At 61.7% G+C, this 57671-nt stretch carries 47 protein-coding genes (1 of these 47 running past the window's edge); 19 read left to right on the forward strand and 28 right to left on the reverse strand.

Going from position 1 to position 57671, the window contains the following annotated elements; genetic code table 11:
* Positions 1-233 precede the first annotated feature (233 nt).
* The 4 genes from ACN4E0_RS11735 (at position 234) to ACN4E0_RS11750 (ending at position 2843) form a co-directional block, all read left to right on the forward strand.
* Positions 234-488: a cold-shock protein gene (locus ACN4E0_RS11735; RefSeq protein WP_419568049.1), complete on the forward strand. Its 255-nt coding sequence runs from the start codon at positions 234-236 to the stop codon at positions 486-488.
* Between the two features lie 70 nt (positions 489-558).
* Positions 559-759, forward strand: coding sequence for a hypothetical protein (locus tag ACN4E0_RS11740; RefSeq protein WP_419568051.1), 201 nt, complete (start codon positions 559-561; stop codon positions 757-759).
* 256 nt (positions 760-1015) lie between these two features.
* Positions 1016-1573, forward strand: coding sequence for a DUF2061 domain-containing protein (locus ACN4E0_RS11745; protein ID WP_419568053.1), 558 nt, complete (start codon positions 1016-1018; stop codon positions 1571-1573).
* Between the two features lie 196 nt (positions 1574-1769).
* Entirely contained in the window at positions 1770-2843 is a 1074-nt protein-coding gene (locus tag ACN4E0_RS11750; RefSeq protein WP_419568055.1) for a sensor histidine kinase, read from the forward strand.
* A 287-nt stretch (positions 2844-3130) separates the two neighbouring features.
* Here the strand turns inward: ACN4E0_RS11750 and ACN4E0_RS11755 are convergent, their stop codons facing one another.
* From ACN4E0_RS11755 to ACN4E0_RS11765, 3 genes are all read right to left on the reverse strand, one after another.
* Complete coding sequence (locus ACN4E0_RS11755) at positions 3131-3763, reverse strand: tyrosine-type recombinase/integrase (protein ID WP_419568056.1); 633 nt, start codon at positions 3761-3763, stop codon at positions 3131-3133.
* A 335-nt stretch (positions 3764-4098) separates the two neighbouring features.
* A complete protein-coding gene (locus ACN4E0_RS11760) occupies positions 4099-4500 on the reverse strand; it encodes an NTP transferase domain-containing protein (protein WP_419568057.1) in 402 nt (133 codons plus the stop codon).
* Positions 4501-4565: 65 nt separating this feature from the next.
* Complete coding sequence (locus ACN4E0_RS11765; RefSeq protein ID WP_419568059.1) at positions 4566-5150, reverse strand: PAS domain-containing protein; 585 nt, start codon at positions 5148-5150, stop codon at positions 4566-4568.
* A 177-nt stretch (positions 5151-5327) separates the two neighbouring features.
* Between ACN4E0_RS11765 and ACN4E0_RS11770 the strand changes: the two genes are divergently transcribed.
* Both ACN4E0_RS11770 and ACN4E0_RS11775 read left to right on the forward strand, forming a co-directional pair.
* A complete protein-coding gene (locus ACN4E0_RS11770; RefSeq protein WP_419568061.1) occupies positions 5328-6011 on the forward strand; it encodes a response regulator transcription factor in 684 nt (227 codons plus the stop codon).
* 140 nt (positions 6012-6151) lie between these two features.
* A complete protein-coding gene (locus ACN4E0_RS11775) occupies positions 6152-10030 on the forward strand; it encodes a PAS domain S-box protein (RefSeq protein WP_419568063.1) in 3879 nt (1292 codons plus the stop codon).
* A 37-nt stretch (positions 10031-10067) separates the two neighbouring features.
* Here ACN4E0_RS11775 and ACN4E0_RS11780 read toward each other — a convergent pair whose 3' ends face one another.
* From ACN4E0_RS11780 to ACN4E0_RS11800, 5 genes are all read right to left on the reverse strand, one after another.
* Positions 10068-11489, reverse strand: a complete 1422-nt coding sequence (locus tag ACN4E0_RS11780; protein WP_419568065.1) for a glycosyltransferase — start codon at positions 11487-11489, stop codon at positions 10068-10070.
* A 1-nt stretch (position 11490) separates the two neighbouring features.
* Positions 11491-12444 (reverse strand): HEAT repeat domain-containing protein, encoded by a 954-nt coding sequence (locus tag ACN4E0_RS11785; RefSeq protein WP_419568067.1) that lies wholly within the window; start codon positions 12442-12444, stop codon positions 11491-11493.
* A gap of 5 nt (positions 12445-12449) precedes the next feature.
* A complete protein-coding gene (locus ACN4E0_RS11790; RefSeq protein ID WP_419568068.1) occupies positions 12450-13490 on the reverse strand; it encodes a YaiO family outer membrane beta-barrel protein in 1041 nt (346 codons plus the stop codon).
* Entirely contained in the window at positions 13471-13851 is a 381-nt protein-coding gene (locus ACN4E0_RS11795; protein WP_419568070.1) for a response regulator transcription factor, read from the reverse strand. Before ACN4E0_RS11795 ends, ACN4E0_RS11790 begins: the two co-directional genes overlap by 20 nt.
* Before the next feature lie 580 nt (positions 13852-14431).
* Positions 14432-16546 (reverse strand): putative bifunctional diguanylate cyclase/phosphodiesterase, encoded by a 2115-nt coding sequence (locus ACN4E0_RS11800; protein ID WP_419568072.1) that lies wholly within the window; start codon positions 16544-16546, stop codon positions 14432-14434.
* A gap of 275 nt (positions 16547-16821) precedes the next feature.
* Here ACN4E0_RS11800 and ACN4E0_RS11805 point away from each other — a divergent pair, with 275 nt between their 5' ends.
* Positions 16822-19077 (forward strand): putative bifunctional diguanylate cyclase/phosphodiesterase, encoded by a 2256-nt coding sequence (locus ACN4E0_RS11805; RefSeq protein ID WP_419568073.1) that lies wholly within the window; start codon positions 16822-16824, stop codon positions 19075-19077.
* A gap of 654 nt (positions 19078-19731) precedes the next feature.
* Here ACN4E0_RS11805 and ACN4E0_RS11810 read toward each other — a convergent pair.
* Positions 19732-22044, reverse strand: a complete 2313-nt coding sequence (locus ACN4E0_RS11810; protein ID WP_419568075.1) for a putative bifunctional diguanylate cyclase/phosphodiesterase — start codon at positions 22042-22044, stop codon at positions 19732-19734.
* The gene (locus ACN4E0_RS11815; protein ID WP_419568077.1) at positions 22041-22661 is read right to left on the reverse strand and encodes a methylamine utilization protein; all 621 of its coding nucleotides are present in this window, start codon (positions 22659-22661) and stop codon (positions 22041-22043) included. Before ACN4E0_RS11815 ends, ACN4E0_RS11810 begins: the two co-directional genes overlap by 4 nt.
* Before the next feature lie 71 nt (positions 22662-22732).
* Between ACN4E0_RS11815 and ACN4E0_RS11820 the strand changes: the two genes are divergently transcribed.
* Positions 22733-23656: a DUF3034 family protein gene (locus ACN4E0_RS11820; RefSeq protein ID WP_419568079.1), complete on the forward strand. Its 924-nt coding sequence runs from the start codon at positions 22733-22735 to the stop codon at positions 23654-23656.
* 44 nt (positions 23657-23700) lie between these two features.
* On the forward strand, positions 23701-24198 hold the full coding sequence (locus ACN4E0_RS11825; RefSeq protein ID WP_419568081.1) for a group I truncated hemoglobin: 498 nt from the start codon (positions 23701-23703) through the stop codon (positions 24196-24198).
* 297 nt (positions 24199-24495) lie between these two features.
* Here the strand turns inward: ACN4E0_RS11825 and ACN4E0_RS11830 are convergent, their stop codons facing one another.
* From ACN4E0_RS11830 to ACN4E0_RS11875, 10 genes are all read right to left on the reverse strand, one after another.
* Entirely contained in the window at positions 24496-25611 is a 1116-nt protein-coding gene (locus tag ACN4E0_RS11830; RefSeq protein WP_419568083.1) for an LptF/LptG family permease, read from the reverse strand.
* An 8-nt stretch (positions 25612-25619) separates the two neighbouring features.
* The gene (locus ACN4E0_RS11835) at positions 25620-26780 is read right to left on the reverse strand and encodes a glycosyltransferase (RefSeq protein ID WP_419568084.1); all 1161 of its coding nucleotides are present in this window, start codon (positions 26778-26780) and stop codon (positions 25620-25622) included.
* Positions 26781-26784: 4 nt separating this feature from the next.
* On the reverse strand, positions 26785-27309 hold the full coding sequence (locus ACN4E0_RS11840; RefSeq protein WP_419568086.1) for a DUF2141 domain-containing protein: 525 nt from the start codon (positions 27307-27309) through the stop codon (positions 26785-26787).
* A complete protein-coding gene (locus ACN4E0_RS11845; RefSeq protein WP_419568087.1) occupies positions 27293-28228 on the reverse strand; it encodes a hypothetical protein in 936 nt (311 codons plus the stop codon). The genes ACN4E0_RS11840 and ACN4E0_RS11845 overlap by 17 nt, the downstream gene beginning before the upstream one ends.
* Positions 28229-28255: 27 nt before the next feature.
* Positions 28256-29428 (reverse strand): glycosyltransferase, encoded by a 1173-nt coding sequence (locus tag ACN4E0_RS11850; protein WP_419568088.1) that lies wholly within the window; start codon positions 29426-29428, stop codon positions 28256-28258.
* Positions 29429-29467: 39 nt separating this feature from the next.
* Complete coding sequence (locus tag ACN4E0_RS11855) at positions 29468-30220, reverse strand: DUF2334 domain-containing protein (RefSeq protein WP_419568090.1); 753 nt, start codon at positions 30218-30220, stop codon at positions 29468-29470.
* On the reverse strand, positions 30207-32561 hold the full coding sequence (locus tag ACN4E0_RS11860; RefSeq protein ID WP_419568092.1) for a TonB-dependent receptor domain-containing protein: 2355 nt from the start codon (positions 32559-32561) through the stop codon (positions 30207-30209). The genes ACN4E0_RS11855 and ACN4E0_RS11860 overlap by 14 nt, the downstream gene beginning before the upstream one ends.
* 2 nt (positions 32562-32563) lie before the next feature.
* Positions 32564-33508 (reverse strand): FecR family protein, encoded by a 945-nt coding sequence (locus ACN4E0_RS11865; RefSeq protein ID WP_419568093.1) that lies wholly within the window; start codon positions 33506-33508, stop codon positions 32564-32566.
* A complete protein-coding gene (locus ACN4E0_RS11870) occupies positions 33501-34067 on the reverse strand; it encodes an RNA polymerase sigma factor (RefSeq protein ID WP_419568095.1) in 567 nt (188 codons plus the stop codon). The genes ACN4E0_RS11865 and ACN4E0_RS11870 overlap by 8 nt, the downstream gene beginning before the upstream one ends.
* Positions 34068-34143: 76 nt before the next feature.
* Positions 34144-34440 carry a hypothetical protein gene (locus ACN4E0_RS11875; protein ID WP_419568097.1) on the reverse strand — a complete coding sequence of 99 codons (297 nt, stop codon included), beginning with the start codon at positions 34438-34440 and terminating at the stop codon, positions 34144-34146.
* A gap of 516 nt (positions 34441-34956) precedes the next feature.
* On the opposite strand from ACN4E0_RS11875, the gene ACN4E0_RS11880 reads away from it, so the two are divergent.
* Both ACN4E0_RS11880 and ACN4E0_RS11885 read left to right on the forward strand, forming a co-directional pair.
* The gene (locus ACN4E0_RS11880) at positions 34957-35973 is read left to right on the forward strand and encodes an endonuclease/exonuclease/phosphatase family protein (protein ID WP_419568099.1); all 1017 of its coding nucleotides are present in this window, start codon (positions 34957-34959) and stop codon (positions 35971-35973) included.
* A gap of 365 nt (positions 35974-36338) precedes the next feature.
* Positions 36339-38360: a glycoside hydrolase family 97 protein gene (locus ACN4E0_RS11885; protein WP_419568100.1), complete on the forward strand. Its 2022-nt coding sequence runs from the start codon at positions 36339-36341 to the stop codon at positions 38358-38360.
* A gap of 74 nt (positions 38361-38434) precedes the next feature.
* On the opposite strand, the gene ACN4E0_RS11890 is transcribed toward ACN4E0_RS11885, so the two are convergent.
* The gene (locus ACN4E0_RS11890) at positions 38435-40015 is read right to left on the reverse strand and encodes an alpha/beta fold hydrolase (RefSeq protein ID WP_419568102.1); all 1581 of its coding nucleotides are present in this window, start codon (positions 40013-40015) and stop codon (positions 38435-38437) included.
* 264 nt (positions 40016-40279) lie between these two features.
* Here ACN4E0_RS11890 and ACN4E0_RS11895 point away from each other — a divergent pair, with 264 nt between their 5' ends.
* Positions 40280-41263: a sulfotransferase domain-containing protein gene (locus ACN4E0_RS11895; RefSeq protein WP_419568104.1), complete on the forward strand. Its 984-nt coding sequence runs from the start codon at positions 40280-40282 to the stop codon at positions 41261-41263.
* Complete coding sequence (locus tag ACN4E0_RS11900; RefSeq protein WP_419568106.1) at positions 41254-41433, forward strand: hypothetical protein; 180 nt, start codon at positions 41254-41256, stop codon at positions 41431-41433. Before ACN4E0_RS11895 ends, ACN4E0_RS11900 begins: the two co-directional genes overlap by 10 nt.
* A 10-nt stretch (positions 41434-41443) precedes the next feature.
* Here ACN4E0_RS11900 and bglX read toward each other — a convergent pair whose 3' ends face one another.
* Positions 41444-43699 carry a beta-glucosidase BglX gene (gene bglX / locus ACN4E0_RS11905; protein WP_419568108.1) on the reverse strand — a complete coding sequence of 752 codons (2256 nt, stop codon included), beginning with the start codon at positions 43697-43699 and terminating at the stop codon, positions 41444-41446.
* A gap of 321 nt (positions 43700-44020) precedes the next feature.
* Between bglX and ACN4E0_RS11910 the strand changes: the two genes are divergently transcribed.
* Together ACN4E0_RS11910 and ACN4E0_RS11915 are read left to right on the forward strand one after the other, a co-directional pair.
* The gene (locus tag ACN4E0_RS11910) at positions 44021-46915 is read left to right on the forward strand and encodes a TonB-dependent receptor (RefSeq protein ID WP_419568110.1); all 2895 of its coding nucleotides are present in this window, start codon (positions 44021-44023) and stop codon (positions 46913-46915) included.
* An 89-nt stretch (positions 46916-47004) separates the two neighbouring features.
* Positions 47005-48498 carry a glucoamylase family protein gene (locus ACN4E0_RS11915; RefSeq protein WP_419568111.1) on the forward strand — a complete coding sequence of 498 codons (1494 nt, stop codon included), beginning with the start codon at positions 47005-47007 and terminating at the stop codon, positions 48496-48498.
* Positions 48499-48579: 81 nt separating this feature from the next.
* Here ACN4E0_RS11915 and ACN4E0_RS11920 read toward each other — a convergent pair whose 3' ends face one another.
* The 6 genes from ACN4E0_RS11920 to ACN4E0_RS11945 all read right to left on the reverse strand — a co-directional run bounded on the left by ACN4E0_RS11920 (position 48580) and on the right by ACN4E0_RS11945 (position 54067).
* Complete coding sequence (locus tag ACN4E0_RS11920; protein ID WP_419568113.1) at positions 48580-49401, reverse strand: endonuclease/exonuclease/phosphatase family protein; 822 nt, start codon at positions 49399-49401, stop codon at positions 48580-48582.
* A gap of 67 nt (positions 49402-49468) precedes the next feature.
* Positions 49469-50212: a hypothetical protein gene (locus tag ACN4E0_RS11925; RefSeq protein WP_419568114.1), complete on the reverse strand. Its 744-nt coding sequence runs from the start codon at positions 50210-50212 to the stop codon at positions 49469-49471.
* Positions 50213-50304: 92 nt separating this feature from the next.
* Positions 50305-51303 carry a LacI family DNA-binding transcriptional regulator gene (locus ACN4E0_RS11930; protein WP_419568115.1) on the reverse strand — a complete coding sequence of 333 codons (999 nt, stop codon included), beginning with the start codon at positions 51301-51303 and terminating at the stop codon, positions 50305-50307.
* Positions 51304-51367: 64 nt separating this feature from the next.
* Complete coding sequence (locus ACN4E0_RS11935; protein WP_419568116.1) at positions 51368-52585, reverse strand: MFS transporter; 1218 nt, start codon at positions 52583-52585, stop codon at positions 51368-51370.
* Positions 52586-52715: 130 nt separating this feature from the next.
* Positions 52716-53417: an aspartyl/asparaginyl beta-hydroxylase domain-containing protein gene (locus tag ACN4E0_RS11940; protein WP_419568118.1), complete on the reverse strand. Its 702-nt coding sequence runs from the start codon at positions 53415-53417 to the stop codon at positions 52716-52718.
* On the reverse strand, positions 53417-54067 hold the full coding sequence (locus ACN4E0_RS11945) for an aspartyl/asparaginyl beta-hydroxylase domain-containing protein (RefSeq protein ID WP_419568120.1): 651 nt from the start codon (positions 54065-54067) through the stop codon (positions 53417-53419). Before ACN4E0_RS11945 ends, ACN4E0_RS11940 begins: the two co-directional genes overlap by 1 nt.
* Positions 54068-54199: 132 nt before the next feature.
* Here ACN4E0_RS11945 and ACN4E0_RS11950 point away from each other — a divergent pair, with 132 nt between their 5' ends.
* The 4 genes in view from ACN4E0_RS11950 to ACN4E0_RS11965 are tightly spaced (each overlapping or abutting the next) and all read left to right on the forward strand, a layout consistent with a single transcriptional unit that may run on beyond the window.
* On the forward strand, positions 54200-55300 hold the full coding sequence (locus ACN4E0_RS11950; RefSeq protein WP_419568122.1) for an acyl-CoA dehydrogenase family protein: 1101 nt from the start codon (positions 54200-54202) through the stop codon (positions 55298-55300).
* Entirely contained in the window at positions 55297-56832 is a 1536-nt protein-coding gene (locus tag ACN4E0_RS11955; protein WP_419568124.1) for an AMP-binding protein, read from the forward strand. The genes ACN4E0_RS11950 and ACN4E0_RS11955 overlap by 4 nt, the downstream gene beginning before the upstream one ends.
* Positions 56829-57092, forward strand: coding sequence for an acyl carrier protein (locus tag ACN4E0_RS11960; RefSeq protein ID WP_419568126.1), 264 nt, complete (start codon positions 56829-56831; stop codon positions 57090-57092). The genes ACN4E0_RS11955 and ACN4E0_RS11960 overlap by 4 nt, the downstream gene beginning before the upstream one ends.
* Positions 57089-57671, forward strand: partial view of an NAD(P)/FAD-dependent oxidoreductase gene (locus ACN4E0_RS11965; protein ID WP_419568127.1) — the beginning only. 677 nt of this gene lie beyond the right edge of the window; 583 of the gene's 1260 nt are visible here — the first part of the coding sequence; its start codon is at positions 57089-57091; its stop codon lies off the right edge, out of view. The genes ACN4E0_RS11960 and ACN4E0_RS11965 overlap by 4 nt, the downstream gene beginning before the upstream one ends.

The following is a 57671-nucleotide window of genomic DNA, read 5'->3' on the forward strand; positions in this document are numbered from 1 at the left end:
CCCTCAGCGGGCGATCAACCTCCCAAGGAACCGCAGGTAAATTGAGCGAGCTGCACGTTTCTATGACGCCGTGGCCTTGAATTTCGTATAAAAATCCCCATCTGAATGTCAGCTACCAGTCGCAATCGACGGTCACCGTTTCCACCGCTTGGAAACTCTTTCCTTCAGTTTCGCCTCTTAGTCGCGGCCGGGCCAATTCTGGCGCGCTGCACACTCGATCGAAGGAATGACAGATGACGCATTACGGCAAGATCAAGAGCTACGACAGCAGTTCGGGCACCGGCTCGATCACGCCTGAAAAGGGTGGCGATGCGCTCCGCTTCAAGAAGGCGGACCTGCAGCAGGAAGGCCAGATGCCGAAGGTCGATCAGCGGTTCAGCTACGAAACCAGCGAGGTAGACGGCGGCAAGAAGAGCGCCGTGAACCTGCAGCATCAGCAGGGCGACGGCGAGAACCAGAAGGAACAGGCCCGCGCCCAGCAGGGCTGACGCCGACAGCAGGGCCGGGGGGATCCACCACCCCGGCTCTCGCTACGCCCTTCTGCCAAGGATCCTTCTGATGCCGATGAACAAATTTCTCTTCGATCACCAGCTCGCGGCCATGAAGGCAGATCGCTCGGGTTCGCCCGAAGAGCGCAAGGAAGCGGTCGAGTCCTTGGGAGTTAGTGCGCAGCGGATGACCGACTGGCGCAAGACGAACGGCCTATCCGATCTTGGTTGGCCGGCTGACGAACGCTCCTCCTTGAAAAAGGATTATTGATGTGGAAACCGTGAAAGATACAGCAACCCCGATCCAGCCTGGAACCGGCGACTGGGAAAGTGAAGGCGGAGCTCTCAAGCGGAAGTCTGCTCCATCGCTACCGGAAGGGATCATCTCTGTGACGTCGGTCCACTATCGCGTCGGACCATATTCATATTCCAGGCTCGAAGACGCATTGGCTGAGCACCGCCGCAATTCTGTCGAGTGAAGCCCGGTTCACTCCTGCGAGAGTGACCGCTGGGCAATGGCGCCAGTAATGAGAGAACCTACGCAGAAACCGTTGTTCGGGCCGGAATCGCCGAAGCTCGATCCCCCAGAGCGGCCGAACATCAAGCCCTGGCGCTCGGTCGCCAAGGCCATATCCTGGCGGGCCGTCGGCACGATCGACACGCTCATCCTGTCCTATCTTCTGATCACCTATCTGGGGCCGATGTTCGGGGCGCCGGTCGCTCAGGCCGATGCCCTCGAGACGGCGAGCTATATTGCGATCACAGAGATTGCGACGAAGCTAGTCCTTTATTTCCTCCACGAGCGTGCGTGGTCGCTCACCGGCTGGGGCATAGTGTTCCGCAAGGATCGACATCGCGAAACCATGCGTCGAACGACCATCAAGACAGGGCTATGGCGCCTGATCGCATCGCTCGACACCTTCGCTCTGGCGTGGTTCTTCACCGGGAGTATGGCGACCGCCGCTTCCATTGGGGGCCTGGAGATCTTCACCAAGCTGGTGCTGTATTTCTTCCACGAGCGGGTCTGGGCACGCCTGCCGTTCGGACTTGCAGAGCAACGCGCTGAAAGCACTGCAGGGGATTGAGCTGCCGATCGGATTGCTAATTCAATCCTCTCCATGGCTCATTCCCGAAACGATAGCCCATGCCGCGCCGGAGTGTGCTACAAGTGCGCTATCGTTCGCAGGCGACCGGAACCGCCAGCGACGACTCGGCTGAGCCGAAAGACCCGGAATTACGCGCAAGCTGCGCTGTGCCGGTCAACAAAGGAAGGGGGCAATCATGACCCCGCCACCAACCCAACCCTCCGACCCGGTAACCAGTCTTGCCGATGCGATGGTCGTGAACTCGAATACGCCCCTGATCATGCTCGACGAAGATCTCACGGTGATCGCCGCCAGCCTGTCCTTCTGTCGCGCCTTCGGTCTCGACTGCGCGGTGCTGACTGGCAGTTCCATCCTCGAAATGGGCGATGGCGAATGGGACGTTGCGCGCCTGAAATCGCTCTTGCGAGCGACTGGTTCGGGCGGCGCGGATATCGATGACTACGAGATGTTGCTGCCCGCGGCAAAGGACCGCTCGGAACGTTCGCTCAAGCTGTCGGCTCACAGGCTCGAATATCCGGGGGCGCAAAGTATCCGTCTTCTTCTGACGGTAATCGACACGACCGAAGCCAAGACTGCCAAGAGGGAAATGGAGGACTTGATCGCCAATAACGTGATGCTGATGCAAGAACTTCAGCATCGCGTGGCCAACAGCCTTCAGATCATCGCTTCGGTGCTGATGCAATCCGCCCGCCGGGTCAGCAATGACGAGACACGCAGCCACCTCCAGATGGCACAAAACCGCGTTCTCTCGATCGCCACGATCCAGAAACAGCTGTCGCAATCGGGGGCGGACGCTGTCGAACTGCGACCCTATCTCGAACAGCTTTCCGAAAGCATCGGAATTTCGATGATCGCGGATCCCAATGTCCTGACGATCAAGGTCGATGTCGCGAAGGGCAGCGTAAGCTCCGGCAACTCGGTGAGCTTGGGGCTGATTGTCACCGAACTGGTGATCAATTCGCTCAAGCACGCCTACCCTGTCGATCAAGGCGGGACGATACAGGTTCGCTACGTGACCAATGGTCCCGCGTGGACACTGGAAGTCGAGGATGATGGTGTCGGCATGCCGCTTGATGACAAACCTGCGGCCGTTGCGGGCCTAGGAACCAATATCGTCGAAGCGCTGGCACGGCAGTTAAAGGCCAGGGTTTCCATATCGGACGCCGACCCGGGAACTCGCGTAACAATCCAGCACGAAGACGCGGAAAACCCGGAAGTCGAGCCGATGCCGACAGTAGCGGCCCTATAGGCAAGAGTTGGCAGATGCCGCTTCGCGCATGAGTTCCCTCAGCTGAGACAAAAAGTGGCGTGAACTCAAGGTTGGCAGATGATCGGCTAATCGAAGCAGTCTGGTCGATAGCCGACCGGCAGCATTCCGCATTCCGGCCGCCAAATGCAACTAGTCCGAATACGGTCCCGGACTGGACATACACGGGAGCAGTCGAACATGCCCACTTTCCACCCATAATCAGACGTTCCAGGCCGCTTGCCGAACGGGAAAGCGGCCCTTCCGCTTTTGGAAGGGCCGCCTCAAAGTCAGATCTCAGTTCGCTCGGCTAGTTGGAGAGCATCTTCGACATCCACACCGAGATACCGAACGGTGTTCTCGATCTTTGAATGCCCGAGCAGGATCTGAATGGCTCTCAGATTGCCAGTAGCCTTGTAGATCATCGAGGCCTTGGTTCGTCTTAGCGAGTGCGTTCCGAACTCCTCGCGCCGGAGCCCGATGGCTGTAACCCATTCATCAACGAGACGCGCATACTGCCGTGTACTGAGGTGGCCATTGCGATCTATGCGGCTTGGGAAGGCATAGTCGTCAATTGTGCCTCGCCGTCGCTCGAGCCAAGACCACAGGCTGGTTCGAACATCTCCGGTAAGCTCGAACTGCACTGGACGGTGCGTCTTCTGCTGCACGACAGTTGCTCTGCGCCTCATCTCCGAGCCAGCCACCAGGTCGCCAATCTTGATCTTCACCAAGTCACATCCGCGTAATTTGCTGTCGATCGCCAAGTCGAACAGCGCTCGGTCTCTGAACCTACCTTCTCTGTCCAGAAAGAAGCGGACCGCCCAAATCTGCTTCTGTGTCAGCGGTCGCTTGGTGCCGACCTTCTTGCCAGCATTCCATGGAACTCGTTCATCGATAGCCGGATCATATTGAGAGTATCCCATGTCGTTTCTCCTCGGCCGAAATCGGCCATCCGACGAACGAGTGGAGATCAATTGAGCGCGAGTCTCATGTCCGCAGTTGGGCAGAGCCTGAAGGCCGCCCTATGACCGCAATGAGGGCGCGTTGCTGTCCGGCAGCTTTCGCCAAGAGCAGCCTGACGGCCATGGGGCCGATAGCGGACCGTCTGCTGTCAGCCGAATTTCTTAACGAGCTGCCATTGAGCTAGCCCGTTGAGGTCTGCGCTCCGCAATCGGCATCGCCACGTTCGATCGATCGGTCGCCGATATCAATGGCGTTGGGCGCGCGTTCCGACTGAACGGAAAAGACGTAATATCGGCTAGTGGTCCACATGAAGATCGTCTCGAACATTTACGTCGACCAACAATTTTCGGTCATTTGGGGCGATGATGGTGAGGTCGGGAAGGTCCAGGCTGCGGGCTCCTCGATCACCCGTCAGCTCGAGCAGCTCTGCGAAGGCTTTGCGTTCGAAGCCAGCAGGGCATCCGGCATTGCCGTCTTCATATCGAGTGCAAGCAGTGCCTTTGCCTGATGCTATCTGACGCAGGTGCATTGCGCTCATTATCGGCATATCGGCGAGGCCGATAACGACACGATCGTGGCGCATCGCGGCAGCTACACCCGCGGCGATCGATGTTCCCATGCCCTTTGAGGCATTGGCATTTACGACTACTTCCCAACCGGCCGGTACGCGGACAGACGAGACTCTTTCGTGCAGCAAAGACCCGGACGAAGTTCACAGCAAACACTGCACCCACACTCGCTCCTCAACTAGCTGGGTCGGCATCAGCGATGATTTAGTTGTTCGCCTTCACTCGTGATCTCCTGGGATGTGCACAGAATGGAGACCACTTGACCTGTCTGCGCGCAAAGAGGGCGCAGGTTCACGGCCCATAGGCCCCGAGAGCCTTTTGCGGTCGGGCACTCGGCCTCGAAATTCACCTCACCTCCCTGAACCGCATCGTAGAAGTGCTCTTTGACGAGGGTGCGCAAAGCACTTGGCCATAGGTCCCACCAGAATTTGCCAATGACCCAACCCATTTGGTCAATCTCCATTACGTTCAGGCCGTTGCAGTTCATGAATTCCAGATGGCCATCCACGCTGAGGATTTTTATGCAGTCCTTGGATTGAGCAAGCATTGCAATCGCCAGTTCGCTTCCGCTTAGCCCGACGGCCTCGACGGTCGGGATTGCTCTGGAATCGATGGAGACGTGGGACATCGCGGTCATAAGTTGGTACCTGGAATTTGGCGAGTTCGTAAAAGCTGTCAGTGCTTCCGCTTCTGTAAGGTGGAAATAACTTAGTGGTGTGAACATGGCGCGACGAGATTCTACGCAGTTTGCCGAGGGTGCGATGATGCAATTGGCCATGTCTCTTGGGAATGTGAGAGGTGTATAACTCGCATGGTGAGTGGGCTTCGATCCCATGCATCGATTGAACCAAACCCTTGGCCGAGAGGCGGCTTGAGTGTGTCTCTGCAGCAGTGGCCAGGATCAGGCATGCATTTCAAAATTTTAGAAATGCAGGAAAGGATATGGAAATAAGATGTGCGCCAAGATAACCTTTCCTACAGGGCGATCAAAGAAGGTATGATGGCAAAGCCGGGTTCAAGCTCTGAAGCGCGAAAATCGATCTACTTGATCGACGACGATCCGGTGTTTCGAAGGTGGCTTCATGGTGAGCTCACCGATTTCGAATTGACTGTCTGGCCTTTTGGCTCTGCGGCTGACTTCCTCGAATACGCTCCCACTGCGGCTCCAGCACCGATTATTATCGATCTTCGCATGCCCGAAATGGATGGGCTGGAGCTTCTCCAAGAGCTCCGTAACCGAGGAATTGGCTGGCCGGTTCTTATGTCGACCGCGCATGCCGATATCCGAGCTGCGGTTTCAGCTATGCAATTGGGGGCTGTCGATTTTCTCGAAAAGCCCTTCGCGACTAAAGCACTGCTGGATCTCGTCGAAGTGGCGTTCGATTCCATGGGCGATCAAGCCTCGGCGTTAGAGAAAGAACTAATCGCCTTTAGAAACCTGTCTCGTCTCACCGATCGAGAGCGAGAAGTTGCCATCCACCTTAGTCATGGCCTTTCGAACAAGGAGGTGGCGCGCCAATTCGAGATCAGCCCGAGGACAGTCGAGGCTCACAGAAGTTCGATATTTTCCAAGCTCGAAATCAAGAGCATAGCGGAGCTCGTACGAATGCTTTTCGCGGCAAATGTAGTGAAGCCCTAGATGTGGCGTGTCGCTAGAGATGTCGATTTCGATTGCCACAGAATTTGCGCGAGGAGCTGGCTAGAGGAACGTTTTCGGTACCTGAGATCTCTATTTAGCTATAGGCATTCCGCAAATCTTTCTTCTAAGGCGGGCTGGGCATGAGTTTTTTGCGTCGACGGGAGATCGCCGCCATTCTGGCAGTGACTGCCTTGTTCGGCGGCCTTGCCTATCTCGGCATCTCAGTCAGTCGCGAGAATGGGCGAGTGGCAATGCTGTGGATGCCCAACGCGATTGCTGCCGCCTGGCTGCTTCGCGCGCGGTGGGCTTCGAGCGGCCCCCTCATTGCTTCCTGTGCTCTGATGAATATCGCCGTGAACCGGTATGTGGGAGATTCTTGGCTAACAGCGATTGGCCTCTCGGGCGCCAATGCCTTGGAAATTGCCTTGGTTGTCTGGATCATTCGAAAGCAAGTCCAGCGTCGGCTGGATATGAGCGAAATCTCCGATCAGGTTTGGCTTCTCGGGGCCTCGCTGATCGCATGTTTCGGGTCCGCAACTGTGGCAAGTTTCGTTCTGGCAGGAGGTGAAGGGGCTTTTGCGATTAGAGATTGGACGAAATGGGCACTAGCGGATGGTCTTAGTCTTCTTGTGCTGCTTCCTGTTCTATTGGTCGGGGTCGATATTTGGGGGGCTCGAAAGAGTTTTACGCGGAAATTTGTGACGGAATGGCTTGTCATGATCGTCGTGGTAGCCACCGGCAGCACTATCGTGTTCTCGCAAACCTCTTATCCGTTCCTCTTTCTCGTTACGTCACTGATCATATATTCTGCGTTCAGAACAGGTCTCGCAGGAACAGCTGCAGCGCTCTTGGTTGTTACGATGGTCGCGTCGATCGCTTCCGCCGCTGGAAGAGGCCCGATCTCGCTGGTTCGCGGTGGAATCGAGGCGCAGTTTTTTGCCTTTCAGGTATTCCTGGCCGCAAATCTGGTCATGGGCCTTCCGGTCGCTGCTATGCTGGCCGGAAGGGCGCGGGACAGGCTCGAGTTAAAGAAAAGCCGCGATGCCAGCCAGCATATCCTAGACAACATTCGCGACGTCATCTTCAGCACAGATAAAGGGGGGAGGTGGAGCTCGCTAAACCCAGCGTGGGAGACGATCACTGGGTACTGCTCGGAGCAGAGCCTCGGGACCTCAGTGATGGAGTTGCTTCACCCCGACGAGATCGAGGAGACACAGGCGCTTTTTCAGAGGATCGAAACCGGTGCGGTCGAAGAATCGACCTTTGTGCGACGGTTTCGAAATAGCGAGGGCCAGTGGCGCTATGTTGAAGTCCAAATACGCCGGCTTGCTGACAAGGATGGCTCTTTTGCCGGAACCATCGGCAACATCAGCGATGTTACTGAAAATATCGTGCAAAAGCAGGACCTGGCCGAAAGCGAAGAGCGTTTCCGAAAACTCGCCGAAGCCGCGCCGGTCGGCATCTTTCGCGCCGATTCAAAGGGACAACTCACCTACATCAACCCCAACTGGGCCGAAAAACTCGGCAAGTCGGTCGAGGAGATGTTGGGCCAAGGGTGGCTCGAAACCGTGGCGGATCGCGAACCCTACCGCGAGGCGCCACCCTTTCACAACTTTCAACCCGGTGAGATTCGTCGGCGGACCATCCGCTTCCGTGCCGCAGATGGATCGGATCTATGGATGGAAACCTTTAATTCAGGCGAGTTCGATCTCCATGGTAATCTGAAGGCCTATTTCGGCGCCGCGGTTGACGTAACTGAACAAGTCAACGCGGTGAGGCAGCTCGAAGAAAGCGAGCGGCGCTTCCAAACATTGGCCGATCTGGCTCCAGCAGGAATTTTCCGCACTGATGCTGACGGGCTCTGTACATACGTCAACCCGGCCTGGGCACGTCAGACGGGAATGTCCGATGGCCAATGGCTTGGCGATGGTTGGGTGACCGCCATGCATCCAGGAGATCGTGACTGGGTGGCGCAAGCTTGGCGCAAGGCAGTCGAAGCGCAGGAGGCTTTTCGTGAAGAGTTTCGATGGCTGCGACCAGACGGAACTGTCGTCTGGGTGGATACGATAGGCCGCCCTGAAATCGATGACACAGGGACGATTCTTGGCTTCATAGGAGTAAACCTGGATGTATCCGACCGGCGGGCGGCGTTGGAGAAGCTGGCAGAGCGAGACGAGCAGCTGTCTCTCATTACGGACAACGTCAAGGATGCCGTCGTAAGGCTTACGCCCTCCGGCGACTGCCTTTATGCCTCGCCCTCATCTCAGGACATCTTCGAACTCGATCCTCGCGCGATGGTCGGCGTCAACCTGATCACCGGATTTCATCCCGATGATGATCAAGAGGTACGACAGGTGTTCGCAGACCTGGCCAGTGGCCATCGGGATCGAGCGCTTATCGCCTTTCGCTCTGCAGCTCCCAATGACCCAGAGAGATATCGCTGGATGGAGGCCAATTGTGCAGTAGTTCACGATGCGGCCAGCGGCGAGCCCAAGGAAATAATTGCTTCGATCAGAAACGTATCACAAGCGAAAGCCCTTGAGGAGGACCTCCGCAACGCTCGAAGGCGCGCGGAAGATGCTGCTGTGGCGAAATCGGCATTTCTCGCCAACATGAGCCATGAAATTCGTACGCCGATGAACGGGGTGATCGGTTTCACGGAATTGCTCGAGAGAAGCGAGCTCGACTCGACGCAGCACCAATACGTTCAGATGATCGCAGATTCTGGCAGGGGGATGATGCGTCTCCTCAATGACATTCTGGATATCTCAAAGATCGAAGCTGGGTTGATGCAGATTTCACTCGAACCTCTCGACCTTCATCACAAAGTGAAGGACGTAGTGCGCCTCATGGAGCCAATCGCGCGAAAGAATTCGGTCGAGGTCCAACTGGAGATAGCCGAAGATGTCCCTCGATGGGTTCTGGGCGACGCCGTGCGCATCCGTCAGGCCCTGCTCAATCTTGTCGGCAACGCCGTAAAATTCACGGAGCGGGGATCGATCGACATCAGCGTGAGCGTCGTAGATGATGGCCGTTCGCTTGCCATCAACGTAGTCGATACAGGGGTCGGCATTGCAGAAGAAAACCTGAAATCGATCTTCGACCAATTCACCCAGGCAGACAGTTCGGTGGCTCGACGGTTCGGTGGATCGGGCCTGGGCCTCGCGATAACCAAGCAGCTGGTTGAACTGATGGGTGGCCATATCGCGGCCGAAAGCGAAGTCGGCCGCGGCTCGACCTTCAGCGTACTTTTGCCTTTGGTGGTTGCTGACGAGCTTGTCCCGGCGGAGAGCGTTTCAAGCGCAGACGTCAAACCGCCCGCCGCTCACTCCCAATCCGTCCGTCTGTTGATTGCCGAGGACAACGATATCAACCAGACCCTCATACGCGCCATGGCGAAAGAAGCGGGGTTCGAGCCAACCATCGTAACGGATGGTCAAGCGGCCATCGTGGAAATCGAGCAATCAGCGAAAGAAGGGAACCCCTACTCTCTGGTCTTTATGGACTTGCAGATGCCTGGCATGGACGGACTCTCGGCAGCACGCAAGCTGCGCGAAATGGGTTACGGCCCCGAAGATTTGCCCATCGTGGCACTGACTGGCAACGCGTTTGCCGAGGATATAGCCGCCTGCCGCGCCGCCGGAATGCAGATGCACATAGCCAAACCGATACGCACCCGTGATCTTATCGATGCGGTGGAGCTATTTGGCAGGGGCTCCCTGAATGCCGCGGACGAGCCTGTAACGGAAAGTCAGGATCCGGAGCTGCTCGAGCGATATCGGCAAAAGAAAAACGAGCTTGCGAAAATCGCCCATTCGACGACCGAAGGCAACTGTGCGTCACAGATTGAGACGATCCTCAACGAACTCCATCAGATTGCGGGAATCGCCGCGGTATTCGGAGAAGAGACGACCGGCAAATCGGCTTCCAAACTGGAGCGCGAGCTGAGACAAACGATTGATCCGGCCGCCCGCATGTCGCTCGTCAGTCAAATTCCGGAGATTCTTGCGGAGAATTGAGGCTCCTTGGGAGGCGCGGCTCAAGATCCGAGTGCCACTAGTCCGAATTGAAACCAAGACGAGGAACACTCGACCAAGCAGTTTCCTTGCGCAGAAAACGTTTGATACCGATCAGGCGAAATACGAGGACAGCTTGGCGAAAGCCGAAGTTCTCCAGTACCGCTGCTCCCATGAGGATTGCCAACTGCTTCGCACTCGGCGTTCGCCGAAGCTGCGTTTCCTCGAGAGCAAGTGTGCCAAGGCTCAATGCGGTTCCAAAGAGGAACGTCAGGGAAAGGTATCCCAGAGCAATTTGCGGATTGAGTAGGCCGAGAGCCCAGGCGACCGGAATGACCAGATAGCCGATCAGTTCGGCTGGTGGGCCAATCACGTCCTCCAGAACGATGTGCGGGAGCGCTGCCACACCTATCCTGCCGAACCGCGGATTTCCAAGCATCCGGCGGTGCGAGACGAGTGTCTCCAGTGCGCCTTGCTGCCAGCGTGCGCGTTGATTCTTCAGGCCTGCCAAGGTGACTGGAGCTTCGGTCCAGCAAACGATTTCTGGTATGAACTCGATGCGGTAGTTTCGCTCTTGCTCACGCATGTGTCGATGAATGCGGACCACTAGCTCGAGATCTTCGCCGACCGTGTCATGGCGGTACCCACCGATCTCCACCACGGTTCGTCGATCGAAAACGCCGAAAGCACCGGAGATCAGGAGGAGTGCGTTGACGTGAGCGTTGGCGACGCGCGCCGTGAGAAAGGCGCGCAGGTATTCGACGATTTGAAAGCGAGCTAGCCAGTTGGTCGAGATGCCGATCTCCTGGAGCGATCCTCCCCGCACTTTGCAGCCATTGACGATGCGAATGGCCCCTCCGACCGCTACCAGTGAACCGTCGTCCATCATGAAAGGCTCGGTTGCGCGTAGGAGACCATCGCTTTCGATGATGGAATCGGCATCGATGACGCAAATGAGGGGAGTCAGCGCAAAGCCAATTCCGGCGTTTGCTGCGTCGGCCTTGCGGCCATTTTCCTTATCTACGACTGTAAGATTGGGAAAGCGGTCAGAGGCATATACGCCCAGAATTGCGCGTGTCTGAAGGGCGGCAACCTGACGCCTTTCCACTTTTTCAAGGTTGAAGCCCTCAATCAAGCGGCTCAGAGTGCTATCGCTCGATCCATCGTTCACCACGATGACCTCATGCTCGGGATATTCCAAGGCCAGCAGCGAACGGACATTCGCGACAATCGAGAGCTCTTCGTTATAGGCCGGCGCAATGATAGTTAGCGGGGGCACACAGTCTGCCTGGCGCGTCCAAAGCGTCTGTGCGGCACGAGTAGGGCGAAGGCGTGATCGGAACACGCGAACTGCGCCCAACAACTGCACCAGTGACACCATGTTGCGCGCAACAATGATAAGGAAGCTAGCCCAAGCCAGCCCAAGCACCAGGTAGGCTCCGAAGGCTTGCCAATTTGCCATCTTACAGGGTCGATCGGCAGATTTGGGCGGCCGTATGGGGCCAGAACCGTTGCGCGATCGCGGCGACCAAAGGAGCGGGATCGGAGATCATTTTCGCCAAGAGTGTTACTTCGGGCTCCAGGCCAAGTGTATGCAACGCACGTGCAGCTTCGAGCCGAACTCCTTCGTCCAGGTCCTCGGCCATGCGAGACAACCACGCAAGGGCGAGCGGATGCTGAAATCGAGCAAGACACTTTGCAGCGGCCCGTCGAACCTCAACTGCATCATCTCGCATCCAACGCTCGAAGTATTTCGTGACTTCGTTTGATGAAGATGACCCCAGAGCTTCAACCAAGGCAGCGCGCAATGCAATCGAGCCAGTCCGGTTGGCTTCCGTCGCGATTGCCTTTCCATTACGTACGGCCAACATTCTCAGGACTACCTCGTCACTCAAGGTGATCGGCCTTTCCGCAAGCTTGAGCAACGATATGGTATCCCGCGCAGAAGGCAGTTGGTCGAGCCTGGCCAATGCGGAACTCGCAGCCATTCGCACCGGCAGTTCGGAATCATTTGCCATGACTTTTTCGAACTCGGCTACGACACGTGTTACATTGAACGTCTCCAGCGCCCTGATCGCTTCGAGACGTTTTGTGGCCTTTCGTGAATTGAGATCAGCCAACGGCTTATCAAGCAGTCCTTTTTCTTCGACCAGCTCGAGGAGCCTGTCGCGCCCGCTACCGCGGAGCAACTCGAGCACTCGCGCAATGACCGACAACACCAGTCGCTCTTGCCCGGCGTAGGAGGACAACTCCGGCTGGCTCGTCTCATCCATGAGCTGTTGAACCAGCGCCCGTTCGCGTTTGCCACGCTGCAGGTTTCGCGCTTCGTCGAGCCTTCGTCGGATCACCAAGTACGTCATGAAGGCAATCATGATCAACGCAGATGCCGCCGAAACGAGAAACAGAAAGTCTGCCATGGGGCCTAGCGCCCGAACCGCCAAGAAAGGCCGAGGGCTATTCCTCTCCGAGTGTAGCTTGCTTTGCGCCGCTCGATATCACCAGTCACGCTCAGGGAAATGCGGTCGCTGACCGGGATCCGGAAGGAAGCAAACGCGCCACGCACCTGTCGAGTTATGCCCGCTTCTGTATCGGGATACGTAGCTAGACCCGCGGCAATGCCATAGTCACGTGGCAGCTGAGCATCGAGCCTTCCCGAAACACCCGCCTGTAGTTTGCTCTCAGGCGATGCAAGCAAAGTGCCCTTTAAGGTCAGGCTCACGCGCTCGGTCCCAAGCGGAATTCGGACTGCCGGGCTCACCACATCGATCGATGAATCTGCGTATTGAGCGTGACGGTAATCTCCGATCAGTGTGGTGTCCCCAAGCGGCAGCTCAAAGCCGCCCGCAATAGCCCATTGCTCACGAAAATCGGCGTTCGGAGTTCCGCTTGCAGATAAATAGACAAATCCTCCATCGATTTGCCGCTCGAAACGCGTTTGGATGCGGGTGTCCGTCGCAAAGCCCCGATCTTCGAAATCCAACGTCGCGACGATGGTATGGCGCGGGTCAAGTGCGACCAAACTCCCTAGCGACACTCCCTTCCAGGTTTGGTCACTGGTAGGGGTAGTTACGTTGGACCAGCTTGTGGTGAGGTAAGCTGCGGCGCGGCGCTGAGAACTCCTTCTGAGCGCATTGTTCAAATCCGCAAGTTCCGGATACTGGGGCTCCAAACTGCTTACGAAGTCGGCTTCATGGCGAGCCTCCTCCAGTCGCCCTTGCCAGAGCAAGATACGGGCTCTCGCCAAGCGAATGTCCAGATCGTCCGGAGCAATCCGAAGCGCGCAATCGATCAAATGGAGAGCATCGTCGTAGTTTCCCGCGGAGGAGGACTGCCGAGCCAGAAGTCTCAACTCGGTAGCGTCTCGCCCTTCCTCGCACGGGGTTTCTGCCAAGGCGGTCGCGGGCAGGGCGAACAGGGCGGCGGCGACGCCCGCGACGAAAAGATCAGATTCCGCGCGAGGCATTGCGAAGCATCATGTCTAGTCGGAGCAGCAACTCCTGCGGCATAAATGGTTTAGGTAGATACTCATTGGCGCCTGATTTCAGAAAGGCGACGACGTCATCCTCTCCCTTGCGTGCTGTGAGCATCATGATCGGCAAGCTAGTAAGCTCTGGATTCGACCGGATTTTCTGAAGCACCTCTTGCCCACCCAAAACGGGCATCATTGCGTCCAATATCACTGCGTCGGGAGAGGTTTCATCGAGCATATCAAGGGCAGCCTGCCCATCTTTTGCAACCACCACAGTATGCCCCGCTGATTCAAGGCGAACGCGAACCAAGTCCAGAAGGATATCGTCATCATCTGCGATCAAGATTTTAGGCATGCCGACCTCTCGCGCAACGCAGCAATATATCTGTGTAGTAATCCGCTTGCGATAATGTTCTTATTGCGGCTTCTGCCAATGTAAGTACCTCAAATTCAATATTTCTATCCAACCCAAGTGGTTAAATTACATTTAATTGACAGCCACTCATGATGTCAGGATTGCCGCTGTGGACATGGCGCTGTGGCTGTCGTCCGACGCTCGTTTACGACCAGGACGCGATCAGCCTTCGCTCTAGGCGATTACCTGACGTGCGAATAGGCTGAATGTCACACTCTGCCCTTCGCTTGGAACCGTGCATCTTGCCCAACTTTACTCGATCGTATGGGTTGCAGAAACCTCCAATACCGCAGAAAATCCTGAAAGCGACAGAACGGGAGTTGTCGATCGATCCGACGATGCAGTGTGCGCTTGCGGCTTGGCAACCGACCAGGCGTTCTTGTGCCGAAGAGCCTCGCGACTTGATTTGTCTAGTCCTGCAAATTCCACGGATCTCGCACGGTTCCCAGTTTGCCACTCCCGTGTGCCGGAGTTCGTCAGTTCATGCCGACAACATTTGCCTGCACCATGCTACGCCTAGCTATGCGGAGGCTTCGTTGAATTGGTTGTATGGTGCAGCGGCTGAGGGATGCCGCTTTAGGTGCCTGGTCCCCGCCGCGTAAGGCCGTCTTGTACACGTATCCGGCCGTGCAGCGTTATACCCATCTGCAGTCAACGCTGCCCCCTTGGCTTGATTCAGGAGGGTTAGCGCATCTTTGTCGTTCAGTGGCTGGCTTAGGTAGTGACCCTGTCCGAAATGGGCGCCCAATTCGACAGCGACCTTCTCGTCGTCTTCTGATGCAATATATTCGGCTACGCTCTCAAGGTTCATGGCCTCTATCATTCTGAGCACTCCGTTGAGGACATCGCGGCCTTGGGGGTCGCGAGCTCCGCGAATGAGTGAGCCGTCAATCTTGATCTTGTCGAACCTTATCTCGCGCAGATAGACCAATGAGGCGAATCCGGCACCAAAGTCATCCAAAGCGATCCCGCAGCCAGCGTCGCGTAAGATGTCTATGTTCGAACGAGCCACCGTGAAATTCACGAGCATTGCGGTTTCGGTAATCTCAAACTGCAGTCGATGAGTAGGCAACTGCGCCTCCTCAATTACCCTGACTATGTCGCGCGCAGCACCTTCACAACAAATGTGCGCCGCACTTAGATTGAAAGATAGGAGGAAGGGGTGAGAACTGCTTGATGCAAACTCGAGCGCCTGACCTAAAAGACTGAGGGTAATATCGCCGATCTGGCCCAGCCGCTCCGCGGCCGGGATAAATAGCGCTGGTGATACCTCGCCAAGGTCAGGATGTTGCCATCTAGCCAACGCTTCAAGAGATTCTATCTCTCCGCTGCGGAGGTTGATGATCGGTTGGTATACGAGCGATAACTCACCCCTTAGATCAAGTTTTGCGAGCTCACTTTCCACTAGATGAAGTCGCTCACTTTCCAGGCGAACCGCTTGGTCGAACATCTGCGTGACCAGAAGCTGTTCTCTCTTTGCGACCTGCAGCGCTGTACCAGCGTCCCGTAGCGCACCGCCCAAGTCGCTATCTCCACCACAAAGAGCCTGTGCACCAGCACTTGCCGTGATGCTTACCGTCGAATTGCCCATGTTGACGGGCTCCCGCAGTATGCCGAGTGCGTTGTCAAAAACCCTTACAACCTCACCAGCCCCGCCTGCATCGAGGGTACCGGCGATAAAGATGCCGAATTCATCCCCCCCGAGACGCCCAATGATGGCGTCGTCCGGCATGGCGGTGGACAGACGGGCAGCGACACACTGCAGGACGTGATCCCCGGCTTCTTGCCCATAGATATGATTGATCGGTTTGAACCTGTCTAAGTCTACGACCGCGAGTAGACCTGATTGACCTGCCTCAATCCTTGCCTGGACATCGGATAGGAAGGCTGACCTTGTCCTAACACCTGTAAGGCAATCAGTATCAGCCTGCTGTTGCGCGTATCTACGTGCGTCCGTGAGCTCCAAATTCGCGAGCTCCATTCGCGTCAGTGCCGAGTCTGCTTCACGTCGGGCCGCGAATAGTCTCAATTGAGTCCGATGGCCGAGTTCTGCAAGGTAGAAGCAGATCGCTGCCACCAACGCTACAGCAAGAGAGACCGGCCATTGAGCTATACCGTGGAGGTAGAGTAGCCCCATGACTTGCGGAGCAACAAAGCAAGTGAAGATGACGCGTGACGCGAAGATGATACCCGTCAACGCTGCGCATTGCACAATTGCGGAGAGCAAGCCCAAGAAGGCGAAATTCGGCCAAGGCGGGGTGGCATCCGGGAGCTCATCAAGGCCCAGCGCTAGACTTAGATAGAAGACCGATTGAATGAGCGACAGTATCACTACCATTGCACCGGTGATGCGCGCCGCCCTGGGGCTGACGTCTTCAGCCTTGTCGCTAGCGATGGGGAAGGTCCAATGACGGAAGCGCAACACAGCTGCCGACAGCAATGCGGCAGCTGTAAATTTGGTCAAATCCTTGTCCCAGTGGAACCAAGCTGCTGCAGCAAAGGGGGCGAGGATCGTCAAATAATAGAGATGGATAACACCACGCACGGACCTGACACGTTCCCGCCCGAAATCGGCGACGACCTGGTCGGACGATCCAAATCCGATAATCCGATCAACACGCTCAAGCAAATGCACACTGCCGCTCCCATCTCAACGAGATTAGAGCCGCGATTGTCGCGAATTCCTATTCGGTAAACTACGGCACCCATATTTTCATCCCTTAAGGATTTGGAATGAAAAATTAAGGCTCCTTAAATTTCAATATGCCTTAGGTTATAGCAACAAGAGCGTCCGTGAATCCAAAATGTATAAAAACGACACGCTCCATTACTTTGGCCGTAAACGCACCTCGTAGATTCCGAAGGCGAAAGTTTAGAAGGTAACGTCTGCGGTAGAGTAGGCATACGTCGATGAAGCCACGGACGCATCAGTTGATAGAGGGATTGCCGACCGATGACCGGGAGGCCATCGAACTCGCCCTGCTGGAGGCTCACTATGAAGGCCTGCCTCGATCAGCGATCGGCAACTTCTTTGTAGCGGTAATCTCAACCTTCCCGCTGATCGGGAGACTCCCGACAACGCCTGTTTTGCTCTTATTCCTATTGATACTGGGGTCTGCGCTAGGATTATTATGGTTCTGGTTCAAGTATAGGAGGAACAGGAGAGCAAGCATCGCGCATCTCACTGCTTCAGCAACGCTAGCATCAGCATTGATAAGCCTTAGCTGGGCGGTCGTTGTTCAGTACTATTTCTCTCATGGTAATGACGTGGTTCGGGGGCTGGTCAGTATGATGGCGGCTGGTCTCATGGCGGCATCGGTTATTGCTTGTTACACCGTGCCACGGACTGGCATAGTCTTCATCTCCATTCTTGGGGGGTCTATTGTAGTCGCTCAGGCGAGGGTTAACACAATAGAATATTGGATTTCATTCGCACTCTCATGCGTTTTTATTGCAATACTGATTAGCAGTCTTTTGGAGACTTACAAAATTGAGTTTCGTAAATTGGAAAAGGAGAAAGAGCTTAGAAAGTCAGCCGATACCGTTCGGCTTCTCTTGAATGACTATGAGGAGCAATCCAGCGATTGGCTCTGGAGGACAGATAGTTGCGGAAGGATCCTAACACCTTCTCGGCGTTTCAGGGAGTCTTCCGCTGGCCGAATTCGCGCAGGCATGCCCCTCGCTTCTCTATTTGACGAACGCCCCGAGACAGATCAGCTGCGCAACGCTCTCACTGAAGGCCGGCCAATCCGCAACTTGATTGTTCAGTTTCATCACGAGAATTCGGTTCGCTGGTGGCGTATCTCTGGTCGGGCCCTCCACTCAGAAGCGGGCGAGTATTGGGGAATGGAGGGCTTTGCCTCCGATATCACGGAAGCTCGCCAGGCCGAGGCCCGCATCAACTATATGGCGCACCACGACGCCCTGACGGGGCTTCCCAATCGCTTTCTGCTCAATGAGAATTTGGAAGCGATGCTATCAATATCGGAAAGTGCGCCAGCGATCAGCCTGCTTTACCTCGATCTTGACCATTTCAAGGTGATCAACGACACTCTTGGTCACAGCATAGGCGATCGGGTGCTACAAAAAGTCGGTCAACTCCTCCAAGAGCAATTGCATGCGGGGGATTTGGTGGCTCGTTTGGGCGGCGACGAGTTTGCAATCTTGTTGGATCCCGGTAGCCCTTCCGATCGAGTTCAGGCAGTTTCCGAGAAGATAGTCTCGGTTCTGGGCGAGCCCCTGCAAATCGATGAACATCAAATATTTACCGGTACGAGCGTCGGAATTGCTACCGCACCCCAGGACGCGAACACCCCGGAAGAACTGCTTCGAAATGCGGATCTGGCACTTTACAACGCCAAGGCGTCCGGGCGGGGACAGACGGCCCACTTCGCTCCGGAAATGCACCAACGAATGCTCGAGAGGCAGTCGCTTGAGACTGATTTGCGCTTGGCCATCGCAAATGGTGAGCTCGAACTGCATTATCAGCCGTTAATTGAAATCGCGTCAACGAAGATCGTAGGCTACGAGGCCTTGCTAAGATGGAATCATCCTCAGCGAGGCATGATCATGCCGGACCAATTCATCCCAATCGCCGAGGATAATGGGTTTATCATCCAACTGGGCGAATGGGTTCTTCGCAAGGGTTTGGACGAAGCGGCGCATTGGCCCAAACACCTAAAGGTCGCGATCAACGTTTCACCTTTGCAGCTTCGCAACAAAGGGTTTGCGATGGCCACGAAGAACGCGTTGGCGGCCACCGGCCTTGATGCCCAACGACTTGAAGTGGAGGTTACCGAGACAGTCCTGCTCGACGCGAGTCCGGAGGGGCTCGAGATGTTGCACGAGCTTCGCAAGCTGGGCGTTCGCATTGCACTCGATGACTTCGGCACCGGGTTTTCATCCTTGCACTATCTTCGCTCTTTTCCCTTTGATCGAATCAAAATTGATCGAAGCTTCGTGGCGAGGCTCGAAAGCGACCCTGACAGTCAGGCAATCGTACGGGCGGTAGTCAGCCTTGCAGATGCCTTCGGGATGGAAACTACCGCGGAGGGTGTAGAGATGCCCGAACAACTACGCCGGTTGAGTGATGAAGGCGTGACCCAAGTTCAAGGCTTTCTCTACAGCCCGGCGAAATTAGCCGAGCAGTTTGAAAATCTTCGCTAGGCAATCTGAGCCGCGGCCTGAGCGCGGCCTGCAAGCAAGGCCGATAGACTCAGCAGAGCTGACCATATCTGTTGCCTTTGGGGTACCGCCACGCGACGTCTTGGCAAGGAGCTTGATAGAGGGGACGGAGCAGGTTGGGATGTTCCCAGAGTGTAGGGGCACCATAGATTTCGCCACAATTGTACGATGCCTATGTGCTTCGGAACCAAGCAGTTGAACCGCAAGCTTTGGCCACTCATCCGACCGCGGTCGTCGTCTGACTTCGCTGGGGAGGAATATGTCCTCACGTCAACATGATGCGCGTTTGATGACGAATTCCTACAATACCCAAATTGATCCCAGCCATACATCTACTTAGCGACCCGAAGGTTGGATACGTCCAGACCTTGACTCAAGCCCCGCGTCTTTGCGGGGCTTTTTTCGTGCATCTTCCGCCGACTGCCTATTGCCCACCGGATTAGAGAATGCTCAATATTGCGTCCGTAGACGCGAACCCAGACTTGACCATTCGGGGATAACGAACTGGGTCAGGCCAAGAAAGATTTGGGCCTGGATATCAGGTAGAGTGGCAACGCTTTTTGAACCGCGAGTGGGAACGACCGGCGCTGCGCGGGTCGACTCTCATTTTCGGTCGGCGCAGCTCGCAAATACAATCTACCCTGTGGCCTCTCTCGCGGCGAAACCGGGCTGCTCGAAAAGCTCTTGTATGGCGTATGCGGGGAGAGGTTTGCTGAAGAGGTAACCCTGCACGAAACCACATCCCTCGTCGCGCAAGATCTGGCATTGCTCTTGGCTTTCCACTCCTTCGGCGAGCGTGTCCATACCGAGAGCCTCGGCCAAAGTGGTGATGGCGCGGATCACTGCGTTGGCGTTGGTTCCCTTTTCGGCAAGATCCCGCACGAAGCTCTGATCGATCTTGACCTTGTCGAACGGGAAGCTGCGCAAGTAGCTGAGCGATGAGTAGCCCGTTCCGAAGTCATCTAGGGCGATCCGCACGCCAAGCTCGCGAAGACTGTGAAGCATGCCGAGCGTCCGTTCCACATCTACGATGAACACGCTCTCCGTGATCTCGAGCTCGAGGCGATTGGGCTCTAGTCCTGAGCTTGTAAGGGCTTGGAGAATCGTGGACGCAAGCCCGGTAGCGGAGAACTGTTTCGGTGAAATATTGACAGCAACCGTCAAATGGTCAGGCCACTCGCATGCCGCGCGACAGGCTTCGCGCACAACCCAGTCACCTATCTGGAGGATCAAGCCGGTTTCCTCGGCGAGCGGGATAAATTCGGTTGGGCTGATCAGGCCTCGCTTCGGGTGGTTCCAGCGTATCAGTGCCTCGAAGCCTTCGAGCCGTTCCTTTTTCAGACAATACAGCGGCTGGTAATAGAGCTCGAATCCACCGTCCTTGATTGCCAAGCGAAGGTCGAGCTCCATCTCGCGCCGCCGACGCGCCTGTTCGTCGAGCGAGGGCTCGAAGAAATGAAAATCCGACTTTCCTTCCTTCTTCGCGCGATAGAGCGCGAGGTCGGCATGTTTCAGCAAATCGACGCCATTTTCGGCATCCATCGGGGCTACAGCGACGCCCACGCTGGCCGAACAGTCGGCCGTCTGCCCATCGATCTTTATCTGTCGCTCGAAGCATTGCTGCACACGCTGTGCGATTGGAAGCAGGCTCTCCTCCTCGTCCTCGACAACCATGAGGACTGCGAACTCGTCGCCACCCAGTCGGGCGACATGGGCCTCTGCGAGTTCATCGACGAGGCAATGCGCCACGAACCGCAGCAGCGCGTCGCCGGCAGGATGGCCGAGCGTGTCGTTCACGACCTTGAAGTCATCGAGGTCGCAATAGGCCACCAGCACTCGCTCTTTCCCCTTGCGGCGGATCAATGCCTGGTCGAGCTGTTCGACGAAGAGTTTGCGGTTGGGCAGGTTGGTCAACCCATCGTGCAGGCCGACATGAATGATCCGCCGCTCACGCTCCTCGATTGCTTCCACCATGGCATTGAAGCTCGACGCCAGTCGTCCGACTTCATCGTCGGTCTCGACCTGGACGATGATGTCTTCGCCCCGACCAAAGCGGCGGACCGCATCGTCGAGTGCTGACAAGGGACGGGTGATGCCTCGCGCAATACGCCAGCCCAATGCCACGACCAGTACCAATCCGGTCGTTCCGACCAGTGCCAGCAGGTATTTCAAGACTGCATATTCCGCGAGTGCCTTGGCGAGCGAGTGTTGCAAGACGAGGCGCGGTGCGAGCCCATCTTGCAGGCTAGGCAGGCTGCTCACCCGATAGAGATTGCGCGCGGCATCGTTCGCCTCGACTACAGTGCCCGGCGGTGCCGACGTCGCAATAGCGGGAAGTTTTTCCTCGAGTTCGACGCTGGCTTCGAAATCGACAGCGGCGAGTTCCGCCAACCGGGCCATGGCTGCCTTGTCCAGAGGTGAAGCAAGCACGAGCCAGCCAGCAAGATCGGGGACCTCGATCGGAGATGCAGTCGCCAGCGCCAATTCGCCGCCGAGTTCGATCACGCCCTTGCTCTTGCCGGAATCGAGTTCGCCCCAGATGTCCTCTACCGGGGGCAGGCGGCTAGACCCGTCGCTGATGATCGTTCCATCAAGGCCGACTACGAACGCGCTCGAGGCCTGCGACCGGTCCCGCAGGTTTCGCAGGGCGCTTGAAAGCGTTGGCTCGTCTCCGGTCGCGAGTGCCTCGCGGAAGCCGAAGTCGCGCGCCAACACGTCGGTTGCTGCGCGCATCTGCCTTGCCCGCAGATCGACAATCTCGTCGAAAACACGAGCGCTAGCAGCCATGTCGCGGCTGGCGGAACTCTCGCCGAATCGCTCTATGCTGGCGTTCACTACGACCATGACTACGGCGAGGACAGCAGCGAAGAGCCCCGCATAAAGCACGGCTATGCGCAGCTTGAGCGAAGAGAAACTCGGTAGGGCAAGGCGCGGAAAGACGGTTCTCACCGCAAGCGCACCGAGATCTTCTGGTCGGTTGCGCCATTCACCTGCTTTACGACCTCACCGGAAGGCGTACGGATACGGGGATGCCAGACGGTTAGCCTCGCGGTTCCCGCCGGCACTCCCGAAAGCGTGACATAGCCATTCGCGTCGGTCTTGCCGGCAAATGGGGTGTCGACGACGCGAATATAGCCACGCATCTTGTCGTGAATATTGCATCCCAGAGCCACGGATCCGCTGACGGGGAAAGTGTGCGTGCGCGACTGGTCACGACCATAGAGATCGATTTCGAACCGCGCAGGCTTTGAGAAACTGTAGATCGAGTGACGCACCCGATCGAGGTTCGGGAAGGCTACGGTACTGCCGCGAGCGACCACGAGCGTACCGGGTACGAAGGCTTCGTCCTTCTGGGCCATGGCCATCCGCCAGGGAAAAGTGATCCGCGTCTTCATAGCCGACGGACTGTCAAGTTCGATGACGGCGTCACGTACCGGAACGCCTCTTTCGTCGACCACCTGCACCTTGATGGACCCAGCAGAGGCTGCGCCTGCGATCGAGGCGGGCACGGCTAGCAAAACGGCGAGTAAGGCAAATGCGCGTAGGGACACGAGCTGCAGGTACACGGAAGCAGGTTAATAAAGCATCCAGGCAGGGTTAACGGCTTTTCCATCATATGTTGCAAGAAGCTACCACTATGAATCAGCTCCTGAGATATGCGACGTTACCGGTGGCGCTGGCTTTCTCGCATGCACCAGTGGCCGCGCAAGACGCTCTGCCCGAGAGGGAGGCGGTGCCTCAGCCTTCGACGATCGGATCCTTCACGGATTACAACGCCAAGCTGCTGCTCACCAACGGGGTCAGCGCGATCGACGGAGCCAGCGGCGGTGGAATCTCCGATTGGGCCACAATCGCCGGCCGGCAGGAAACCCAGGGTGTGGGCTTTCAAGCGCATGTCACGGCAGTTCTCTTGCCCGACTACCTTTACCAGTCGCACGGCCTCTCCGTGGGGATCGCCGACCGGCTCGAACTATCCTACGCGCGGCAGAATTTTGACACGCGTGAGGTCGGGGCGGCACTCGGGCTCGGCCGTGGTTACACGTTCAATCAGGATATCTTCGGAACCAAGGTCCGCCTCTTCGGCGATGTCGTCTACGGTGATGAACTGCTTCCCCAGGTATCCGCAGGCGTGCAATACAAGCGCAGCCTCGATGGCCCCGTCGTAAACGCCGTGGGCGCTGCGCATGACCAGGGCCTCGATTTCACCCTCAGTGCGACAAAGCTGTTCCTCAGTAGGAGCATATTGGTCAACACGACTGCGAGGCTGACAAAGTCGAATCAGAACGGGTTGCTCGGCTTCGGCAGTCGCGCGAACGATCGCTATGCGCTGCAATTTGAAGGTGCGGTTGCCTATCAGTTTTCGCGACGGTTCGTATTGGGGAGTGAATTCCGCACCAAGCCCGACAATCTCGGCCTTGGAGAGGATGACTGGTTGGACATCTTCGCCGCCTATGCACCAACCGACAATCTGACACTGACGGCTGCCTATGCCGATCTGGGATCGATCGCGACCTTCGGCGGTCAGCGCGGCGCTTTCCTGCAAGCGCAAATTGCCTTCTGACGGAGAGATCGATGTTGTGTAGCGCCATCCTTGCCCTGTTTTTCATGCAGCAGACCCCCGCGGACACTATCGACTGGGACGAGGAGTTCGGTGTCGAAACGGTGGAGCGCGATCCGTCCACTGGCGAGATGCCAGTCGATCCCTACGAGCAGAGTAACGAAAATGCCGGGGCTGTTCCCTTCGAGGGTGAGTCGATGGCTGCACGGTTTGGAGGTCAGGACGGCATCCGGCGTATCGTCGAGCGCTTCGTCGATTTGAACTTCGCCGACCCGCGGATCGCCGCGATCTTCGAGGGCCATGACGAAGTGCGATTGCGCCGCACGCTGTTCGAGCAATTCTGCTACATTCTCAATGCGGGTTGCGACTATACCGGCCGCGACATGCGCAGTTCGCACGAGGGTCTCGGCAGCCGCAAGGCGGAACTCAACGCCGTCGTCGAGAACCTCCAGAAGGCGATGCACGAAGAAGGCGTTCCATTTGCGGCGCAAAATCGCTTGCTCGCCAAGCTTGCGCCGATGAAGGGTGACGTCGTGGAGCGCTGAACTGCCGTGATTTCAATTCCGCAATGGCAAGATCGGCCCGACGAGCGGACTGTCTGCTTTCAGGCGCTTCTGATAAGATGACGAACGTCCTAAATGAGGGCGCAGAGCTGCCATCGAGTGATACTGTCTATCGTACGCGAAGCGCGTGCGCGGGAAATCGAGGTCAGTTTCCCCGGAATAGTGGGGTATTTCTGGGGGGTATTCGGCGCTGTCTGTGTCATATTAATGCATTATTGCCAAAAGCTTATTATGTAAAAGTGAATCCCTCCTGCTCCGCCACTAAGTCTCGTCCCGCGCTCACAGCGCAGACCGAACTCCTGCTCCGCTGCCCGCGAGACGTTTGATCCCTTCCGTCATTCGATCCGCCCACACTGTCGAGCCCTGCCACCGGGGGACCAAGACAATCGCGATGACCCATGCGCCGGCAATCAGGGCCGCCAGGGAAACCGGCTGGGAAGTGTTCAGCCCCCCATACCAATCGATCGACTTGATCAGGGCGACGATGATGCACAGTCCGAGGAAGACGCCAAGCGGGCTGCCCGAACGCATCGGCGGTCGTCCCGATGAGACGGCCAGAAAGGGGACGAGCAGCGTCAATCCCACCCACAGCAGCCGCACACAGGCGGCTTTCATCTGCGCGGGATCACCAGCACTCATCAGTGCCATGATCGTCTCGCCTTGCCAGCTCTTGTCCGCCCTGGGCGGTCCCAGCCTTGGCGGCGCGGCGCGTGGCAGACGCACGTCTATCGTCGAAAAGCTCATGACCCTTCCGGCTGGCTCGACGAGCTGGCCCTGCCTTAGCTGGAGGATCCCCTCCTTGTCGCTCGCCAACGCAAGGCGACCCGAGGCGGCCTGGAACGTCCCCGCCTTGGTTCGGACGAAGAGGCCGAGGAGGCGCCCATCGTCGGGGTCGATCCCATCGAAACTCAGCATGGTGTCTTCGTCGATCGCGTGGAATTCGTGGGCCGAGAGGTTGTAGCCGAAGTCGCCGGCCGCCATCCGGCGACCGATTTCGTCGATCTTCCGTTCGCCGGCGGGCATCAGCCAGCCTTGGTTGACCAACACGAATGCGGCAGTGGCGACCGTAAAGACTATTGGCATGCGCAGCCAGCGCAGCGGCGCGATGCCCATGGCCTCGATCGCGTCGAGTTCGCCGCGCAGGGCCAGCTTCCTGACGGTCAGCGCGATTGCCAGGAAGAGACCGAAGACCGCCCCGATTCCGGCGTATTCGGGCAGCAGCCCCAGGACGGTCTGACCGATGATATAGCCGCGATGGCCCGACAGGTTGGTGATGTCGATCAGCCGGGGCAAGTGCTCCAGCACCATGAGCGACATGACGATCGCGACGACCGAACCGAGCGTCCCGCACGAAAGCCGCAGGAGATAGATGTCGAGCGTACGCAGCAGCTTCATCGCGCAGGTCAGGCGGCGACGGCGAGTCGGCGGTCGGTCAGCAGCCGATAATGGGCGAAGAGATCTCCGAAGTGCTCCTCCATCCCCCTCGCAGCTTGGGTGCCGGGTCGCACAATCCGTGCGGAGGGTAGCGCGAGGATCGCCCGGGTCGCATCCGCGGCGTCCGCCGGTCGAAAGGAGAGGGAAGGATCGCGCAGCGCGAAGTCGGCCACACCCCCGGCCGCAGGAGCGACGATCGGTAGCCCGCTGGCGTGCGCCTCCGCCGCGATCATGCCGAAGGTCTCGGCCTCGCAGCCGTGCAGCAGAGCGTCCGCGCTGGCGAGTATCGTCGCGAACTGCGCACGGTCGCGGATCGGTTCGAACAGCCGGATATGGGGGTTTCCGGCGATCGTCCGGAGGACCTGGTCGCGGCACCGCCCTTCGCCGAAGATCGCCAGCCCGAGGGGGCGCGAGCGGCCGGCGCGCATCGCCGCTTCGACCAGCAGCGGCACCCGTTTCTCGGTGGCCAGCCGCCCGGCGGTGATCAGGAGGGTTGCCTCGGCCCCCATGCCGCAGGTCGCAAGCAGTCTTTCGCGCACCGCCTCGTCGCGGCGCGCGGGTGAAAACAGCCCCTTCTCGATCCCCATGGGCAGCGTCACCACATGGCCCACGCCGCCGACAACGAGCCGTGCGGCCAGATCGCTGTTCGCCGCCACGACGGCATCGAAGCGTGTCCCGAAGCCGCGCAGGCGCCGCCAGAACCATTCGAAGGCGCGGTCTACCGTCGGCGGCTCGACCACGCGCTCGAACCAGCGATAGACATGCGCCGAAAGCGGATCCGAATGCATGATCAGCGATCGCGGCACCGCGACCGGATAGCTCGCCACGTAGTCCGCGCTGCGCCACGGCGAGGATGCCTCAACGATATCGGGTTCGAGCCGGTCGAGCATGGCGTGAACCGCCGCCTCGTCGGCGAAGGCGAAATACTTGCGGTCCAGCGGGAAGCGGGGCGAGGCGATGTAGGCGATGCGCGCCGAGGGAGAGATGTCGACGGTCTCTTCGCGCGCTCCGGGGGCGAGAATCGTGATGTCGACACCCTGCTGCTCAGCGATCCGGAGTTTCTGATCGATGTAGGTGCGAATCCCGCCGCCGAACGGGGTGTAGAAGCCGCAGACATCGACGATCCTCATCCTCTCAGCTCCCCTTGGCCAACGGGCGCATGGAGAGGCCCCTGCGATAGTTCATGACGATGGTGATGCGGGTCGGCGCCGCCCCTGCGCGCGCGGAGGCATCAGCCGCCTTGGGTTTGCTCCAGCCGAGCCTGGGATTGCCGGCGAACCCGATCCCGTCGACCCGCCAGCCGAACTTGCGGTTGCCGTCGCGGTCGTGGAGCAGTGAGACGCCGTAGGTCCCCGGGCCCGGCAGGCGGACGCACAGCGTGGTGGGACCCGACTTGGGGACCGGCACCTCGACCCTGCGGAAGGTCTTGCCCGCCGCAATCAGGATATTGTCGTCGTCGAGGAAATCCTCGTCGGTGGCAGGATAGACTTCGAGCTTGAGATTGCCCGTGCGGTCCTTGAGGCCCTGCACGTCGACCAGGAAGGCAGGCCCGGTTTCCTGCGGTCGGCAGCGTCCCTCGGCCTTGCCGAGGTCGGGCGTCGAGGGAAGCGTTGCGCTCGCCAGCAGCGGGAGGGCGATAAGACTAGCGACGGCGCGCATCGTCGGCGTCTCCAAAGGCGAGGTCGCTTGCCGCAAAGCCGATACCGGCGACGATATGCGTGGCGAGGATCAACGTGGCCATCAGTGCCATCAGCGCCGCGATCTCGACTTGCTGTCCCAGCGCCAGGACCGCGACGCCGGCGAACACCACATCCTTGTTGGGCACGAAGGGTAGCCGCGAGATCAGCAACCGGAGCGTCGCCAGCAGGAGCCACCACATCAGCGGTGTGGACGGGAGGACCAGGTGCCACAGCGTGGCCGAGAGCGCGGTGGTGACGAGGATGCGGCCGGCATGGACGGCCGCCACGAAGGTCAGCTCGTGGCGGTCGAGCGAGAAGATCTGCTTGCGCCACAGCATCGCCGCGAGCGAGGTGCCGATGACGAAGGCGAGCGACCAGGCAATCGTCTGGCTGTGCTCGCCCAGCGGCAGCATCCGGAGCAGGGGGGCGGCCGCGGCGAGGAAGGCTAGTGTGGCGACATTCCCCACCACGGCCGAGAGCACCGCGACATCCTTGACCGCACCGAAAGGGGATGCGGTGAGGGACAGATGCCGGCGGGCCCAAGTGTAGAAATAGACCTCGCCGAGATAGCCGACGAGCAGCTCGTTGTAGATCAGCTTGCGGACCAGCGCGCCGATCGCGAGCGGTCCGACCTGCCACAGGCGCCGAAAGATGATCCACTCGCTCAGCGGCCCGGCGAGGTAGCTGAGTGCGAAGAGGCCCCAGAACAGCGGGGACGTGGGTACCAGCTCGACCACCGCGGCGAAGCTGAGCGTGCGGAGCTGGTAGAGCGAGGCACCCAGCACGCCGAGCGAGAGCGCCGCTCCGGCCACTCTAGCAGGAGAAAACCTCGGCTTGCGGTCCTGCGGTTCGAGGACGATGTCGTCGGTCGGGTGCAACGCGACTGCGGGCTCGGTCATGGTCAACCTTGTCTTGCCTGTACCGGGTTAGACGCCGCGCTCGCGCCATTCCCGCACCCGCCAGCGCAGGGTGGAGATCCGCTGTCGGCGCGATCGGCAAGCCAGTCTGGCAAGGGTGTCGAGATAGGTTCGGCTCGAGCGCTCGAGAGTGAATTGTTCGGCAAATCGCTTCATCGCCGCCCGGTCCGGCACAATCCCGCGCGCCTTGCCGATGGCAGCGCCCAGCGCTCGCGCGTCACGCTGTGCCACGACGACACCGAATTCGCCTCTGCCGGTGAGCCAGTCCATGCTGGTGCAGCAGTCGGTCGAGATGATCGGCAGTCCGGCAGCGATCGCTTCGATCACCACTGCGGGGACGCCCTCGTAGTCGGACGAGATGACGAGGACATCGGCCTGTGACAGTACAGCGCCCGGGTCGTCGAGATGCCCCGGGAGCTGGACCCGGTGGGAGAGATCGAGGTCGCCGACGAGGCGCGACAGCCGACCGTGTTCGGGGCCGTCGCCGGCAATCACGAGGCTGTCTTCCGGCTGGCACCCTGCGGCGAAGGCGCGCAGCAGCAGCGCCTGGTTCTTCTGCGTGACCAGCCGTCCCATGTTGAGAAAGCGACAGCCTTGGCGCCGCTCGTCGATGCGCTCGCGCGGACGCGAGAAGCGTTCCAGTTCGGCGCGCGTGATGGCCGGGTCGGGGATGATCTCGACCCGTCCGGGATCGACCGCGAGGCGCTGCTCGATTTCGGCCCGCATCGGATCGGCGAGGCCGACGAAGTGATCTAGATAGCGGCCCTGGATAATCAGCCACAAATGATATCCCGCGCGATAGGGGAAGGGCATGTCGCTCCGCTCGAGGTCGTTGCTGATCTTCACCAGAACGGGCGGGCACCGCTTGCCGAGCAGCAGCTTCATGGCGACGCAGACGATGGTGTAGGTGTTGCCCGGGCAGAACAGCACGTCGACCCGTTCGCGCAGCAGGAAGCGCAGCATCGACCAGATCATCCACAGCGTTTCCCAATGATCGGTGGGAAAGGGTTCGCGCCGCGTTCGATAGGCGAGCGGCGGTGCCGATGGGCTGCCCTGGCCGCGAGCGCGACCGAGCACGATCAGGACATCATGCCCGGCAGCCTGCCATTGCTCGGCCAGCCGCAGGCCGACGCGTTCGACCCCGCCCGGCGAGAAGCTGTGAATGGGTATGGCGATCCGCATACCCCTTTGACGCCACGCAGTTGCCAATCCCGCACATGCTCATGCCGATCCCAGCAGGTCGCGATAGCGACCTGCTGTCCGGCGCGCCGCGAAGGTCCCGAGCGTGGCCTCGATACTGGCGATGAGGGACGGTTTGGAGACGTCGCCCGGGTGAACTGCAACGCGCATGTCACGCAGCGGATGGAATGCGGTTCGGGCGAGCCGTGCGACCGCGAGCGAGGAAGCGGTGCGCGCGGGCGACCGGCTCGCCCAGGTAATCACCGGCCCGCGCGAAACGGTCCTGCCGGTGGCGGGCACCCACACGCGCAGGTGATTCTCGGCCAGCGCAAAGCCGCTGTCGCGCAGCGCCGCCATCGCGCCCTCGCCATAGAGCCAGGCGGGTGCGATGAAGCCGGTCGCCTCGCGCCCGATGATGTCCTCGACCAGAGCTTTCCCGTCGCGCATCCGGCTCGCCGCCTCTGCCCTAGAGAGCCCGAGGAATTCGCCTTCCGAGGCGGTCAGGTGTCGCGCCTTGAAGGCCGCCATGCCGGCATGCTCGGCGTAGTCCTTGTGGAACCAGCCATGGACGAACATTTCGACCCCCGCATCCGCCCAGCCGCGCAGCTTGCGCCCGAAGGCAGCATTGCCCGCCAGCGGATGCTCACCCCAATGGTCGGGGACCACCAACATGGCGAAGTTCGGGCCTCCGAGGTGGCGATCGAAAATCGCGACCAGCCGGTCGACGGCCGCTTCCGATCCGGGGCCGACGTCGTGGATCGAGGCGAGCAGGCGCTTGCGGTCAGAAGGCCGCATCGATGCCGATCCTTATGGTTCGCGGGCGCAGCGGCGTTCGCTGGTCTTCATTGAACAGGGTGAAGGGATTTCCGAACGAGAAACGGTTGGCGCGGCTGTCGAGCACGTTGTCGATGTCGAGCGAGACCCCCCAATTGCCGAACTCGATCCGTCCGCCCAATGTTGTATCGAAATATTTGCCCTGTTCGCGTTCGAACGGCAGGCCGATCCCGAGGTAGGACTTGCCGACATAGCCGATGCCCCCATCAAGCCTGAGGTTCGCATCGCCAAGGCTGGTGCTGTAACTCACCGCAACCCGACCGCCGCTTTCGGCGATGTTGGGAAGATCCCCCTCGTCCAGTTCCATGAAATCAGGGGCAGGCTGGTTGATCTTGTTGGATGTGGCGAAGCCGGTCAGTTCCAGGGTCAGTCCGGAAGACGGACGCCAGCCGATGCGGGCGGAGACATAGTTCACGAAGCCCGAGCCGATGTTCGCCAGATAGGGGAAGCCCTCCTCCGTGATCAGGTCGGCCTGTACGTCCTCCCAGCGCGAATGGGCGAATGCCACTCCGCCGTAGAATTGCGAGTTCACTAAGGTGCCGAAACGGATCCCGGCCTCCAGGGTGCGCAGTTCATCGGGGGCGAATTGCACGGCCTCGACGCTGTCCGCCTGCGATACGATGCGCTGCGACCCGGGGCGGTACCCCTGATGGTGGCGGACATAGACAAGCCATCCTTCGGACGGTCGCCAGGAAATCGCCGCGGTAGGCAGCAGCCGCCAGCCCGATCGCTTCGGCTCGAGGTCGATTGCGGTTCCGAAGCTCTCGGCCTCCTCGACCTGCCGGTTGTAGGAAACCCGCGCCCCGCCAGTCAGCGAGAGGCGCTCGGTTACGTCGATGCTGGCTTCCCCGAAGAGCGCGGCATCGAAGGTCTCGGACCGTGATTCGGCGAATATCGTCGGGGAAGCCGGGTCGCCCAGCGCGCGCGATACGTGGTTCACATTATCCACCAGGCTCACGCCGACCACCCAGCTCGACAGGGGCGGCCCCGAACCGGAGAGGCGGCTCTCGTGCGTGATCAGCGAGACCTTGGTGTCGTCCTGGAAGAGTTGTGGGGTCGCATCGTCGGGCTGCGTCGCATCGAAACTCGTGCCGATCGCATGGTCGACATAGGAGGTGTTGGTCACGAGATCGGCCGCGCCGAGTTCGGCCCGCGCGGTCATAAAGAACAGCCGATAATCATTGTCGAAGGGTTGGGCGATCGTGGTGCGGCGAACGAGGTCGTCGGTTCCCGAATTGGTGTATTGCCCGTCGCGGCTGCCGATATTCTGCATCACCAGCCCGGTTTCGACGTCCAGCCCCTCGATAGGCGTGGTCGAAACCGACGCCCTGAGGCCCGAGATCGCGGTCCGGTTCGTGTCCGCAACACCGCGTCCCGGATCGTCGATGTAGCCGGGATGCACGACGCGATAGGCCACCGCGCGCAGGGCAGAAGTTTCGCCAAGCGGAAGGTTGCCGACCATGGCTGCATCATAGCCGAGTTCGTTCCGGGTAAGGGCGAGACCAACGGTTCCGGCGATTTCGGTCACCGCAGGATCGGGCCTATTTGGCAGAAGGCGGATGACGCCGCCGAGCGACCCTGCCCCATAGAGCGTGCCCTGCGGTCCCTCGATCACCTCGACCCGCTCGATGTCGTAGAGCGCAAGGTCCGGATCGGGTGCGCTGTAGATCAGCCGACTCTCGCCGAAATACTGGCTGATCGTCGCCTGGTTCTGCCCGTTGAAGCTGCTGTCGGCGATCCCGCGAATGAAGATCTTGTTGCGCCCCGAGCCGAGGTCGGTCGAGGTCAGGTCGGGCAATTCGCGCAGCAGCGTCTCGCTGCCGCGCGCGCCGACTCTCAGGCTTTCGGCGAAATCGAGCGTCGCGACATGCGCGGACCCGGGATAGTCCGCCAGCAGCGAATCGCGCTTGCTCGCGGTGACGATGATCGGCTGGGGCGGGGGTACAGGGGCCGGCACTGAAGACGCGGTGGGGCGCGGGCCGCTGGGTCGCGGTCGCGCCGTTGCGGGTGCGCGGAGGATCGTCACCGTCTCCCCGGACACGCGGAAGGTGAAGCCAGTGCCCCGCAAGAGAATGGCGAGGCCGGCCGCGACCGAATGCCGTCCCTGCAGCCCACGCGTGCGCGCTGCCGCGATGCCCGGGACGCCGGTGTTGACCGAGACCCGGGCCTGCTGCGCGAATGTGACGAGCGCCCGGTCGAGCCGGCCCGGAGCGATATCGAACTCGGCTTCCTCGGCGCCCAGCGCAGGCGCGCTCGCGGCCACCAGGGGCAGCGCCAGAAGGGTCGGGCCAAGCAGTCGCATCGTCAGCGTTCGAGCGTCCAGCCTTCCTGCGTCTTGTCTATCGAAACTCCCAATATGTCGGCGGCTCGCGTCGCGATAGCATTTGCGTCGCCGGTCGTCTGGATGACGCCGCTGAACCGTCGGTCCTGCAAATCGGCCGACAGGGCGATGGGGACTCCGGTAGCCCGGGACAGGTCGGCTGCCACCTCGGTCAGCGGCGTCCCGTCGTAGACCAGCGCGCCGTCCGCCCAGCTGCCGATGCTCGCCATCGAACGGTCGCTCACACGCGCTCCGCTGCCATCGGCAATGAGTACATCGCCCGGCTTCAGGACGATCCCATTGCTCCCCGCTTCGTAGCGGACGGCCCCTTCGCTCACGCCAACCCGCAACCATTCCTTGTCGCGAGTCACGTTGAAGACCGTTCCGACATCGACCAGCCGGTCTTCGCCCACGGTCACGACGAAAGGATCGGATGCGTCGTGGACAATTGCGAAACGCGCTTCGCCCGATACCAGCTCGGCCGATCGCGGATCGTTGCGGTCGAGCAGCAGCCGGGTCGAACCGTTGAGCGCGATCTGTCCGCCGTCCTCGAGCGCGACGGTGCGCGTTTCACCCGCAGCGGTTTCGATCGCATAGCTCGCCTCGCGCGGTACCAATTGAAAGGTCAGTGCCGCCGCTGCGACCACGCTGGCCGCCAGCGCGCCCCATTTCCAGCGACCCGGGCGCACCTCCCCGGTCGCAGGCTCTTCGCGCGGCTCTTCCGCCCGGGGCTCGGGGAAGTCCGCAGCGCCCAGAACCACGTCCATCTCGTCTTCCTGGGCGAGGACCTCTTCATAGGCGAGGTTGTGCGCCGGATCGGCCTCCAGCCAGTCGGTGAAGGCAATCCAGTCTTCCTCGGCGGCGGTCTCCAGGCGCAGGTGCCAGGCGGTTGCCGTTTCGCGCAGCTTTTCGGAAATGCGGTCAGGCATGGCTGTCCTCCCACGTCGGAGCGACGTCCACCAGCGTGGCGCGCACCGTGCGGAGTTCGCGATAGGCGCGCTGCAGGTGCTTTTCGACCGCGCTGAGGCTCAGGCCGAGGCGCGTGGCAATCACTTTCTGTCCGATTCCTTCCACCCGATAGAGATGCAAGATCTCCGCCGTACGCGGCGGCATCTGTGCCAAGGCCTGCTCGACCTTCGCCAGCAGGTCGCGGTCGAGCGCGGTCCTCTCGGGTGTCGGCTGCGGATCGCTCGTCAAATCCTGCCCGTAGTGGTTGCGCGCCCAGCCATCGTCGCGCCCCTGCCGGCGCCGACTTCCGCGCTTAAGGTCGCGAACCAGGTTGTTGGTCATCTGAAAGAGATAGGGCCCTGCATTGGCCACCGGGCCTCCGCGCCAGTCGATCAGCTTGAGATAGAGCTCCTGATAGACGTCGTCCGCCTCGTCCCGAGTGCAGCCGCGCGACGTGATGAAGCGTATCAGCTGGGGGCGCATCTCGGCGGCGAGCTGCCGCAGCCCGCTGTTTTCAACCTTGGTTCGCGCACCCTCCATCGGGCAAGCATAGAAAGGCTGGGGGCTTCCTGACAATGGATTTGGCGGGTGCGCCCGCATTGCAGTCGCCAGCATGTCAGTAGCTCGTCGACCAGGAGATCAGGGCGCGGCTGTCGCTCGCCCTGACGCCCGAGGTGCCGTTTTCGAAACGTAGGTGAAAGCCGTCCCGTTCGTCCGCTCCGACCAACTGCGCCTTGATCGCCATGCCGTATCGCGAGAGACCTTCTCCGTTGGCCATGCGATTGGCCAGCTCCCCGGCCGGTGCCTGGTCCCAGCCACCGAGGCGGAAGTGCGAAAGCGATAGCTGCACGCCCGGCGCCGCGAGCGCAAGGCCGAGCTCGTGCGAAAATGAAGCGGTCCGCCGCGTCAGCAAGGGCCCTGCGGCAGATCCCGATTTCGCGTAGCCAAGCTCCCCCCCGAGCGACACGAAAAGGTGCGGTGAAATCTCGTGTTCGTATCGCCCTCTGAGAGCATAGCGTCGCATCCAAGGCCATGTCGTGACAAGGCGCAGGTCATCTTCCTTGCTCCCGACGCGGCGATGATCGAGCGACAGGTATAGCGCGCTGTCATCCCACTGGGCAGCGAGTCCGTGCTGTCGCGCCGAGTCGATGGGGAGCGGTACTCGATAATCGACCTCGGACCTCACGCCGGGTCCAGATATACCGGCGGCACCCTCCCGAGCAGCAGCGGGTGCTGCGAGACAGGCCGCCGCACCGACGATTGGGCCTGCAAGGCGTATCACTGTGAGCCGCATGGACCATGACTCCCCGGTTTCGGTCGTTTCCAAGGCAAGACGGTCTCGCCGGGCCAATCCCGCATGGGGGCGCTGCCCATGCGGGAATAGCCGGGCGGCAGCGTCTCACTCGTGCAAGCAGCTGCAGGAGTGGGAATGTCGGTTTGGCGCGCGATCGGATGGATGCTGCTGGCTCTGGTCACCATGGCCCCGCAGTTCCCCCAAGCCACGGGGACGACTGCTCCGACCCTTTTCCCTCCGGTTGGAGAAGCCGGGGATTTCTCCGTCATGACCTACAACATCAAGGCGCAGCCCTGGCCGCTCGTGTCGGGCCGGGCGGGCGCCGTCGCCGCCATCGCCGACCGGCTGGCGGACATGCGGGCGACCGGACGCCAGCCCCGTATCGTGCTGCTGCAGGAAGCATTTACCCAACAGGCGCGCGAGATCGCGCATCAGGCCGGATATCGCTACCTGACGCGCGGGCCCGTGCGGGTGTCGCCCGGACCTGCAGCCCCGCTGGGCGAGGCCTACGCCGGCGCCCAGCGCTGGGACCGCGGCGAGAGCAGTGCGGCGGTGTTCGACAGCGGTCTGCTGATCCTCTCCGACTATCCGATCCTGCGGGTCGCGCAGGTCGGTTTCCCCTCCGGCGCCTGTGCCGGCTTCGACTGCCTGGCCTCGAAAGGCGTGTTGATCGCCTGGGTGTCCGTCCCGGGGCAGGATCAACCGATTGCTGTCGTCAATACGCACCTCAATTCGCGTAAGTCGACTCACGTTGCGCCCGACAGGGCCGACCAGGCCCAAGCCTTTCAGGTCCTGAGCTTGAGGAAGATAATCGATCGCGCCATCGGCGAGGGCACGCCGACAATCTTCGGGGGCGATACCAATGTCGGGACCGTCCCGGCGAGGATCGCGGCATTCAGAGCCCATCCGCCATTGGGCGACAGGTCGCACGAGACGCTGAAGGACATGCTCGCCTCGCTGATGATCGACGATACCTCGCTGGAAGAGGTCGATGCCATTGTCGCGCGCAACAAGGACATGATCCTGACGCGCGATGGCGACCGGACGTATTTCGAGGCGATGGGCGCAGCGGTACCATTTCCCGTGAATGGGAAGGAATCTCTTTCCGATCACGCCGGATTCATGGTGAGCTTTCGCCTTTCTGCCTCTTGATGACCAAAAGCGGACCGTCGACTTGCGGCCCCTTTGCAGACGCTGAGACTTCTGACCTACAGTCCATAGCGGTCTGTAGCGGACCAAAACGCAAAGTTGGCGCGGAGTATGGCAGCGGCTTCATCTGTGCAAATTTACTCGATATTACAAACTATTGTGCATCCCTCCTGCTCCGCCACCTCCCTCTACTATCCTCGTAATGCGTGCTTGGCCTCGCCTCGCATGCCTCGAACTCGTGCGCGTTGGGTCCTCCCGACAATCATGTAACCGGTTGCATGAAGATCGACGATACCTCATGCCTGCCACGCAATATCCCCAAGGAGAGAACGGTGAGGGCAAGACAGTCAGGTGTAGCAGGTCGCACCGTGCTGCGCGCAGTCGTGGCACTCTTTGCCTTTCTCGGCCCCTCCGCCCTCGCAGCGCAGGCTAGCGACGTGGAGCGCCAGTGTTCGCCCGACGGGCGGCTCTGCTTCGCGCTCGAGACGGTCGAGAGGGACGCCACCTATAGCATCCAGCGCGACGATGGGGACGTGATCGCGCCTTCACGCCTCGGCTTCATGCTGCGGGGTGCGGGCAAGTGGCAGCATGGGATGCAGCTCGGTGAAGCGGTCGCGCGCAGCCATGACGAAACCTGGCAACAGCCCTGGGGCGAACGCCGCCTCGTCCAAGATCGCTACAATGAAATTCGTGTCCCGATCATCGAAACGCGCAAGAGCAAGCGCCGCATCGATCTCGTCGCCCGTGTGTTCGATGGCGGCGTGGGCTTCCGGTTCGAATTTCCCGAGCAGCTCCAGCTCGGCGACGTGATGGTCGACGAAGAGCTCACCGAATTCGCCATCGCCGGGCAGGCGGAGGCCTGGTGGATCCCGGGCGGCGAGTGGAACCGCTACGAATATCTCTATCGCCATACCCCCGCGAGCGAAGTCGGGACCGCGCATACCCCGATCACCTTCCGCCGCGCCGACGGGCTGCACATCGCCATCCACGAAGCGGCGCTGGAGGACTATTCGGGCTATTGGCTCGAACGGGTCGAAGGGCAGCGCTTCCGCACCCGGCTGGCACCGTCTTCGCAGCCGTGGAAGGTGCGCCGGACCGCCCCATTCAACACGCCGTGGCGGACTGTCCTGATCGCCGAGGACGCGCCCCGCCTCTATGCCGCTGCCGACATCATCCTCGATCTCAACGACCCCAATCGCCTCGGCGACGTGAGCTGGGTCAAGCCGCACAAATATGTCGGCATCTGGTGGGCGATGCATCTCGACAAATGGAGCTGGAATGCAGGGCCGCGGCACGGCGCGACGACGCAACACACGCTCGACTACATCGATTTTGCCGCCCAGCACGGTTTCAGTTCGGTCCTGGTCGAGGGCTGGAACGAGGGGTGGTGGAGCGAGAGCGGGCGCAATTTCAAATTCGCCACCCCTTATCCCGACTTCGATATCGACCGCGTGACAGCCTATGCGCGAAAGAAGGGCGTCGAGATTATCGGCCATCATGAAACCGCGGGCAATGCGGGGCTATACGAGCGTAATCTCGAGGCGGCGCTGGCCTATTACGAGAAGCACGGCATCCATTCGGTCAAGACGGGTTACGTCGCCGATGCCGGCGGTGTGCTCCGCGAGGACCCCGACGGAACGGAGCAATGGGAATGGCATGACGGCCAGTACATGGCGCGCCACCACGTTCTCGTCGCGCAGCGTGCGGCCGAGCACCGCATCGCGGTCAACGCGCACGAGCCGATCAAGGACACGGGCCTGCGGCGCACCTATCCCAACATGATGACGCGCGAGGGCGCGCGGGGTACCGAATACATGGCCTGGGGCGCTCCGCCGAACCCGCCGAGCCACGAGCCCACGCTGGTGTTCACGCGGATGCTCTCGGGACCGCTCGATTACACGCCGGGTATCGTTAGTCTTGCCGGTCGTGACGGGCGGCTGCTTCCCAACACGCTCGCACGCCAGCTGGCGCTCTATGTGGTGCTCTATTCGCCGCTCCAGATGGTGGCCGACCTGCCCGAGAACTATCGCCAGGCGCCCGAGGCGCTCGCCTTTATCGAACAGGTCCCTGTCGATTGGGAGCAGACGCGGGTACTTGCCGGCGAGATCGGCGAATACGCGGTGGTGGCTCGCCAGCGCCGCGGAGGCAGCGACTGGTGGCTCGGCGGCGTCACCGACGGCGACCGGCGCGAGGTGACGCTCGACCTGTCCTTCCTGCCCGCCGGCAAGCGATACACTGCCGAAATCTGGCGCGACGGGCCCGGGGGCGGCATCGATGGCGACCGTTTCGCCATGGTGCGGGAGAAGCGCGCGGTCCGTGGGGGCGATGCGCTGATGCTCGCGATGGAGGCGGGCGGCGGCTTCGCGGTCTCCCTCCGCCCGGCGCGCTAAGAGGGCGACAGCCGTGGCCGAACGCAGCAATTAGGCGGTACTCTGGGAGTCGGGAATCCGCCACCTAAAGCGGTCTAGCCCTGGGACTCGTCGTTCAGGAAGGCCCGCATCTCTGCCGCCAGCTTTAGCCAGGCCGGCTCCCTTGCGAGCAGCAAGTGATTTCTGCTGTCGAGCGGCACGAAGCGCGCGTTGGGTATCTCGCACGCGAGAAGGCGACCGGCGGCGAACGGGACCATGGCGTCCTCGCGGCAATGCGCGACGAGAGTGGGCACGCCGAGCCGCGGCAAGAGCGGGCGGACGTCGATACGCGCATTCTCGCGCTGGATGGCCACGGCATTGACCGGCGAGGTGGCATGGCGCTGCATGTCGTTGAACGCATCCTGCTCTGTCGGGGTTGCGTCGGGCAGCAACAGCGAGGTGAACAGTTGGCGATAGGCGGCATTGTCCAGGCCCCACCCCTGCAGCGTCAGCGTCATCATCGCCTCGTGTCGCGCGCGGTCTTCCGGAGAGCCGCGACTGTCCCAACCCTGCGCGAAGCCTCCGAACAGGATCATGCGGCGCACGCGCTCCGGATGGGCGGCAGCATAGGCAACGGCGACGGCCGCGCCCTGCGATACGCCGAACAGGTCGAAGCGCTCGACGCCCGCCACGTCGACCACGGCTTCGAGGTCCGCCACATAGGCGGCGAAGCTGAAGGTCGTGTTCCAGTCCGAAAGGCCGTTGCCCCGCTGGTCGTAACGCACCAGCGTCCGCCCTTCGGACAGCGTGTCGAACCAATGCGGCCATATGGGAATCTGCCAGTCGAGCTCGAGATGTCCCATCCAGTTGGCGGTCTTGACGATCGGCGGCCCGCTGCCGCTGATGGCATAGGCCAGCCCGGTCCCATCGGCCGAGCGGCAGAACCGGATGCGCTGGCGGGCCGCGCCGGTGCCCGGCGTCGTTTCCTCTCTCCCCCTGTGGCCGGGATAGCGCAACACGAGCGGGACCGGCTCATGGGCTTCCTCGAGCAGGCGGATCGCGATCGCACGCTGCTGCGCGGCTTCGTCCACGCGGCCTGCCTCGTCGAGAAGGCCGACCAGCGCCTGCCATGCGGCCGGAGAGAACCGGTCGATCGTCGTCCAGCCGCGCGCCTGTTCGATCCGGACCTCGATGTCCTCGGCATTGGCCGCACACCGGGCCAACAAGGATATTCTCCAGCGCCGCAATTCCTCCCGGCGGGCAACCAGCCATGACTGGAATATGTCGCAGGAAGGCAGGTCCAGTCCTTCCAGCAAGTCTCCGTCGATCGGAACTGCCGTGCCGATGTCTCCGTTCGCGTCTGCTGCGGCGTCGCGCAGGCGATGCCAATCGCAAGCCCCGCTCGGCGGACGGAATGCGACCCGCTCGCGTCCGGCATCGAGCAGGCCGGCATCCTCCTCGAGCACCTTGCGCAGCTGGCTGAGGCTCCAGCGAAGGCTTCCGCGGGGATCGTCGGGTACTTCCCAGAACAATTCGCAAAGCCGTTCGCGGCTCTCGGCCTGACCGGTGATGGCGAGATAGGCGAGCAGGGCCCGGGTCTTGCGTGAGGCGGGCAGCGGCAGCTCGCTCCCCTGGCGCAGGAGCGCCATCGGACCGATCAGTCGGAGCTCGAGCCCGGTGCCCTGCGGCGTCTTCATCGCCGGATAATACGATGTTTCCGCACGCGACTCAATTTTCACGTTGCTTCTCACGCTGCTTCACACGCTCACAGCTCAATACCCCTGCACGGCAATCTCGCCGTATGACAGGAGTTGACCGATGACCCCCGAAGACACGTTGGCAAAGCAGGGCCGCTGCCTGCTCCGCCTCTTCACCGCACTGCTGTGCAGCGGCTTCATGCTGTTCGCGCCGCTTTCACCCATGCTGATGGGCATATGACCCTGCTTGCCCGGAGAGCCGTCATGACACCGACCTACCCGCGCAAGACGCGCGAAATGCACAATCACCATTTCGATTCCACGGTGTGGAACGATTTCGTCTTCCGTCCCGACGACGTGGTCATTTCGACTTATGCGAAATCGGGAACCACCTGGACGCAACAGATCGTCGGCCAGCTGATCTTCCAGGGCGCGGCCGATGTGCCTATCGCGGCCATGTCGCCGTGGGTCGACCTGCGCTTGCCCTCGAAGGCGGAGAAGCTGGCGCTCCTCGAGGCGCAGACGCACCGGCGCTTCATCAAGACTCACCTGCCGGTGGACGCGCTGCGGTTTTCGGAGCAGGCGCGTTACATCTACATCGGCCGCGATGGCCGTGACGTGCTGTGGAGCATGTATCACCACCATTCCACCGCCAACGAAGCGTTCTATGCGGCGCTCAACGACACGCCGGGTCGCGTCGGCCCGCCGATCGAACCGCCGCCAGCCGATATTCGCGACTATTTCCACGATTGGCTGGACCGCGACGGCCATCCCTTCTGGCCATTCTGGGAGAACGTGCGCAGCTGGTGGGACATCCGCGGCCTGCCCAATGTGCTGCTGGTCCATTTTGCCGACCTGAAGCGCGACATGGAAGGCGAAATCCGGCGGATCGCCGATTTCCTCGAGATTCAGGTGCCGAGGGAGCGTTGGTCCGCGATCCTCGAACATTCCAGCTTCGCCTGGATGAAGGAGCACGCCGATGCGTCCGCTCCGCTCGGCGGAGCGCTGTGGCAGGGTGGCGGCCGGACCTTCATCAACAAGGGTGTCAACGGTCGCTGGCGCGATGTGCTGACCCCTGCCGAAGTGCACAAATACGAAGAGGCGGTGCGCCGAAACCTGTCCTTCGAATGCGGCGCCTGGCTCGCCGCCGGGTCGCATGCCGTGGCCGAGCTGGATCATCGGCGGAGCGGCGCTGCGAGGCACTCGCCGCCGGGGATCGACGCCGGCGACCGGCCCTGGTGCATGTGATGGGCAAGCCCTGCGGCGGCTTCCGCATCGCGCAGCCCCTTCTTCTGCCCCGCGGTCCACGGGTCGCCGACCGCGGGGCCGTCGCTGTCGCGATATTGCGCGCGCAGAACGACCAGCTTGTCCTTCAGGCCGGCAGCGACAGCGCCACCATGATCGCGCCGGCGAAGTGAAGCATGCCCGCTATTCGGTCAGGGTGAAGCCGACCGGCGAGCTCGCCTCAGCGCCCGAGCTGGGCGCGATCCACAGCCGGAATTCGCCCGGTTCCCATCCGTGCGTCATGTCGGCGCGGGTGAAGGCGAGGTCTTCCGGACGCAGTTCGAAGGTCACCGTGCGGCTTTCGCCCGGCTGGAGCAGGATCTTCTCGAACCCCTTGAGCTGCTGTACCGGTCGGGTGACTGAACCGACCAGATCCTGCACATAGAGCTGCACGACCTCTTCGCCGGCCCGTTTGCCCGTATTCGTGACGGTGGCGCTGGCGGTGATCGACCCGCGCGGGCCCATGCTCGGGCTGCTGAGCGTCACCGGCGAATAGGAAAAGTCGGTATAGCTGAGGCCGTAGCCGAAGCGGTACAGCGGATCGTTGGGCGTATCGAGGTAGCGCGAGACATATTTGGCGCCCGGCGCACCCAGTTCGATCGGCCGCCCGGTGTGCTTCATGTCGTAGTGGATCGGGACCTGGCCGACGGTGCGCGGGAAGGTCACCGGAAGCTTGCCCGAAGGGTTGTAGTCGCCGAACAGAACGTCGGCGACGGCATGGCCGCCCTGGGTGCCGGGATACCAGGCATGGAGGATGGCCGGCACGTTCTTCGACGCCCATTCGATCGAATTGGGGCGCCCGCTGAGGAGCACCAGCACGACGGGCTTGCCGGTCGCGACGAGGCGTTCGAGCAGGGCCTCCTGATTGCCCGGGAGGTCGAGCGAAGTGCGGCTCGCGGCTTCACCCGTCATGTCCCATTTCTCGCCCATCGCGGCGATGATGATGTCCGACTTGCCGGCCAGAGCGAGCGCTTCGGCAAAGCCGTCGGTGTTCCCCGCGGCGGCAAAATCATAGGATGCGCCCTTGGCATAGGAGACCGTCGTGCCCGAGGGCGCCCGCGCGCGCAGGCCTTCGAGGATCGTCACCGGGCGGGTCTGGCGATCGCCGCCCGCGGCCCAGCTTCCGATCATGTCGGGCTTGCTGTCGCCGAGGGGTCCGACAAGGGCGATCTTCTTAGCCCCTGCGGCCAGCGGCAGCACATCGCCCTGGTTGCGGAGCAGCACCATCGACCGGCGGGCCACGTCGCGTGCCGCCTCGAGGAATTCGGGCTTGTAGAGCGTCGCCTTCTCGCGCTCCGCATCGGCATAGCGGTACGGGTCTTCGAACAGGCCGAGACGGTACTTCGCTTCGAGGATGCGGCGCACCGCGCGATCGACCGTTGCCGTGTCGACACGGCCTTCTGCTACCGACCTGGCGAGGTTCTCCATGTAGACCGCGCCCTGCATGTCCATGTCCACGCCGGCATTGATCGCCTGCTCGCCCGCCTGTTCCAGATCCTTGGCATAGCCGTGCGGCACCATCTCGTTGATCGACGTATAGTCGGTGACGACGAAGCCGTCGAAACCCCAGCGGTCGCGCAGCACGTCCGTCAGCAGGTATTTGCTGCCGCTTGCCGGAACCCCGTCATATTCGTTGAAACTGGTCATGAAGCTGGCCACGCCCGCGTCCACCGCCGCTTCGAACGGGGGCAGGTAGACGTCGCGCAGGGTGCGCTCCGAAATGTCCACGGTGTGATAGTCGCGCCCCGCCTGCGCGGCGCCGTAAGCGGCGAAATGCTTGGCGGTGGCGAGGACGGTGTCGGTCGCGCGCAGATCGTCGCCCTGATAGCCATGGACACGGGCAGCAGCGATCTTCCCGCCGAGATAGACGTCTTCCCCGGCCCCTTCGGAAACGCGTCCCCAGCGCGCGTCGCGGGCGATGTCGACCATGGGCGAGAAGGTCCAGTGGATCCCCTCCGCCGATGCTTCCTGGGCCGAGACCCGGGCCGACTTCTCGATCGCCTGCAGGTCCCAGCTGGCGGCTTCGCCGAGCGAGATCGGGAAGATCGTACGGTGCCCGTGAATGACATCATATCCGAACAGCAGCGGGATCCCGAGCCGGGTTTCCTCGACCGCGACGCGTTGCAGCTCCGTGGTGTATTTCGCGGTGTAGGCATTGAAGATCGCGCCGACCCGGCCCGACTTGATGTCCTGCTTGTACGTATCGCGCATCGTCGGACCGGTCGATTCCCAGTCGCTGGTGAGCAGCGTGAGCTGCCCGATCTTCTCGTCGAGCGTCATGCGCCCCATGAGGTCGTCGATGAAGGCGTCCATCTTGGCGTCGGGCCGGGCCCACGCGGGCGTGGCGTGGTCTTCGACGACCGCCGTGACATCGGTGGAAGGCGCCGCGGCCTGTGCCACCGGCGGAATCGTTGCGGCGCAAGCTCCGACCAGAACTGGAATTGCCACCGTCAGAATTGCTCGAGCCTTGCGCATGCATGCCTCCCCATCGCGATATTATCGATCGATCCGCTTCTTGTCGTGCTCGGGCAGCCCGAGCCGGGATCGTGCAACAAGGCTATACAGGTCGAATGAAACCGGTTACAAGGGTATTCACAAATAAAGATGGTCCAGCCCCTGCAAGAGGGTGCGGGCCTCGAAAAACACCCAAGAATCGGGTCTGTTTGGGGAGGAGTGGAAATGTTCTTTTCGCGTAAGAATCGTATGTCCGTGGCGGGTCGGATGGCCTCGGCGCTCGTGCTCGGCTGCGCGACCGGAGCGCTGGCGGTCGGCCTAGCAGCTCCTGCCCATGCGCAGGATACGAGCGGGTCGTTACGCGGGACGATCACCGGGGCGGACGAATCCAGCACCGTGACGGCCGTTGAGGTCGGCACCGGAACGAGCCGCACCGTATCGGTCGGCCCAAGCGGCAGCTATTTCTTCGCGTCGTTGCGTCCTGGGACCTACCGGCTTGAAGTGACGACAGTCGACGGCACCCGCCGGACCGACCAGTTCGACGTCCGCGTCGCTCAGGATGCCGTGTTCGATTTCGACCTTGCCGAGGGCCAGGCCGCCGATGCTGACACCGCCGCGGCTGGCGAGAATGTGATCATCGTGACCGGCGGCCGTGTCCGGTCGGCGCAGGGCGGGGAGGTCAGCGCCAGCGTTTCGCAGGAGCAAATCAAGTCGCTCCCCCAGACCGATCGCAATTTCCTCAGTTTCGCAGCTCTTTCGCCCGGCGTGGTCTATCTCGACAGCGAGACCGACAAGGGCATTCAGTCGGGCGCTGCCACCCGTAGCCAGGTCAATGTCTTCATTGACGGCGTGAGTCTTAAGAACAAGCTGCGCGAAGGCGGCGTCGCCGGTCAGCAGAACAGTCGCGGGAATCCGTTCGGGCAGCTGGCCGTGCAGGAATTCCGCGTCCTGACGCAAAACTACAAGGCGGAATACGAGGAGGCGGGGTCCGCCATCGTCACCGCGGTGACCAAGTCGGGTACAAATGAATTCCACGGCGAGGCGTTCGGTCAGTATACCGACCGTAGCCTGACCGAGATCGACGCCATCAACGAACGGAAAAACCTTCCGGAGCCGCCCTTCAAGCGCAAGCAGTATGGCGTTTCGCTTGGTGGCCCGATCGTCAAGGACAGGCTGTTCTTCTTCGCTGCCTATGAAGGCAACGATCAGGATCGGGCCTTCAACGTCATCGCGGGCGGTTCTCCCGAACTTCGGTCGCAGTTCGAAGCCAGTTCTGGCCGCTCCGTGAGCGAATTCGAAGGCGCCTTCGTCAGTCCCTTCCGGGGCGATTTCTATTTCGGCAAACTGACTCTGACACCGGACGATCGCCAGGTATTCGATCTGTCCTTCAGTCGCCGCGAGGAAACCGATATCCAGAACTTTGGCGGCGAAACATCGTTCGAATCTGCCGAGAACAAGAAGAACCGCGTCGATTCCGGCTTGTTCAAGTGGACCTATAACGGTGATGATTTCGTCAACGAATTCAGCGCCAGCATGATCGACTACGTGTTCAATCCGACGTCGATCAACCCCGATCTTCCCCAATTCCAGTACATCAGCGTTCTGACCTTCGGCGGCAAGGATTCGACCCGGCGTGAGGAACAGCAAAGCTATACGATCCGGGACGATTTCACCTATTCGGCGTTGGACGATCATACGATTAAGTTCGGTGCGCGCGTCGAGGTGCTCGATATCGAATTCGACAATCGCGCCTTCGTTCAGCCGCGCTATACCTTCTTCGTCGACGAAGCGAACAACCTCGATTTCAGCTTCCCGGGAGAAGCGCGTCTGGGCCTCGGCAACTCGCTGATTACCGCGTCCAATACGTCGTTCGGCGTGTATATTCAGGACGACTGGCAAGTCACCGACCGGCTCGAACTCAATCTCGGCGTTCGCTGGGATTACGAGACCAATGGCTTCAACAACGACTACATCACGCCGGCCTCGGCAGCGGCCGCCTTGCGAGCGCTCCCATCGACCTTCTACTTCGATCCCGAGGACTACATCACCGACGGAACCGAGCGCGACCCCTTCATGGGCGCCATCGCTCCGCGCATCGGATTTTCCTACGATCTCACCGGCGACCGGACGTGGGTGATCTTCGGCGGGGCCGGACGCTATTACGACCGCAATACCTTCAGTAACACGGTCGACGAGATCGCCCGTCAGCGCAATCCGGTCGGTGTCTTCCGCTTTTCCGAAGACGGCTCCCCTCGCAACGGCCTGCCGACGGTCGCCTGGGACCCGAGTTACCTGACCCGCGAAGGTCTTATCACGCTGCGCGAGACGTCGACATCCGGCCTTCCCGAGCTCTTTGCCGTGCCGGAAAACGCCAAGCCGCCGGTGAACGACCAGTTCAGCCTCGGTGTCCGCCATCGTTTCGGCGACTGGGAAGCTTCGGTGACCGCTTCCTATCAGCGCGGACGCAACGGATATACCCACCTCTTCGCCACCCGCCGGGACGAAGGTCTCGGAAACTGTTGTGATACCTCCCCGGTGGTGCCCTTCGGTTATGCCAACGTGCTGATCGGTTACGACGGGCTCGATACGCGCTACAAGGCGCTCTACTTCACGCTCGACAAGAACTACACTCCGCGATCCGGCTGGGGCCTCAACATCGCCTACACGCTTTCGAAGGGCGAGCAGAACGGAAACGATCTCTTCAGCCTCGATGGCACCGTACCGGACTCCTATGGCTGGCGTCCTCGTCCGGGCGATGAGCGGCACCGCGTGGTGCTTTCAGGCTTGGTCGACCTGCCGTTGGGTTTCCGTTTCTCGACGCTGAGCACCTTCGGCAGCGGTCGGGCCTACCAGGTTACCGATGCGACCAATGGTTTCGACAACGGGCAATTGCGGATCACATCCGCCTATCCCGAAAAGACCTGTGTGGATGGCATCTTCCAGTTCTGCGAAGTCAACCTCACGCTCGCCAAGTTCATCAATTTCGGTGAAGATCGAGAGATCGAGCTCGCCGTCGATCTGCTCAATGCCTTCGACAACACCAACTATTCGGGTTTCGACGGGTTCTTCAACGCCACGGATCCTCTGGATCCGGCCATCGAAGGGAACAGCATCCTGACGCTTCCTCGCCGTATCCAGTTCCGCGCGGCAGTGCGCTTCTGATATCCTCGGGCATCCCTGCCCTTTGGGTCGCGCTCGGCAGGGGACGCCCTGTCGAGCAACAAACTAAAAATGTGAGGAGCCGATATCCGATGAAGATCTCGAACATCCTCGCGCCATTGGGTCTCGGGCTGGCGGTCTCGGGCTGCATGCATCAAGCTCTCGAAAATCAAGCGGAACCCGGGTTCGAAGTGGCGAGCTTCTCGGCGCAGGCAGCGTTTTCCGAAGACCTGACGCGGCGGACTTTCCGCTACTTCTGGGACACGACCGACACCGAGCGATGCCTTGCGCCCGATCGCTGGCCGTCGCGAACCTTCTCCTCGATCGCGGCGACCGGATTTGCGCTGACCGCATACGGCATCGGCGCCGAACGCGGATATGTCTCGCGCGCGGAAGCGGCCGAGCGCACGCGCGATTGCCTGGCCTTCTACTGGAATGCTCCGCAAGGCTCCGCCGAAAGCGGCGTGACCGGGTACAAGGGCTTCTTCTACCACTTCCTAAAATATGAGGATGGCACCCGTTTCAAGACGGTCGAACTCTCTACCGTCGATACCACCCTGTTCCTCGGCGGGGCGCTGTTCGCGCAGAGCTATTTCGATCGCGCGGATCCGGTGGAAGCGGAGATCCGCGATCTGGCGGAAAAGATCTACCGGCGTGTGGAATGGGATTGGGCCCAGCGCAACACCACCGGCACGCAGGCCAACAATCTCGACAATTCGCACGGCATCGCCATGGGCTGGAAGCCCGAGGATGGCTGGGAGAAGTCCGACTGGATCGGGTATAACGAAGGCATGCTGGTCTATGTCCTCGCGGCCGCCTCGCCGACGCATCCGGTGGGCAAGGATGCCTGGGACAAGGGCTGGGCAGCCCAGCTCAAGAACGACTGGGGCACGTACTACGGCTACGAACACCTCCAGTTCGAGCCGCTGTTCGGCCACCAATACAGCCATGTCTGGATCGACTTCCGCGGAATCCAGGATGATTTCATGCGCGGGAAGGGGATCGACTATTTCGAGAACAGCCGCCGCGCGACCCTGAGCCAGCGCGCCTATGGTGCGGACAATCCGAACGACTGGAAAGATTACAGCGGCGACATCTGGGGCTGGACGGCCTCGGACGGGCCGAAGGATTCGAAGGGCGAATATTCGGTGAACGGCCAGCCGCGCACCTTCTTCACCTATATGGCGCGCGGCGTCAGTGCGATCCGCGTGCGCGACGACGGCACCATCGTCCCGACCGCTGCCGGCGGATCGATTCCCTTTGCGCCCCAGGCCACCATCGCCGCGCTCATGGCGATGAAGGAACGCTATGGCGGGCGTATCTACGGGAAATACGGGTTCAGGGACGCGATCAATCCCAGCTTTACCTTCGTCGAGGCGGGGTCACGCAGCGGCGAAACCGATCCCGAAAAGGGCTGGGTGGCCAGTGATCATCTCGGCATCGACCAGGGGCCGATCCTGGCGATGATGGAAAATCATCGCAGCGGCATCGTGTGGGAGACCATGCGCAAGAACCCGCACATTCGCGTCGGTCTCGAGAAGCTCGGTTTCACTGGCGGCTGGCTGGAACAGGCGCAGCCCCAATAGCTACTCTTGCGCGGCGAGGTTCTAGTCGGCCTCGTCGCATAATTGCGAGCAGAAAGCCGACCAGCATGGCAAGCACGAGCCTCAATGTGCGGGCAACTCGAGGTCGGCAACGACCGGATAGTGATCGGACGGCAGGCGCGCTTCCCAGTGCTGGGTGACGGTCGCGTGACGCAGCACCTCGATACCGTCGGACACGAAGATATGGTCGATCGCCGGGGCCGCGGCGGCGTCGATCCGGAAGCCGTTGAAGGTCCCGGGCGGGCCGTAGTGCCCGCTGCGACTGGTTGTGCCGGTCTCGCGCAGACCGCTCCGCGAGCGATCGGCAAGCAGCGCGATCGGCGGACTGCCCGACGCGGCATTGAAATCGCCCATGACAATGACGCGCGCGCCTTCGCGAACGTGTTCGGCCGACCAGTCGGCGATCAAACCTGCGCTGCGCTCGCGAGCGACGCTGCCGACATGGTCGAAATGGGTGTTGAGCACGTGCAGACGCATGCCGCTCGAGCGATCGTGCAAGACTGCCCAGGTGGCGATGCGTGGGTAGTCCGCGTCCCATGCCTTGCCGGGTCGCGACGGCGTGGGCGAGAGCCAGAAGGTGCCTGTATCGAGCAGATCGAAGCGATCGCGTCGCCATCCGACGGGCGAAAACTCGCCCGCCTCCGCACCGTCGTCGCGACCCACGCCGGCGAAGGCGTAATCGGGCAAGGCGGCTTCGAGATCGCGTTTTTGCGAGAGCAGCACCTCCTGCATGCCGAGAACATCCGGTGCCTCGTGCCGCACGAGCTGCGCGACCATGTCCCCGCGGTTCGGCCACGAATTCGCTCCGTCCGATTCAAGATCGAGCCGGATGTTGTAGGTCATCGCGCGCAGCGGGGTGCTCGCTACGCTCCCTTGCTGCGACATATGCGCACATCCGGCGAGCAGGGCGGCCGCGGCGAGGCCTATAAGGGCGAATAGGGCGCGAATCCGACTATTCGCCGCGGCGATGCGCCAGAAGCCAGAGGTACAGCGCCGGGTCAGCATAGGCCGGGTCCCAGGCATTGTGACCCAGGTCGGGATAGATCGTCAGCCGGCTGATCCGGCCGCCGCAGCCGCGGATCGCGCGCGCCATGGCAAAGCTGCCCTCGGGCGGGACCACGTCGTCGCGATCGCCGTGGAAGGTCCAGACGGGCAGATCCTTGAGCGCGCAGGCCGTGGCCGGATCGCCGCGCCCCGCCACCGGCGCAATGGCGGCAAACCGCTCGGGTTGGGCAGCGGCCCAGCGCCACGTTGCGTGGCCCCCGCGGCTGAGCCCGGTAAGGTAGATCCGGTCGGGGTCCACCGGCAGCGTCCTGACGGCATGGTCGAGGATGCGGTCCAGCTTGGCCAGGTCCCAGTCCTCTTCGGCGGGAAGCAGCGGGGAGATCAGGATGAAGGGGAAATCGGAATCGGCATCGGCGTGCTTCGGCGGGCCGTGCACTTTCACCTTGTCGATGTCATCGCCACGCTCACCCGAGCCGTGCAGGAAGATCATCAGCGGCCAGCCCTGTGTATCGCTTTCTGCTCCGCGAGGCAGGAACAACTGGTAGCGATAGCCACCGGCATCGAGCGCTGCCTGCGGGTGCTGCCCGGTCTCTGGGGCCGGAGTCATTTCGAGGGCCTGGCCATGCGCGCAGGCGGGCAGCGCCAGCGCCGCCCAGATCATCACCAACCATCGGGAAAAGTGCCGGTACATCGCTGCGTCCCTTGTTCTGCCGCTGCAAAAGAAAACGGTTACATTTTTGTCTGGCATGATCGCGCGGGAAAGGAAACCCGCATGCCGGGCGCTTATCCGGTTCCGGCGGTCGATCCGCGAATGGCGAGCGTCGGCGGGATTGTCAGCCCATGCTCCGCGCCGAGCGTTTCGCCCTTCAGCATCCGCAGCAGCATCAGCGCGGCGGCCGAGCCGAGGCGCGTGATGTCCGAATGCACCGTGGTGAGTTGCGGGGTCACATAGCGGGCCAGCGGAATGTCATCGAAACCGGCGACGAGGACTTCCCGGCCGACGTCGACACCCGCCTCACGCATTTCGGACATGACATCCACCGCCATGAGATCGTTGGCGGCGAAGACCGCATCGAAGGCCTGCTCTCCGGTCAGCAGCAGGCGGGCAGCCGCGCGTCCGTCATCCTCGCGGAAATTGCCGGGCAGGACGATCGGGTGCTTGTCGCCCAGGCGCTCGCTCAGCACGTCGCGATAGCCGCGCAGGCGCTCGCTCGCATCGTGGTTGCTGGCCGGACCGGCGAGATGGACGATCTTGCGCGCTCCGCGATCGATCAGGTGCTCGGTAACGAGCCGCGCGCCGCCGTAATTGTCGACCGTCACGAAGGGTGACGCACCGTCGACCGCGCGTGCGTTGAGGAGCACCGTGGGGATGTGCTGTGTCAGCGCGCCGCCGATCGAATCGGCGCTGGAGTTGGGGGGCATGACGAGGAGTCCGTCGACCCGGCCACGCATCGACCGGATCGCCTGCCCGGTCTCGTCGGCACTGCCATGCATATTGCCGAGCAGCAGGCTCTTGCCCGCGCCATGCACCACCAGGTCGATCCCGCGAATGATCTCGGAAAAGAACTCGCCGAACAGATCGGGCAGGATCACGCCGATCGTGTCGGTGGTGCGCCGCGTCAGATTGCGCGCACCGCTATGCGGGACATAGTTGAGCTGGGCGGCAACGCCCTCGATCTTCTCGCGGGTCTCCCGGGTCACATTCGAAAGACCGTTGAGCGCTCGCGACGCGGTCGCGACCGAGACCCCGGCGGCCTTCGCCACGTCCCTGATAGTTACCATTTTCCCGCCACCTGCAGACCGTAGCCGATGCGCGCCGTATCGCCAAACGGAGCCGTCGTTCGGGTCATCGCGCCCGTCCGAGGGCAAGGAGTACCCCTGCTATCGCGACCAGTACGGCGAGCAGGAGGAACAACGCATGGAAGCCGAACAGCGGGATCATGGTGAGCGCAATGCTGGGCATGATCAGCGAGGGCACGGTGTTGGTCAGGTTGAAGAAGCCGAGGTCGCGTCCGCGGTTCTCGGGTCGCGGCAGGACGCGGAGCGTCTGGCTGCTGTGCAGTGCGAGGAACACCCCAGCCGAGATGCCGAAGACGCCATAGCCTGCAATTCCGCCCAGCGTGCCGTCCGACAGCGCCATGACCAGCAGGCCGAACGCGCCGCAGAACGCAGACACGACGAGCGGGAGCATCGGGCGGGCCATCCGGTCGGACCAGCGGCCCACCACGATGGCCAGCGGCGAGGCCAGGATCAGCACGGCGGTAAAAAGCGTGGCGACGGTGTTGTCGCTCGACCGCGCGTCGAGCCCGTGGAGCCAGAGCAGCAGGAAGGCAAACAGCGCGGACTCCGCGACCTGGACCAGCAACCGCGCGAGCCACATACGCCAGACCTGGGAGGAAGCGGGTTCGGGCCTCGCCCGCTCGAGCTCTTCCGCGTCCGATGGCGGCGCTAGAGCCGATTGCATCAGGTGAGGCATCGGTCGCGGCGAGCCGAACAGGACGACCGGCAGGACCATGGCCATCACTATCACGGCTATCAACGCGAGCCGCGCCTGCCCGTCGGCCAGCCCGGGGATCGTCACGATGGCGCCGACAAGTGCGCCCAGCCCGGGTGCGAAGGACAGCAGGCCGCCCAGCGTGCCCTTCTGGTGGTCGGGAACATGGTCGCCGGCGAGCGCCGCCAGCGGATTGAGCATCATGTTGAGCGCAACCTGCCACGCTGCGATCAGCACGATGAGATGCAGGGTCGACCGCACTTGGCCCATGAACAGCAGGAGCAGGCTCGAGCCGAGCAGCCCGGCGACGATCCACCCGCGCCGGCTGCGTGTCCGGTCGCTGGCCCAGCCGAAGGCGATGTTCGCCAGGCTGGCGGCGATCGCGCCGACGAAGGCCACCGTAGACAGCAACTGGACGGCATTCGTCCCCGCGAGATCGGTGGCGCGAAGCGGCAGGATGAGCGTCAGGAAGGGCGCATAGGATGCAGAACCGCCGGCCGCGGCCAACGCGTAAAGCAGGAGAAATCTGGTCGACTGGTTGCCATCGGGCTGGGACGGGCGGGCGATCATGAGTTTTCGATGTCCCCCGGGCGATGTCCGCGACTTGGAATTCCGGCGTGCCTTAGGTCCCGCAGATTTGCCGGTCCAGTCATGTTGTCCGGAAGAGGAGCCTTCCTTCTCTCGGTCGGCTTTCGCCCCGTCAGGCCGCCCGTCGATCGGGCCAGAAGCGTGCGATCTTCTCCGGATCGCCAGAGCCGAGCGAGGTATCGGCCTGTGCGATCAGCGCCATGGTCTCCGCATTCGGCACGACATCGAAAATGAGATGGACCCGTACGACGCTGCTATCGTCGTTGACGACGGCATGCGGCTTCATGTTGTCGAGCATCCAGATCTCGCCCTCGCGCATGTTGTAGAGCTGTCCGTCCGAATAGACATGGACGTGGTCGCTCGTCTGCAGGGGAAGGTGGAACCGCAGCGTGGCGTTGAACAGGTCGTAATGCTCCTGGACGTTGCCCTGGGTGTCCACACCGTCGCGATGGATTCCGAGCTTGGCCGAGGGAAGCATCTGCGCGACGTGCGCATAGATGCACTCGCCGGGGAACGCGTCGAGGAAGGCGGTCATCTCGGGCCAGCGGCGGAGGATCTCGCGGTCGCCGCGGTCGGGCAGGCGGAGCGCCCATTTGTGGCGGTTGCGCCCGCCCAGCCGGGCGTTGTCGGGCTTCTTCGGCAAATTGCGCAAATGGGCGGCAGTGTTCAGCTCGGGCGCGGCAAGTGGCAGTTTGCAGCACGCCGGAATATTTGATTCCAGTTTGATGAAATCGCTGGCGATCTCGTACGAACGGCCGGGGCGGGAGCCGAGCCACGGACGCAAGCGCCGCCCGATCGCGTTCCAGGCACCCATCATTGCATTGCCACGCCGGGCCAGTGCCGTTCGAACAGAGCCGGATCGATGAATCCGAGAGCCGGCTCGCCCTCGTCGAGCAGGCGCATCGTCTCGGCATCGGGCTCGACATCGAAGACGACGTGATAACGGTCGATGCTGGAATGCGCATTGAGCGCCGAGTGGTATTTCAGATTGTTGAGCATCCAGCATTCGCCCGGTTTCATGCGGTAGAACTGCTTTTCGGCATAGATCCACGAGCAGTCGTTGGATTGCAGGATGATGTGCATCCTGAGCGTGCGGTTGAAGATCCTGAACTGCGGGAAGCGCCGGCCATCCTCGCGCATGCCGTCGCGGTGGATGTTGAGCGCGTAGCCTGCGCTGATGCGGCTGATGTGCGCCTTGATGACCTTGCCGGGGAAGGCATCGAAGATGCTCGCCAACTCGGGGAATTGCGCAAGCAGGGGCATGGGCTCGCCCTGCTGGTCGAGCAGGTGCCACTTCTCGCGCAGCCGCCCCTCGCGGTGCTGATTGTCGAACTCCTGCGGAAGGCGAGCGATCAGCGCAGGCCCGTCGAGTTCGTCGAAACGCAGCGCGACGCGGCAGCAGGCGGCGATGTCCGACGCCATCTTGTCGAAGCCTTCTCTGCGTTTCTTCCAGAAGCCCAGCATGATGGACGAAAACTATGCAATCGCAGCTCTTTCGTCGAGCGAATTTCGCGCGGTGCCACATTCGGCGCCTTGCCGAGCGCCGCGTGGCGGAGCAAGAAGAAGGGCAGCAGAGATGGAGCGGGCGGGAGAAGGATGGATTTCGGACTGACCGAGCGCGAGGAGGTGCTCGTCGCGCGAGCCGCCACTTTCGCGCTAGGATTCAGCGACATCGACGGTTCGCCCCCGTGGGAGCAATGGGGCGATGGCGGCTGGGCCGGGCTCTGCCTGCCCGAGGAGCTCGGCGGCGGCGGGTATCCTGCCCTGGCGAGCGTGCTGGCTTTCGAGGCACTGGGCCGGGGCGGGATCGATCGTGGCGCGCTGTTCGCGCTCGGGGCGCATCTGTTCGGCTGTGCGATGGCCGTCGCGAACCACGGTTCGGCGGAGCAGAAGGCCACCTGGCTGCCGCGGCTGGCGAGCGGCGCGGCGGTCGGGGCGCTGGGCTTTTCGGAAGCCTCCGGGGGGTCCGATCTCGACGCTTGCGGTTCCAAGCTCGTCGCAGACGGCATCGGATACCGTCTATCCGGAGCCAAGACCTGCGTCACAAATGGTTCAATCGCGGACCTGTTCGTGGTCCTCGCACGCTCGCGCGAGCAGCGTTCTCCCTTCGCCTATTCGATGGTCCTGCTGCCGCGCGACACGCCGGGTCTGACGGTGACGCCGATCGAGGGGGTCCGCGGGCTGGGTGCGACAATGCCGGCCGAAGTGGAGTTCGATGACTGCCCGCTCGCCGAAAGCGACCTGCTGCGCCGCAGCGATCTCGGCATGGCGCAGATGCTCGACATCATGCGCTGGGAGCGCAGCTGCATTCTCGCCGGGTCGCTCGGCGCGCTGCAGGCGGATTTCGAGCGGGTGGTGCGACACCTTTCCGAACGCGGGCGGCACCAGGCGACCGACCATGCACTCGCGCGGATTGCGACGCGGACCGAGGCGGCGCGATGGCTCATGCGGCAGGCGGCGTGGCGTCTCGATCAGGGCGGGAACGACCTTGTTCAGCCGTCGATGAGCAAGCTGTTCCTCAGCGAGACCATCGCCGAATGCACGGGTGAATTGCGCCGGCTGGTCGCCGGTGCCGCCTGGCGCGGCGAGCTGGGCCTCGCCGATGCGCTCGACGATGCGCTGGCGCTGCTGTCCGCTTCGGGGACCAGCGAGGTGCAGCTCAATACCATAGCCTCCCAGATCGGCAGTGGCCTGTGACCGGCGTGCTGCGCGATTTCGCCGCGCGTGCTGCCGGAGCCGGGGATGAGCCTGCGCTGAGCTGCGCGGGTGAGGTGTGGTCGGCCCGGGAATTCTGGGATGCGGTTCACTTTCGCGCGGGCCAGCTGCGGGCGAGCGGCGTCGAGCGCGGCGACCGTGTCACCATCGCGCTGCGCAAGGGGCCCGAAGCGGTCGCCTGGCTCTTCGCAAGCCTGCTGTGCGGCGCGATCGCGGTGCCGCTCGACCGGCGTGCGCCGGCTTTGCGACTGGCGGCGTTGCTTGCCGATCTCGAACCCGCCGTGGCCCTGTTCGATGCGCCGACGTTCGCCCGCTTCGAGGAGAGCGGCGGGCGCCTGCCCGATGCGGGGCGGCAGATACTCTCCGATCCCCCGCCGACTCCCTCCGGCAGTGAGGTGCAGCGCTTCGTGAGTCCCCCGCTCGCGGCCAGCGATCCCGCGATGATCCTGATGACCTCGGGGACGACGGGCGATCCCAAGGGCATCGTCCTGAGCCACGGCAATATCGCCGCCTTTTCCGACTGGGCGCTGGAGGTTTTTAGCTTGGGCCCGGACGACCGTTTCCTCAACATCGCGCCGCTGCATTTCGACCTTTCGCTGCTCGACATTCTCACCGGTCTGCGGATCGGGGCGCAGGTCGTGCTGGCCGAGGAGGGTGACGCGCTGTTCCCGGCGCGGCTGTGCCAGCTCGCCGAGGAGCACCGGATCAGCGTGCTCTACACCGTGCCGACCATCCTCCAAGCCATGGTCGCGCGCGGCGGGCTGGCGACTCGCGCGCTGCCCGGGCTGCGCTGGGTGCTGTTCGCGGGCGAGGTCTATCCGCCGCCGGCGCTGGCCCGGCTGATCACGGCGGTGCCGCAGGCGCGCTTCGCCAATCTCTTCGGGCCGACCGAAACCAATGTCATCGCCTGGACCGAGGTCGAGCACGCGCCCGCGACCGGGGAAGCGCCCAATATAGGCAGCGCCTGCGCCCATTCGCGAATCGACATCTGCGATGCGCAGGGCGCGCCGGTAGGACCGGGAGAAACCGGTGAGATATGCGTCGCCGGACCCACGGTGATGCTGGGCTACTGGAACCAGCCCGAGCTGACCCGGGAGCGGTATTTCGCGGGGCGCAACGATATTTTCCGCACCGGAGACTTCGGCTTTCGCGAGCCGGCGGGCGATATCCGCTTCGTCGGTCGACAGGATCGCCAGGCCAAGCTGCGCGGGCATCGGGTCGAACTGGGCGCGATCGAGGCGCGGGCGCTCGCGCTCGACGGCGTGGCGGGGGCTGCGGCGACCGTGTGTGATGCGGGACAGAGCCTCTGCCTGCATGTCGCCGTGCAACCGGAGGCGACGCTTTCGCAGGCCGGATTGCGCCGCGCACTGTCGCTCGTCCTGCCGCCGCACGAAGTGCCAAGTTGCTTTATTTTCTACGAAGATTGGCCCACAACGAGTTCGGGAAAGTGCGACATGGCGCGGTTGGACGCGAACCATCGCAGCTTGCTGTACGATCAGGGCGAAACTTCATGACCAGGGATATCGAAAGCGTGGTTGTGGCGGCGATCCGCAAGGTCGCCAAGCTGGTCGATAGCGATACCGTGCTGACGCGTGATACCGCGCTGATCGAGGAGCAGCTGCTCGATTCGATCGAACTGCTCCAGCTCGTGATGGAGCTCGAGACGGCCTATGGCATCGAAATCCCGCTCGAGGAGCTTGCGCCCGAGAATTTCGCCGACATCGCGTCGGTGGTCCGCCTCGTCGGGCGGCAGATAGGTGGCGCGGCGGGATGATGCTCGCCAGCGACGATAAGGACTGCGACGTCGCCATCGTCGGCGCTGGACCCGCCGGCGCCGCTCTGGCGATCCATTTGCGCAAGCTTGGCCGCAGCGTCGTGATCGTCGAGAAGGAAGCCTTCCCTCGCTATCACATCGGCGAAGCCCTGACCGGCGAGTGCGTCGCGCTGATCGACGAGCTCGGCCTGCGCGACCATCTCGAGAACAGCGGATATCAGCTACGGCGTGGCGCAACCGTCAGCGGAGCGAGCGCGCGGGCGCAATTCTGGGTTCCGGTCGAGGCTGCGGAACCGGACAATACGAGGGTCGCGGCGATTTCCTGGCACGTTCGGCGCGAGGAATTTGACAAGGCGTTGCTCGACCGCGCGATCGATCTTGGCGCAGTGCATGTTTCGGGCACCTGCCGCGACGTGGTCCGCGAGGGGGAGCGGGTCACGGGAATCGCCGTCGATGTGGACGGCGGCGGGCGCCATGTCATCCGGTCGCGCTATGTCGCCGATTGTTCGGGGCAGAAAACTTTCCTTGCGAGCAAGGGGGTGATTGGGCCCAAGAACCGCACAGGATATGAAAACCAGA

This window comes from Qipengyuania sp. (assembly GCF_048550555.1).
GTDB lineage: Bacteria > Pseudomonadota > Alphaproteobacteria > Sphingomonadales > Sphingomonadaceae > Qipengyuania.

Excerpts from the sequence above, each read along its gene's own strand:
- ACN4E0_RS11735 (WP_419568049.1), top strand. The coding sequence starts at position 234 with ATGACGCATTACGGCAAGATCAAGAGCTACGACAGCAGTTCGGGCACC.
- ACN4E0_RS11740 (WP_419568051.1), top strand. The coding sequence starts at position 559 with ATGCCGATGAACAAATTTCTCTTCGATCACCAGCTCGCGGCCATGAAG.
- ACN4E0_RS11745 (WP_419568053.1), top strand. The coding sequence starts at position 1,016 with ATGAGAGAACCTACGCAGAAACCGTTGTTCGGGCCGGAATCGCCGAAG.
- ACN4E0_RS11750 (WP_419568055.1), top strand. The coding sequence starts at position 1,770 with ATGACCCCGCCACCAACCCAACCCTCCGACCCGGTAACCAGTCTTGCC.
- ACN4E0_RS11755 (WP_419568056.1), bottom strand. The coding sequence starts at position 3,763 with ATGGGATACTCTCAATATGATCCGGCTATCGATGAACGAGTTCCATGG.
- ACN4E0_RS11765 (WP_419568059.1), bottom strand. The coding sequence starts at position 5,150 with ATGGCCAATTGCATCATCGCACCCTCGGCAAACTGCGTAGAATCTCGT.
- ACN4E0_RS11775 (WP_419568063.1), top strand. The coding sequence starts at position 6,152 with ATGAGTTTTTTGCGTCGACGGGAGATCGCCGCCATTCTGGCAGTGACT.
- ACN4E0_RS11780 (WP_419568065.1), bottom strand. The coding sequence starts at position 11,489 with ATGGCAAATTGGCAAGCCTTCGGAGCCTACCTGGTGCTTGGGCTGGCT.
- ACN4E0_RS11785 (WP_419568067.1), bottom strand. The coding sequence starts at position 12,444 with ATGGCAGACTTTCTGTTTCTCGTTTCGGCGGCATCTGCGTTGATCATG.
- ACN4E0_RS11790 (WP_419568068.1), bottom strand. The coding sequence starts at position 13,490 with ATGCCTCGCGCGGAATCTGATCTTTTCGTCGCGGGCGTCGCCGCCGCC.
- ACN4E0_RS11795 (WP_419568070.1), bottom strand. The coding sequence starts at position 13,851 with ATGCCTAAAATCTTGATCGCAGATGATGACGATATCCTTCTGGACTTG.
- ACN4E0_RS11805 (WP_419568073.1), top strand. The coding sequence starts at position 16,822 with ATGAAGCCACGGACGCATCAGTTGATAGAGGGATTGCCGACCGATGAC.
- ACN4E0_RS11820 (WP_419568079.1), top strand. The coding sequence starts at position 22,733 with ATGAATCAGCTCCTGAGATATGCGACGTTACCGGTGGCGCTGGCTTTC.
- ACN4E0_RS11825 (WP_419568081.1), top strand. The coding sequence starts at position 23,701 with ATGCAGCAGACCCCCGCGGACACTATCGACTGGGACGAGGAGTTCGGT.
- ACN4E0_RS11830 (WP_419568083.1), bottom strand. The coding sequence starts at position 25,611 with ATGAAGCTGCTGCGTACGCTCGACATCTATCTCCTGCGGCTTTCGTGC.
- ACN4E0_RS11835 (WP_419568084.1), bottom strand. The coding sequence starts at position 26,780 with ATGAGGATCGTCGATGTCTGCGGCTTCTACACCCCGTTCGGCGGCGGG.
- ACN4E0_RS11840 (WP_419568086.1), bottom strand. The coding sequence starts at position 27,309 with ATGCGCGCCGTCGCTAGTCTTATCGCCCTCCCGCTGCTGGCGAGCGCA.
- ACN4E0_RS11845 (WP_419568087.1), bottom strand. The coding sequence starts at position 28,228 with ATGACCGAGCCCGCAGTCGCGTTGCACCCGACCGACGACATCGTCCTC.
- ACN4E0_RS11850 (WP_419568088.1), bottom strand. The coding sequence starts at position 29,428 with ATGCGGATCGCCATACCCATTCACAGCTTCTCGCCGGGCGGGGTCGAA.
- ACN4E0_RS11855 (WP_419568090.1), bottom strand. The coding sequence starts at position 30,220 with ATGCGGCCTTCTGACCGCAAGCGCCTGCTCGCCTCGATCCACGACGTC.
- ACN4E0_RS11860 (WP_419568092.1), bottom strand. The coding sequence starts at position 32,561 with ATGCGACTGCTTGGCCCGACCCTTCTGGCGCTGCCCCTGGTGGCCGCG.
- ACN4E0_RS11865 (WP_419568093.1), bottom strand. The coding sequence starts at position 33,508 with ATGCCTGACCGCATTTCCGAAAAGCTGCGCGAAACGGCAACCGCCTGG.
- ACN4E0_RS11870 (WP_419568095.1), bottom strand. The coding sequence starts at position 34,067 with ATGGAGGGTGCGCGAACCAAGGTTGAAAACAGCGGGCTGCGGCAGCTC.
- ACN4E0_RS11880 (WP_419568099.1), top strand. The coding sequence starts at position 34,957 with ATGTCGGTTTGGCGCGCGATCGGATGGATGCTGCTGGCTCTGGTCACC.
- ACN4E0_RS11890 (WP_419568102.1), bottom strand. The coding sequence starts at position 40,015 with ATGAAGACGCCGCAGGGCACCGGGCTCGAGCTCCGACTGATCGGTCCG.
- ACN4E0_RS11895 (WP_419568104.1), top strand. The coding sequence starts at position 40,280 with ATGACACCGACCTACCCGCGCAAGACGCGCGAAATGCACAATCACCAT.
- ACN4E0_RS11910 (WP_419568110.1), top strand. The coding sequence starts at position 44,021 with ATGGCCTCGGCGCTCGTGCTCGGCTGCGCGACCGGAGCGCTGGCGGTC.
- ACN4E0_RS11915 (WP_419568111.1), top strand. The coding sequence starts at position 47,005 with ATGAAGATCTCGAACATCCTCGCGCCATTGGGTCTCGGGCTGGCGGTC.
- ACN4E0_RS11920 (WP_419568113.1), bottom strand. The coding sequence starts at position 49,401 with ATGTCGCAGCAAGGGAGCGTAGCGAGCACCCCGCTGCGCGCGATGACC.
- ACN4E0_RS11925 (WP_419568114.1), bottom strand. The coding sequence starts at position 50,212 with ATGTACCGGCACTTTTCCCGATGGTTGGTGATGATCTGGGCGGCGCTG.
- ACN4E0_RS11930 (WP_419568115.1), bottom strand. The coding sequence starts at position 51,303 with ATGGTAACTATCAGGGACGTGGCGAAGGCCGCCGGGGTCTCGGTCGCG.
- ACN4E0_RS11935 (WP_419568116.1), bottom strand. The coding sequence starts at position 52,585 with ATGATCGCCCGCCCGTCCCAGCCCGATGGCAACCAGTCGACCAGATTT.
- ACN4E0_RS11940 (WP_419568118.1), bottom strand. The coding sequence starts at position 53,417 with ATGGGTGCCTGGAACGCGATCGGGCGGCGCTTGCGTCCGTGGCTCGGC.
- ACN4E0_RS11945 (WP_419568120.1), bottom strand. The coding sequence starts at position 54,067 with ATGCTGGGCTTCTGGAAGAAACGCAGAGAAGGCTTCGACAAGATGGCG.
- ACN4E0_RS11950 (WP_419568122.1), top strand. The coding sequence starts at position 54,200 with ATGGATTTCGGACTGACCGAGCGCGAGGAGGTGCTCGTCGCGCGAGCC.
- ACN4E0_RS11960 (WP_419568126.1), top strand. The coding sequence starts at position 56,829 with ATGACCAGGGATATCGAAAGCGTGGTTGTGGCGGCGATCCGCAAGGTC.